Consider the following 54,578-nt stretch of genomic DNA (forward strand, 5'->3'; position numbering starts at 1 on the left):
CGGGGGACTCGCGGTCGGGAGTGGGGGACTCGCGGTCCGGAGCGGGGGACTCGCGGGCCCGAGCGGGGGACTCGCGGGCCCGAGCGGGGGACTCGCGCCTGGGACCGTACGACCCGCGGCGCATGAAGATCGCCTCATGTGGGTTTCACCCTTGGTTCAGCGCTGCGACGGATTCTGGTTTCCATGGCTGGACTTTCCGTGCACGGCTGGGTCACCCTCGGAGTGTTCGGCGTCGCCGTTCTCCTGTGGATGGTCACCCGGCTCGACGACACGTTCGTCGGGCTCTCGGCTGTGCTCGTGCTCGTCGGCGCGGGCGTTCTCACTGAAGGGGACCTCTTCACCGCGCTCGGCGGCGAGGCGATCTGGCTCCTCATCGCGGCGTTCGTGCTCGCCGCCGGGCTCACCGCCACCGGGTTGCCCACGCGCGTCGCGCTCGCGGTGTGCGGGCGCGCCCGCACCGTTCGCGGCCTCGCCCACCGCGTCACCGCCGCACTGGTACTGACCGCGCTCGCCATCCCGGCCACGTCGGGACGTGCGGCGCTCGCACTGCCCGTGTTCCTCGCCCTGGCGACGACGCTCGCCGGCCGCGAAAGGGTCGTCCGCGCGCTCGCGCTGCTGTTCCCCACCGTCGTCCTGCTCTCGGCCGTCGCCACGCTGACCGGCGCCGGCGCCCACGTGATCACCAGCCAGCTGCTCGCCGACGCGACCGGCTCCGGCATCGGCTACGCGCACTGGCTGCTGCTCGGGTTCCCTTTCGCCGTGCTGAGCTCCCACCTCGCCGCCGAGGTCGTGCTCCTGCTGATGACCCGCCGCGCCGACCGGCGACAGCTGCTCCTCCTCGACCCGGCGCACGTCGCCCGCCTCGCCGGGACCACCGTGACCGGTCCGCTCACGCCGCGGCAGCGCCGCGCGCTCGGGGTGCTGGTACTCGTGGTGACGGCGTGGTGCACGGAAGCCCTGCACGGCGCCTCGCCCGCGTTGGTCGCCCTCGTCGGCGCCGCGCTGATCACCACACCGAAGCTCGGCACCGCCGAGTTCGGGGCCGCGCTCGCCTCCGTGCCGTGGGCGCTGCTGCTGTTCATGGTCACCACGGCGGTGCTCGGGGTCGCCCTCACGTCGTCGGGCGCGGCCGCATGGCTCGGCGGCGCGCTGCCCGGAGGCACCGGCGACGAGCTGACCTTTCTCGCCGTCGTGGTCGGCCTCAGCGCCGCGGCACACCTCGTGCTGCAGTCGCGCTCGGCCCGCTCGTCGGTGCTGGTGCCGCTGCTGATCCCGCTCGCGACGGCGGCGGGACTCGACCCGGCGGCCGTCGCGTTCGCCTCCACCGCGGCGGCCGGCTTCTGCCACACGCTGCCCTCGTCGGCCAAACCCGTCGCGCTGTTCGCCTCGGTGGAGGGCGCACCGACGTACCGGCGCACCGACCTGCTCCGGCTCTCCGCCGTGCTCGGCCCGCTCACGATCCTGCTCGTCCTCGCTTTCGCACTGGCCGTCTGGCCCGTGCTCGGCCTGCCGTTGCGCTGACAAACCCAAGGGAGAAAAGAAGATGACCGCCATCACGCCGTTGCGTTTCGTCGTCGCGCCGAGTGGGTTCAAGGAGTCGCTCACCGCCGAGGTCGTGGCTGGGGCGATCGCCGCCGGGCTGCGCCGCGTGGTGCCCGGCGCCGTCATCGACACCGTGCCGCTGGTCGACGGCGGTGAGGGTTCCGCGCGCACCCTCGCCGCCGCGACCGAGGGCAGGCTCGTGCCGGTCACCGTCACGGGTCCTGTCGGCGACCCGGTCGCAGCGCATTTCGCCGTGCTCGGTGGCGACGGGCCCAGGACGGCGTTCGTCGAGATGGCCGCCGCCGCGGGGCTGCGGCTCGTGCCGCGCGGCGCGCGCGACCCCGGCCTGACGACAACGCGCGGCGTCGGCGAGCTGATCCGCGCGGCCCTCGACGAGGGCTGCCGCCGGATCGTGGTCGGCTGCGGCGATTCGGGCACGTGCGACGGCGGAGCCGGGGCGCTCACGGCGCTCGGCGCCCGCGTGCTCGGTCCCTCGGGTGAGGAGGTGGCGCCCGGCGGGTACGCGCTCGCCGGAGCCGTGGAACTGGATCTGTCCACTCTGGACCAGAGGCTCGCGGGAACGGACGTGCTCGTGGCCTGCAACCCGCACAACCTCCTCACCGGCCCCTCCGGCGTCGCCAGCGTCTTCGGGCCACAGAAGGGAGCGAGCGCCGAGCAGGTCGCGGTGCTCGAGGCGGCCATGACGCGGTGGGCGAAGCTCATCGAACACCGCTGCGGGACCGATCTGCGGCTCGTGCCCGGTGGCGGCGCGTCCGGCGGCCTCGGCGCCGGGCTGGCCGGGGCGCTCGGCGCGCAGCTGCACTCCCGGTTCGACGTGCTGCTCGACCACACCGGCCTTGACGACCGGCTCGCCGAGGCCGACCTCGTGATCACCGCCGAGGGGGCGATCGACTTCCAGACCCCGCGCGGCAAGGTGCCCGCCGAGGTCGCCAGGCGCGCCAAGCTGTTCGGCAAGCCCGTGATCGCGCTGGCAGGCACGATCGGCCGCGGAGCCCGCACCACGCACGACGCCGGGATCGACGCCTACGCGGGCATCCTCGCCGCGCCGGTTCCCCTCGCGGAGGCCATCGAGCACGCGGAGGACCTGGTCGCCGACGCCACCGAGCGCGCGCTGCGGCTCGTGCTCGTCGGCTCGGCGCTAGCCACCGCGGCTAGAGTTCCAGGTGAACACTGAGAACTGAACAGACTGGGGGAGCCGCGTGGAGGCTCGGCAGAGACGCTGGGTGCTGGGCGGTGCGGCGGCGGCTGTGGTCGCGATCGTCACGGCGGGAGTGCTCGTGCTGTACGGCGAGCCAAGCCAGGGCACCGCGCAGGGACCGCGGGACGACGCCGATGCCGGCGAGGTCGCGCTGGACTTCCTCGACGCCTTCGCCGCCGGAGACGTCGCGGCGGCCGCGGCGCTGACCGACGACCCCGCCGCTGCCGAGGCGACGCTGTCCCGCGCCACCGCGCGGCTCGGCGTCACCGGTGTCGAGACGAGGGCCGTGCCGCCGAAGGGCGACGAGAGTTTCCGTGACTTCCGCGTCACGTGGACCCTCGGCGCGGGCCGCACGTGGGCCTATGACAACCGCGTGCACGTCGTGCGGACGGGTGAAGGCCGTCGCGTGGACTGGACGCCCGCCCTCGTCCACCCCCGGCTGAGGGACGGGCAAGCGCTGGAGCTGCGGACCGGGGACGGGGCCCCGGGCGTGGTCGACCGTGACGGGCGGCCGCTGCTCGACCGGCGCGCGGGCGGCCTCGAACCGGCGGAGAAGGCGGGTGCGCGAATCCTGCTGCCCTCGATGTCGCGGCTCGCGGCCGAGCGCCTTGCCGCAGCGTGGTCCGTGGTGATCGTCGATGCCCGGGGCGCCGAGGTGAGCACCGTGCACGCGCCGGCGGGCGCCGAGGCGGGCCCGCTCGTCTCGACGCTCAGCGGCGCGACGCAGCGGGCCGCGCAGACGGCGGTCGACGAGGTGGACGCGCCCGCGTCGCTCGTGGCGATCCGGCCGTCCACCGGCGCGATCCTCGCGGTCGCGCAGAACGCGTCCGCGGGGGACGCGCCGACCGCACTGACCGGTCTCTCCGCGCCCGGCTCGACGTTCAAGATCGCCACCGCCACGGCCGTGCTCGGCAGCGGCGCGGCGGGCGCGGAGACGGTGCTGCCCTGTCCCGGCCGCGACCGCATCGGCACCAGGACCATCCCCAACGACGGGGAGTTCGACCTCGGTGCGGTGCCGCTGCGCACGGCGTTCGCCCACTCCTGCAACACCACCTTCGCCCGGCTCGCCGCCGACCTGCCGCCGGAGGCGCTCGCGGACGCGGCCACCAGCCTCGGCCTCAACGCCGATTTCGAGATCCCCGGCCTCACCACCGAGGCCGGTCGGGTCGGCCCGGCGGCCGACCCGGTGCAGCGGCTCGAGGACGGCATCGGGCAGGGCCGGGTGCAGGCGAGCCCGTTCGGTCTCGCGCTCATGGCGGCGACCGTCGCGAGCGGGCAGGCCGTCACGCCGCGGCTGTGGCGCGACCTCGACACCACGGTCGTCTCGGGGTACGAACCACCACCCGCGGGGGTGCTGGCCGACGTGCGCGGGATGATGCGCGAGGCGGTCACCGGCGGCACCGCGACCGCGCTCGCCGGGCTCGGCGACGTCCGCGGCAAGACCGGCACCGCCCAGCTCGCCGGCCCGGCCAGGGCCCACGGCTGGTTCGCCGGGTACCGGGGCGACGTCGCGTTCGCGGTGCTGGTCGAGCATGCGGGGACCGCCGAGCCTTCGGTGCGTGCGGCGGGGACGTTCCTGAGCGGGCTGCCGGACTGAACCCGATACGGTGGGGCCCATGCCTGCCGTGACGTTCGCCGTCCGCGTGAAACCGGGAGCCAAGCGCGACGCCGTCGGGGGCCGGTGGGACGGCACGCTCGGCGAGGCACTCGTCGTGTCGGTGCGCGCACCCGCCGTGGACGGCAAGGCCAACGAGGCGGTGTGCCGCGTGGTCGCGAATGCGCTGTCCGTGCGCGCCCGCGATCTCGTTGTCTCGCGGGGACAACGCTCCCGCGACAAGCTGATGAAGCTCGAAGACGCCCCGCCGGACACCGCGCGGCGGCTGGCCGCCCTGCGTGGATCTATTGTGGAGGACCCACAAACTCCACGACCGGGCTGAACGGGAGGTGACATGGGCGATCTTCCGGTCATCCTCGGATCGGGCGCGATCGTCCTGCTCGCCTCGGTGCTCGCCGTCCGCTTCTCGATCCGGCTCGGCCTGCCCTCGCTGCTGATCTACCTCGGGATCGGCGTCCTGATCGGCGAGGCCGGATTCGGGGTCGAGTTCGACAACCCGCAGCTGACCCAGAGCCTCGGCCTCGCCGCGCTCGTGATGATCCTCACCGAGGGCGGGCTCACCACCCGCTGGTCCACCGTGCGGCCCTCGCTCGGCCCCGGCATCGCACTGTCCACAGTGTCCGTTCTGGTGACCATCCTCGTCACCGGCTCGGCGCTGCACCTCCTGCTCGGCCTCGACTGGCGGACGGCTCTGCTGTGGGGCGCCGTGCTGTCCTCGACCGACGCGGCGGCGGTGTTCTCGGTGCTGCGCTCGTCCGGGATCGGCAGGAGGATCACCGGAACCCTCGAGCTGGAGTCCGGACTCAACGACGCGCCCGCCTACATCGCGGTGGTGCTGTTCGCGACGGGGGCGACCCTGACCTGGAGCCTGCCGCTGCTGGTGCTGTACCAGCTTCTGGCGGGCGCTCTCATCGGGTTCCTGCTGGGCTGGGTGGGGGCGGTGGCCCTGCGCAAGGCCGCCCTGCCCGCCACCGGCCTCTACCCGCTCGCCACGGTCGCCGTGTGCGTGGTGGCCTACTCGTCGGCCCAGTTCGGGCAAGCTTCGGGGTTGCTGGCCACCTACGTGGCCGGCGTGGTGCTCGGCAACTCCCGGCTCCCGCACCGCGCCGACACGCTTTCCTTCGCCGAGGGGCTCGGCTGGATCGCGCAGATCGGACTGTTCGTGCTGCTCGGGTTGTTCGCCTCCCCGGAGCGGCTGGTGGACAGCGTGGTGCCGGGTCTCGTCGCCGGGGCAGTCGTGCTGCTGCTCGCCCGGCCGGTCTCGGTGGTGCTGTCGGCGGCGCCGTTCCGCGTGCCATGGCGAGAACAGGCGTTCCTGTCGTGGGCTGGTCTGCGCGGAGCCGTGCCCATCGTGCTCGCCACCATCCCGCTCGCCGAGGGGCTGCCCGGCGCCGAACGGCTGCTCGACGCGGTGTTCGTGCTCGTGATCGTCTTCACGCTGTTGCAGGCCGCGCTGCTCGGCCCGCTGGCGAGGTGGCTGGGGCTCACCAGGGACTCCGAACCGGAGGAGGTCCAGGTCGACGCGGCCCCGCTCGACGAGCTCGGCGCGGTGCTGCTGCAGGTCCGCATCCAGCGTGGCTCGCGGTTGCACGGCGTGTACCTCGCGGAGCTGCGGTTGCCGAGCGGCTCCGGCGTGAGCCTGGTGGTGCGGCAGGGCAAGGGGTTCACCCCCGCCGACACCACGCGCCTGCAGGAACTGGACCAGTTGCTGGTGGTCACCACGCAGGCCGCCAGGTCCGCGGCGGAACGCCGGATCAGGGCCGTGGACCGCGCGGGCCCGCTCGCGAAGTGGAAGGGCGAGCTGGGAGACTGACCGCCGTGCGTGCGGAGAGGTACGACTACTGGTTTCCGCTGGCGCTACTGGGGTTCGGGTTGCTGGGTGCGATCACCGTGCGGCCGGCCGCCGGCTTCGGCTGGTTCGCCTACCAGCCCGGGAACGAACGGCGGTACCTGGCGAGCGTCAGCTACGCGGAGCCCGCCGACGTCGAGGCCGGGTTCCACGTCGCCCGATGGAGCACCGATGGCTGGCAGGTGCACGTGGCGATCGCCGGGCTGTTCCTGGCGACGGTCGCTTGGTACGCGGCACGTGCCCGGAAGGCGGGCACGCCGTGGCCCACGACGCGGATCGTGGCCGTCGCGGCCGGGGGCGCGCTCGCCGTCGAGGGCGCCTACCTCGGACTGACGCACGTTCCGAAGGTCCTCACCGACGGCGCGTCAGCCGCGGCGCTGAGCCTGCCGCTGGCGCTGCTCGGCCTGGTCTCCCTGGCCGGGGCCTACTTCCTGAGGGGCACGTGGCGCCGGGTCACGGGCGTGCTGGCCGTCGTGCTGCTGGGAGTCGCGGTCGGCGCGGTCGTGCTGCCTTCGGCCGACGAGGCCGCCGCCGTGATCGTCCTGAGCGCTGCGCTGTTCCTGCTGGCGTGGCTGCACCGCAGCGTGCTGCTCGGCGGGGTGGCGGCGCTGTTCCTGCTGACCGGGGGCGCGGGGTCGGCCGCCGACCCGGCCGCGCTGGTGGTTCCGGCGGCGGTGTCGCTGCTCGGCGCGATGGTGGCGCTGGTGCTGCGTGCGAGGCCCTCGGCGTAGCCGTGGACAATGGAGCGGTGAGCACCGAGCAGGAACCCGAGCAGACCACCGGCGAAGCGGAGCCGCCCGCCGCCGCGCCTCCGAAGCGCCGGATCTGGCTGCTGGCCGTGGTCGCGGGGCTCGCGTACGCCGTCGACCTGGTCACCAAGATCATCGTCACGGCGACGCTCGAGGGCGAGGAGCCCATCCGCATCCTCGGCGGGGCGGTGTACTTGCAGCTCGTCCGCAACCCGTACGCGGCGTTCGGCATGGACTTCGGCGGCACCTGGATCCTCGCGATCGTCGCCATGCTCGTGGTCGGCGCGATCATCTGGTTCTCGCGGCGCCTGCGCTCCGCGGGCTGGGCGGTGGGGCTCGGCCTCATCCTCGCCGGCGCGCTCGGCAATCTGACCGACCGCATCTTCCGCGCCCCCGGCCCGCTGCACGGCCACGTCGTCGACTTCATCTCCGCGTTCCAGCCCAACGGCGACTTCTTCCCCGTCTTCAACGCCGCCGACTCCGCCATCAGCATCGGCGCCGTGGTGATCGTCTTGCTCTCGCTGCTCGGCAAGGACTACGACGGCACCAGCACCAAGACCAAGAGGACAGAGAGGGCCGAAGAGGCCGGGAAAGCCGGGGAGGACAAGGCGTGAGCGCGCGGATGCTGCCGGTGCCCGAAGGGCTCGACGGCATGCGGGTCGACGCCGGTCTCGCGAAGCTGCTGGGCCTGTCGCGCACCGTGGTCGCCGAGCTGGCCGCGTCCGGCGAGGTGCTGCTCGACGGCAAGCCCGCGGGCAAGTCCGACCGCCTCACCGCGGGCGGCCTGCTCGAGGTGACCCTGCCCGAGCCGGATGCGCCGCTGGAGGTGATCGCCGAGCCGGTCGAGGGGCTGAAGGTGCTCCACGACGACGACGACATCGTGGTGGTCGACAAGCCCGTCGGCGTGGCCGTGCACCCCAGTCCCGGCTGGACCGGGCCCACAGTGGTCGCTGGGCTCGCCGCGATGGGCCTGCGGATTTCCACCTCCGGCGCCGCCGAGCGGCAGGGCGTGGTGCACCGGCTCGACGCGGGCACCACCGGCGTGATGGTGGTCGCGAAGAGTGAGCACGCCTACACGGTGCTCAAGCGTGCGTTCAAGGAGCGCACCGTGGACAAGGGCTACCACGCGCTCGTGCAGGGCCATCCCGACCCGACGCGCGGCACGATCGACGCCCCGATCGACCGGCATCCCCGCCACGACTACAAGTTCGCCGTCGTCGCGGGCGGGCGGCCCTCGGTGACGCATTACGAGGTGATCGAGGCCTTCCGCGCCGCGTCGCTCGTGGACGTGAAGCTGGAGACCGGCCGGACCCACCAGATCCGCGTGCACTTCTCGGCGCTGCGGCACCCCTGCGTCGGCGACCTGACCTACGGGGCCGACCCGGTGCTCGCGCGCAAGCTGAGCCTCTCCCGGCAGTGGCTGCACGCCCGCACGCTTGGGTTCGCCCACCCCGCCGACGGCCGCCACGTGGAGTTCACCAGCGAGTACCCCTCGGACCTCGCGTCGGCGCTCGACGTGCTGCGCGCCGAGTCGTAGCTCCGCTCAGTCGTCGATCGACCAGAGCAGCGAGCGCTCGTCGGGCTCCGGCCTCGGGCTCCAGCGCACCGACGCGATCCGCGTGGCTTCCGGCAGCACGTACACCGTGTGCCCGCCCGTGGTCTCCCCGGGCTGCACGCCGATCTTGTGCGGCGGCCGGGAGGTCAGCGACACGGGGGCCTTGGCGATGGCGGCGCCGTCGCTGGTGATCAGCTCCAGGTAGTTGTCGGGCAGCGACGCGAACGGGACGCGGCCCCGGTTGGTGATCTCGGTGTGCACCACCACGGCGCGCTCGCCCTCGTCGAGCCGGTAGCCCGCGGCGCCGAAGAGATAGTCGGCCGGGTCCTGCACCTCCAGTAGCTGTACCGCGAGCTGCTCGCCCTCAAGGCCCTGCGTCTCCAGCACGTCGCCGGCGCGCCCCGTCTTCGGCGTAGCGGGAGGCTGCGCGGCCGAAGGGGGCTGGTCGCCGCGTGCCCACAGGGCGCTCTGCGGCGGTCCCCACGTGCTCATCACCGGGTCCGGTGGTGGCGGTGGCTGGGGCGGCCGCTGCTGCGGGGGCGGGGGCGGGGGCTGGTACCGGCCGGACGGGGTGCCCTGCACGGGATACGCGCCGCTCGGCGCGCCCCGCACGGGGTAGGCGCCGCTGGGAGCGCCGTGGACGGGGTACGCGCCGCTCGGGACGCCCTGCACCGGATAGGCCCCGCTCGGCACGCCCTGGGCGCCCTGCGGGCCGCCGGGCCCGCCCTGCGGCTGTGGCGGCTGTGGCGGCAGGGGCGGCGGGGGCGGCTGCTGAGGCCCGCCCCACGCGCCCGCGAGCGCGGCCCGCAGCCCGTTCGGATCGCTCTCGACACCGACGAGCAGGGGGAGGCCGCTCGCGGAGAGGTTCACGAGCCGGTAGGCGACGTCGCGCGGATCCATGCCGACCTTGGCCGCGACCTCGTGCACCGCCGCCTTGCCCAGCTCGGCGAGCGCGGCGAGCAGGCGGGCGTCGAGAGGGTCGGTCACAGCCACGCCGAGAAGCGTAGTCGGCGGTCCCGGCGTCAGTATGCTGCGGCCATGACCGCTGTCGCCTCGCTCGCGGACGAGTACGTGGACCTGCTCTTCGACGCGGACCCCCTGTGGCCCGCGATGCTCGGCTTCGAGCCGCCGAGGGCGGGGCTGGAAGAGCTCAGCGAAGAGGCGGAGCAGCGGCACCGGCGGGCACTGCTGGAGGTCATCGGGCGCGCCGAGGCGATCGACACCGCGGACCTGGTGCCGCAGGACCGGATCACGCGCGACGTGCTGCTCGCCTCGGCGAGGGCGCGGGTCGAGCAGATCGACGCCCGGCTCGTGGAGTTCACCATCAGCCCGATGTTCGTGGCGCCGGCGTCGATGCTGCTGACGATCCTGCCGATGGTGCCGGTCGCCGACAGCGCGCAGGGCGCGGCACACCTCGACCGCCTCGCCGCGATCCCGGCCTACCTGGAACAGGTGGCGCAGCGGCACCGTGCCGGAGTCGCGAGCGGGCGTGTGCCCGTGGCGCGGCTCGTGCGGGCCTCCATCGAGCACGTCGACCGCTACCTCGCCGAGCCCGGCGCCGACCCGCTGCTGCGACAGGAGCCGCCGGACGAGAACTTCGCCGAGCGCAGGGCCGCGTTGCTGCGGGAAACGGTGCGCCCGGCGTTCGCCGCGTACCGCGACGTGCTCGAACGCGAGATCCTTCGCCACGGGCGGCCCGACGAGCGCCCCGGCGTGTGCCATCTGCCGGACGGCGACGCGCTGTACGCCGCACTGGCCCGCGTCCACACCACGACCGACCGCGGCCCCGACGACCTGCACGCCACCGGGCTCGGCCTCATCGAGCGGCTCGCGCGGGAGTACGCCGAAATCGGCGGCCGGGTGTTCGGCACGAGCGACGTGCCGGAGATCTTCCGGCGGCTGCGCACCGATCCCGCGCTGCGCTGGAAGGACGCCGACGAGCTGCTCGACACCGCCCGCGCCGCCATCACCCGTGCCGAGGCGGTCGCGCCGCAGTGGTTCGGCCGGATCCCGGAGCAGTCGTGCGCCGTCGAGCCCGTGCCGCCCGCGGAGGCGCCCGGCACGGTCGCCGCCTACTACCTGATGCCTTCGGCGGACGGGTCCCGGCAGGGCACCTACTTCGCCAACACCTACCAGGTCACCGAGCGACTGAGGCACACCGCCGAGGTGACCGCCTTCCACGAGGCCGTGCCCGGCCACCACTTCCAGCTCAGCATCGCGCTCGGGCTCACCGACCTGCCGCTGCTGCGCAGGCTCGGCGACTTCAACGCCTACGCCGAGGGCTGGGGGCTGTACTCGGAGCGGCTCGCCCAGGAGATGGGGCTGTACTCCGACGACGTGTCGCTGCTCGGGATGCTCAGCCTGGACTCCACGCGCGCGGGCAGGCTCGTGGTCGACACCGGTCTGCACGCGAAGGGCTGGACGAGGCAGCAGGCGATCGACTTCCTGCTGGAGCACACCCCCATGACCGAGACGGAGATCGTCGCCGAGGTCGACCGCTACATCGCGTACCCGGGGCAGGCGCTGTCGTACATGGTGGGCAGGCTGGAGATCCAGCGGCTGCGCGGCGAGGCGGAGCGGGTGCTCGGCGACCGCTTCGACGTCAAGGCGTTCCACGACCTCGTACTGGGCAGCGGCGCGCTGCCGATGTCGGTGCTCGCGGACGTCGTAGCCGACTGGACTAGCGCCCGGCTCCGGTGAGCCTGGCGAACACCACGACGGCATTGGGCTCGGCTCCGGCCGAGTCGAACTCACCCGAGACGCTGAGCAGCCGCAGGTCGGGGTGCTCGCTGTGGGCGGTGGCCTGGGCGAGCGCCGCGCCCCTCGGCAGTGTTTGCACGCGGTAGACGGTGAAGACGGCGGTGCTGCCGTCGGCCCTGCCGACGGTCACCTCGGCTCCGGGCCGAACGTCGTCCAGCGGGAAGAACGCGCCGCGCTCGTAGGCGAAGTCGACGTAGCCGGTGAGCACGGCGGCGCCGCGTTCACCAGGGCTGCCGGTCTCGGCCAGCCAGCCCACGGTCGCGGCGTTGCCGGGCACCTCGACCACGCCGGTCGGGGTGCGGCCGAGCTCCGCGAGCGACTCGGTGCGGAGGCCGATCGTGGGCACGTGCAGAGACTCGGGCGCCGAGGCGGGCAGCGGGTCGTGTGCGTCGGGCACCGGACCGGTCAGCACCCTGCCCGTGTCGGTCAGTGCGCCGGGACCGAGTGGGGTGGTGTGGTCGAGCGCGTCGCCGGGCTGAGCGCGCACCAGCGTCACCGTGGTCAGCACGGCGGCCAGTGTCACGACCACGGCGGCGGCAACCGCGCCGAGTCTGCCGGCGCCGTCCCCCCGAGTGTTGACGGTCACATCCACCGGAATCCGCCGCCCCCTCGGCCCACGGCCCGCGTTCGGCCCATGGCCGCCCCCTCTACCAGGAGTTTCCCACCCTGCACGCACGGTGTTCCCCCGTCAGTGCGTCGATGCCTGCTGATCGCGGTTACCGGTATGTGTCGTTACGGACAAGACCGTCACACGGTTAAATGTCACTCATTCGGGTTATACAGTCGTTATCCGCCTCAGTTAGTGGGAATGTCCGATTCGGTGGCGGACATGGAGGTCGAGGGTGAGAACGGCGACAGCGGTGGGTGTGCTCGACGTCGGGTGCTTCAGTGCGAGGCTCCTGGTGGTCGAGCGGGGTGGGTCGCTGCTCGACCCCGTGTTCAGCCACAAGACGCGGTTGCGCCTCGACCGCGCGCTCGACCGCGAGGGACGCATCGGCCCCGAGGGCGTCGCCTCGATCGTCGCCGCTGTCGGCAAGGCCCGTGAGCTAGCGGCCCGCCGTGGTGTCGACTCCGTGTTCCCGCTGGCCACGTCGTCGATCCGGGACGCGGCCAACGCGGCCGAGGTGGTGGAGCGGGTTCGCCGGGAGACCGGCACCGAGCTGCGGTTCCTCTCCGGCCAGCGCGAGGCCGAGCTCTCCTACCTCGCGGCGCGCCGCTGGTTCGGCGCGGCGGCGGGACCGCTGGCCGTGCTCGACATCGGCGGTGGCACGGTGGAGCTCGCCGCGGGGGAGGGCGAGCACGCGTCGTTCGCCCGGTCACTTCGGCTCGGCGCCCGTGAGACCACGCGGAACTGGCTGAAGACCGACGTGCCGCCGAAGGAACGCATCGCCGCACTGCGCGGCTTCGCGCTGCGACGTGCTGGCCGAAGCCGAGCCGACGCTACGTGGCTATCGCACGGTCGGCTGCTCGAAGGTGCTGCGGCAGCTGGCCCGCCTCGCGGGCGCGCGGCCCGGCCGGGACTCCTCCTCGCCGGAACTGCACGTCGACGACCTGCGCACGTGGATTCCCCGGCTCGCCGTGATGCCGGCGTCCCGCAGGGCCGACCTCCCCGGCATCTCGCGCTCGCGCGCCCACCAGGCGCTGGGCGGGGCCGTGGTCGCGGAGGCGCTGCTGACCGTGCTGGGCGGGTCGCTCGTCGTCTGCCCCTGGTCGACGACGCAGGGGCTGCTGCTGACCCTGCTCGACCGGCCGGAGCGGCGGGGGCCGTGCCGATCGGTGGCGTGAGGCGATGCCGGAACTGCCCGACGTGGAAGGCTTCAGGCGCGTGTTCGCCGGGCATGCCGCGGGCAGGCCCGTCCGCGACGTCGCGGTGCTCGACACCGGTGCGCTGAAAGGCGTCGGGGCGGCGACGTTCCGCGACGCCGTGCGGGGACACCGGCTCGGCGACCCGGTGCGCCACGGCAAGTGGCTCGTCACCGAGGTGAGCGGAACCGGGCAGGCCGTGCTGCTGCACTTCGGCATGACGGGCTCGCTCGAATGGGCGGGCGACGGCGAGCCGAGGCACCGGCACGACCGGGTGGTCTTCACGTTCTCCTCGGGCGAGCTGCGCTACCGCGACATGCGCAAGCTCACCGGCCTGCGGCTCGCCCGCGACGAGTCCGACCGCGAGGCGATGCTGGCCGGGCTCGGCCCCGACGCGCTGAGCGTCTCCAAGGCCGAGCTGGGCGAGCTGCTCGGCGGCCTGCGCCGCCGCCTCAAGCCCGCGCTCACCGACCAGTCCGTGCTCGCCGGCCTTGGCAACCTGCTCGCCGACGAGATCCTGTGGCGCGCCCGGCTGCACCCGCGACGCTCGACGACGGACCTGTCGAGTGCCGACGTCGCGCGCCTGCACGCGCGCATGGGCACCGTGCTGCGGCAGTCGGTCAAGGCGGGCCGCGTGCCGCCGAGGCCGTCGTGGCTCACGGGGCGCAGGGACGAGCCGTCCGGCAGCTGCCCGCGCTGCGGCACGACGCTGCGCCACGGCCGCGTCGACGGCAGGGGCACGGTGTGGTGCCCCAGGTGCCAGCCGGAATGACAAGCGGCGCGGAGGAGAGTAGAGATCGAGGTATGCGGAACGACCAGGTGAACCCCAGGGAACCGGAGCGGCCGCTGTCGCCGGACGTCCCGGCTCCGCCCCATCACGACTTCGACCACGGCACCGAGGACGTGCCGGAACCGCCCAACAAGGACGAGGTCCGCCCCGACGACGACGTCACCCCTGACGCGGGCACCACAGAACCCCCGGACTGAGCCCGGCACGCGCGCTCCTGCAGTGAAGGCCACCATCACTGCGCTGAACGCAGTGATGGTGGCCTTCACTGCAGTTGGAACCACGGGACTGGGCGAGGGATTCAGCGGAGAGCGCGCGCGTACCAGGGCTGGATGGTGTCGCCCGCGCGGGGAAGGCCGTCGCCCCGGCGCGCGGGGGCCCTGCCCTCCGGCTGGCTCGGCCGCTCGGCGGGCTCCAGCGCGGGCACCGGCAGCGGCGTCGTCTGCTCGGTGACCGTGACGGGTGTGTCGTAGTGCATGATCGTCAGCGGCTCGCCGTGCACCAGGCGGTAGCGCGTCTTGTCCTGCTCGATCTCCACGGCGAACTGCGAGCCGCGGAAGTTCATCCGGAACGCGATCCGGTCCACAGCGGACGGTAGGCGCGGCCGGAAGCTCAGCTGCCCGCCGTGGTCGCGCATCCCGCCGAACCCGGCGACGGTCGCGAGCCAGGCCCCGGCGAGCGACGCCATGTGCAACCCGTTGCGGACGTTGTTGTGCAGGTCGTGCAGATCGGTGAGCGCCGCCTCCGCGAGGTAGTCGTAGGCGAGGTCGAGGTGCCCGCACTCCGCGGCCAGCACGGCCTGCGTGCCCGCCGACAGCGACGAGTCGCGCACCGTCAGTCCCTCGTAGTAGGCGAAGTTGCGCCGCTTCTGCTCGGCGGAGAACGCGTCGCCGCGCAGGTGCATGGCGAGCACGAGGTCGGCCTGTTTCACCACCTGCTTGCGGTACAGGTCGAAGTACGGATAGTTGAGCAGCAGCGGGTAGTTGTCGGCGGGCGTGGCCGCGAAGTCCCAGCGCGCGTGCTCGGTGAACCGCTCCGACTGCGGGTGCACCGACAGCAGCTCGTCGTATGGCACGAGCATCTTCTTCACCGCGTCGCGCCAGCGCGCGATCTCGGCCTCGTCGACGCCGAAGTACTCGGCGATGTCCGGATGACGCTCGCACGAGTCGGCCGCCTCGCGCATGTTCCGCTGCGCCATCAGGTTCGTGTAGACGTTGTTGTCGGCCACGGCGGAGTACTCGTCTGGCCCGGTGACGCCGTCGATGCGGAAACCGCCGTGCGGATCGTGGTGCCCGAGCGACATCCACAGCCGCGCGGTCTCCAGCAGCAGCTCGGTGCCGTGCTGCCGTTCGAACTCGGTGTCGCCGGTCGCCGCGAGGTAGCGGGCGACGGCGTCGGCGATGTCGGCGTTGACGTGGAAGGCCGCCGTGCCCGCGGGCCAGTACGCGGAGCATTCGGCGCCGTTGATGGAGCGCCAGGGGAACGCGGCGCCCCGCAGCCCGAGCTGCGCTGCCCTGTCCTTCGCTTTGTCCAGTGTGGAGTGTCGCCAGCGCAGCGCGTCGCGGGCCGCGTCGGGCAGCGTGTAGGTGAGCACGGGCAGCACGAAGCTCTCCGTGTCCCAGAAGGCGTGCCCGTCGTAGCCGGGACCGGTGAGGCCTTTGCCGGGAATCGCGCGGCTCTCACCGCGGGCCCCGGCCTGCAGCACGTGGAAGAGTGCGAAGCGGATCGCCTGCTGCAGCTCGGCGTCGCCGTCGAGCTCGACGTCGGCGGTGGTCCAGAACTGGTCCAGGAACTCGCGCTGCTCGGCGAGCAGTCCCTCCCAGCCGGTCTGCAGCGCTCCCGCCAGCGCGGCGTCGACCTGCGCGCGCAGCGCGGGGATCGAGCGTTGTGCCGACCAGCCGTAGGCGAGGAACTTCGTCAGGCACAGCTTCTGTCCCAATGGGACGTCGACCGCGATCGTCAGCCGGGCGAGGTCGTCCTCGACGTTGATGTCGGTGCGCAGCCCGTCGTTGGTCTCCAGCTGGTGGTCCATGGCCGCGGCCATGCGCAGGCCCGAGCGTTTCGTCCGGTGCACGAGCACGGCGCGGTAGTCCTCGGCCTTCATGTACTCCACCTGCAGCGGCGCCTCCAGCGCGGCCGCGACCCTCGGATCGCCGGTGTCCGGCTCGATCGGCTCGTTGGCGATCAGGTCGGACTGGGCCACGAGCTGCACCTCGTCGTCGAGCGGCTCGACCTCGTACCGGATGGCGGCCACCGCGCGCTGGGTGAACGACACGAGCCGTTCGGTGCGCACCCGCACCCGCCGCCCGGTGGGCGACGTCCAGTCCGTCTCCCTGCGCAGGGTTCCCGACCGGAAGTCGAGCACGCGGTGGTGGGCGGTCGCGTGGCCGTAGCGCATGTCGAGCGGCTCGTCCTCCACCAGCAGGCGGATGATCTTGCCGTCGGTGACGTTCACGACGGTCTGGCCCGCCTCGGGATAGCCGTAGCCGCCCTCGGCGTACGGCAGGCCGTGCTCCTCGTAGAACCCGTTGAGATAGGTGCCGGGCAGGGCGCGCGGCTCCGCCTCCTCGAGCGTGCCGCGCATGCCGATGTGCCCATTGGACAGGGCGAAAGTGGACTCCGTGCGCTGCAGCTGGTCCACGGCGAGCCCCCGCCACCGCAGCTCCCACGGCGAGCACTCGTACCCACGTTCGGCGTCGGTCACGCGGAAACCCCCAGCAGTTCGGACAGATCGTCCACCACGACGTCGGCGCCGCGCTCCCGCAGCGCGTCGGCCTGATCGGCCCTGTTCACCCCCACGACGTAGCCGAAGCCGCCCGCCCTGCCTGCCTCCACCCCGGCGAGCGCGTCCTCGAACACGGCGGCCCGCTCCGGCTCGGTGCCGAGCTCCCTGGCTCCGGCGAGGAACGAGTCGGGCGCCGGCTTGCCGCGCAGCCGGTCCCTGGTGATCACGACACCGTCGATGCGGCTGCGCACGAAGCGGTCGAGCCCGGCGGCGGCGAGCACGCTCACGGCGTTGGCCGACGACGTGACCACCCCGATCGCGAGCCCCGCCCGCTCGGCGGCCTCGAGGTAGCGGACCGAGCCGGGGTAGGGCCGCACACCCTGCTCTTCGATGATGCGCAGGACCAGCTCGTTCTTCCGGTTCCCCACGGCGTGCACGGTCTCGGCGTCCGGCGGATCCCCGGGGCCGCCTTCCGGCAGCACGATCCCCCGGGACGCGAGGAAGGTCCGGACGCCGTCGAGCCGGGGCCTGCCGTCCACGTAGGACGCGTAGTCACGTTCGGTGAACGGTGTGAAGTCGGTCGCGTTCCGCCGTTTCAGGAAGTCGTCGAAGGTCTGCTTCCATGCCTGCCGATGCAGGACCGCGGTGCTGGTCAGCACGCCGTCCAGGTCGAAGAGGCACGCCGTGATCGTGCTGGGTAACCCGATCATGCGGTTCACGCTAGTGGTGGTTTTCGACAGCCGCCACGTCTAACATCTGAGCGGCTGAAAAGATGATGAGGCGAGCACCCCCGGAGGCGTCGATGAGCACGCTCGCGATGCACGCCAGCGACGGACTGCTCGACGCGCCGACGTCGCTGTTGTTCGGGGCTGTCGCCGTTTCCGGCCTCGCCGTCGCGACGGTGAGGGCGCGGCGGGAGCTCGACGACCGCACAGCGCCGCTCGCCGGGCTCGTGGCGGCGTTCGTTTTCGCCGTCCAGATGCTCAACTTCCCCGTGCTGCCCGGGGTCAGCGGTCACCTGCTCGGCGGGGCACTCGCCGCGATCCTGGTCGGGCCGTGGACCGGCGCGCTGTGCGTGAGCGTGGTGCTCGTGGTGCAGGCGCTGCTGTTCGCCGACGGCGGGCTCACCGCGCTCGGGGCGAACATCACGAACATGGCGCTGCTCGGCACCGCCGCCGGGTATCTCGTCGCGGTGGCGCTGCGCCGGTTCGCGACGCGGTCGAGGGCGGGGCTGCTCGCGGTCGCGTTCACGGCGGCGCTCGTGAACACCGTGGTCGCGGCGGGCGGATTCGTCGTGGAGTACGCCATCGGCGGGCAGGGCGCGGTGTCGCTCGGCGGGTTCGCGGCCGCGCTGCTCGGCGTGCACGTGCTGATCGGCGTCGGGGAGGGCGTCATCACGGCCCTCACGGTGGGTGCTGTCGCCTCGGCGCGGCCGGACCTGGTGCATCTGCTGCGCGGGGCGCCGGTGGCGAGGGAGGTGGCCCGGTGAGCGCGGCGAAGCGCGGAGCGTGGTTCTTCGCGGCGTTCGCCGTGGTGGCGCTGGTGCTGGCCGGGGTGGTGTCGTACTTCGCCGACGGCGACCCCGACGGTCTCGACCATGTGACCACGCGGGGCTGCACGGAGATCGAGGGGCGGCTTCAGGGCGCGTGTCCTGCCGCGCACGCGGAGGACCACGCGCTCGCGGACTCGCCGCTTGCCGACTACACGGTCGGCGGCGACGACGGGCTCACCGGCCTCGCCGGCGTACTGGGGGTGCTGGCGACGTTGGTGGTGTCCGGCGGGCTGTTCTGGTCGCTGCGCACGCGATCCCGCTCCGGCCGGGACACGTCGCGAGGGCCGTGAGCGCCACGGTGCTGCACCGGCCCGGCGACTCGCCGGTGCACCGGCTGCCACCCGAGGTGAAGGTGGTGGGCGCGTTCGCGGCCGTGCTGTGCGTCGTCGCGACGCCGCGCGAGGCGTTCTGGGCCTTCGGCCTCCACCTGGTGGTGCTGCTCGCCGTGTGGGCCGTGGTGCGCGTGCCCCTCGGCTGGTACGCGCGCAGGGCGCTCATCGAGGTGCCGTTCGTGCTGCTGGCGTTCGTGCTGCCGTTCACGGGCGGCGCGCCGCGCACCGACGTGCTCGGGGTGTCCGTGTCGGTCGACGGCGCGCTCGCCGGGTGGAACATCCTCGCCAAGGGCACCCTCGGCGTGCTCGTGTCGCTGACCCTGGCGGCAACGACCCATCCGCGCGACCTCGTCGTCGGCCTGCAACGGCTGCGCGCGCCCCGGCTGCTCACCACCATCGCGAGCCTGATGCTGCGTTACGCCGAGGTGATCGCCGCCGAGGCGCGGCGCATGCGCACCGCCCGCGTCTGCCGGGGACACGACCCCCGTTTCCTGTGGCAGGCCGCCGCCACGGCCCGCGGCATCGGCGTGCTGTTCCTGCGCAGCTACGAACGCGGCGAGCGCGTGCACCTCGCGATGCTCGCCCGCGGCTGGACGGGTGCCATGCCGGTGCCGCCCTCGCCGGGAGCGGGCCCGTGGCGCTGGCTCGCCGGCGTCACCCCGGCCCTGGTGACCGCGCTCGTGTGCGGGACGGCACTGTGGACGACGTGACCGCCGCGCTTCTGGTCAAGGACCTCGAGTTCAGCTACCCCGACGGGCATCGCGCGCTCGCGGGCGTCGACCTGCGCGTCGAGCCGGGGGAGCGCGTCGCCGTGCTCGGCCCCAACGGCGCGGGCAAGACGACGCTCGTGCTGCACCTCAACGGCGTGCTGACCGGCACGCGCGGGCAGGTGGAGGTGGCGGGCGTGCCCGTGCGCAAGCGCACGCTCAAGGAGATCCGGCGCCGCGTCGGCGTGGTCTTCCAGGACCCCGACGACCAGCTGTTCATGCCCACCGTCGCCGAGGACGTCGCGTTCGGGCCGCGCAACTTCGGGGTGCCCGAGGCGGACGTCCCCGCGCGCGTGCGCGAGGCGCTCTCCGCTGTGGGCATGGAAGCGCACGCCGACCGCTCGCCGATGCACCTCTCCGGCGGCCAACGGCGTCGCGTCGCGCTCGCCACCGTGCTCGCGTGCGACCCCGACATCCTCGTGCTCGACGAGCCGTCGTCGAACCTCGAGCCCGTGGCGCGCAGGGAACTCGCCGAGCTGTTGCTCGGGCTGGGCCGCACGATGCTGATGGTCAGCCACGACCTGCCGTACGCGTTGCAGCTGTGCCCGCGCAGTGTGCTGATCGACCGCGGCGTGGTGGTGGCCGACCGGCCCACGCGCGATCTGCTCGCCGACCGGGACCTACTCGCCGCCCATCGCCTCGAGCTGCCGTGGGGTTTCCGGCTCGACTGAGGTCACCGGGCGGCGCGGGTCCGTGCCCCACACGAGGTCGGTGACCACCCGCACGGCCTCGGCCACCGCGGCCGTCACGGGGGAGCTGAGCCCGATGCCTGTCCGCTTGATCGGCTCGCAGCCCACCACGAGCACCCGGCCCGCGTCTCCGCCGAGCACCTGCAGCAGCCGCAGCGCGCCCTCCGGCCGGATGCCGTGCGGGTCGAGCAGCGCCGGGATGCACGACGGGTGCTCGTCGAGCTCCGCCTCCATCACGTACACCTCGCCGGGGCGGCCCCCGCGCGGTGTCGCGTCGATGAGGATCGTGGTGTCGTACCCGCCGAGCAGGCGGTCGAGCCGCCCGCAGCCGATGCCATAGTCCGCGATCTGCACCCAGCTCGGCAGCACCGTGCCCTCGAGCCGTTGGACCACTTCGACGCCGAAACCGTCGTCGCCGAGCAGCACGTTCCCGACGCCGGCGAGGAGAACTCGTGGCCTCATGCCTCAACGGTAGAACTGTGGCCGAGGCCACACAATGCGTGAGGCTATTCCGTCGTCGTGTGCGGCCGCACGTGGTGGATCAGCTCGTGCAGCGTCTCGTCGGCAAGGCGGTAGTAGACGACCCTCCCGCTGCGGTGCGCGGTCACCAGACCGTGCGCGCGCAGCAGCCGCAGCGCCTGGGAGACCGCCGTGTCGCTCATGCCGGCGGCCACGGCGAGATCGGACACGCAGATCTCCCGCGCGTAGTGGATGCACACGAGCAGCGTCAGCCGTGAGGGATCGGCCAGCACGGAGAACCGGCCTGCCCACTCCTGCACGGTCTCGCGGTCGCCGAGCCCGGCCAAGGCGGCCTCCACCCTCGGCGGGTCGATCAGGCGGCGTTCGGAGGTGCTCGGCACGTGGCCATGATCCCACGGCCGGCGCTCGTGGCTCCGGCATACTGAGCCGGTGAGCCCCGAAGCCGCCCGTTCGCTGTGGATCCTGCTGGAGCCGGTGCACGACGTCACGTACTTCGCTCCTCAGGCGCGGGCCGCGCACGAGGCCGTGGGCCTGCGCGGGTTCTGGCGTGGCTACGTCGCGATGCGGGCCGCCCCGCTGGGTGTGCCGGGCCTCGGCACGGTGACGGCTGCCTTCCACAACTTCGCGCCGTCCTTCCTCGCCCGCTCCATCCCCGCCGTGTGGGAGATGGCCACCCCGGCGCAGGCGCTTGCCGCGCGTAGCGAGGGCGCCGTCGCCGCGCTCGACGCGTACGTCCCGTCGCTGCGCCAGGACTCCCGGCTCGCCGTGGCCGTGGAGGTGCTGCACCGGATCGTCGGCGCCGTTTCGTGGTCCGGCCGGCCGCTGGCCGCCGCCAACGCCGCGCTCGACTGGCCCGACGAGCCCCTCGCCGCGCTCTGGCAGGCCGCGACGACCCTGCGGGAACACCGGGGCGACGGCCACGTCGCCGTGCTCGTCTCGGAGGGCATCGACGGCGTGGAGGCCCACGTGCTGCGTGACGCCGCCGACGGCAGCAGGGCTGTCACCGAGCCCGCCCGCGGCTGGACGGAGCAGGAATGGGCCGAGGCCGCCGAGCGGCTGCGCGAGCGCGGACTGCTCACCGGGGCGGGGTCGCTGAGCGAGAGCGGCGGCGCGCTGCGTGAGCACATCGAGCGGCGCACCGACGCGCTCGCCGCGCCGCCGTACGGGGTGGTGCCGGGGACGGAACTGACGGCGCTTGCGGCGTTCCTGCGGCCCGCGGCGCGCACGCTCGCCACCGAGGTCGTGCCCTTCCCGAACCCGGTCGGCGCCCCGGCGCCGTGAGTCGGTTGTTGAACCGTCCGCCGGTCATGGCGCGGTCGAGCACGAACAGCGGGATCGCGCGCTCGGCGGACATGGCGGCGGCGTGCAGCATGGGATCGTCGGTGGTCACAGCCCCGCGAGGAGGTCGGTCTCGGTGATGCCGGGGCCCTGTCCTTCGCGGATGAACCACTCGGTGCCAAAGGCGTAGGCGAACGCCTCGTCGGGCATGGCGAGGAAGAACGACTGCTCGCTGATCTGGCTCGCGTGCGCGCGCATGGCGTGCCGCTTGTGCTCGAGGTAGGGGGTGACGTCCACGGCGGCGGTGATGACCGACTCCGGTTTGCCGAAGTTCTCGTCCGGCTCTTGCATGTCGGTCCCGGCGAGCTCGGGAACGTTCGCCAGCGCCTGCCTGCCGCGCAGCATGTGGTCGCGATTGATGGTGCCCTGGTAGACGCGCGGGGTGCCGGCCAGCTCGGCGGCGCGCATGCCGACGCGGTGGACCATGATGTGGTCGGGATGGCCGTAGCCGCCGTTGTCGTCGTAGCAGGTGAGCACGTCGGCGGACTCCTCGCGCAGAATGGCGGCGAGCTTCTGGGCGGCGTCCTCGACGGGGGTCGTCCAGAACGAGCCGGGCGCGTCGTTGGTGGGCGTGCCCATCATCCCGGAGTCGACGTAGCCGAGGAACTCGACGCGCTGGGCTCCGAGGATGCCGGCGGAGGCGTGGGTCTCGGCGACACGGCGTTCCCACAGCGGCTCGCCGTCGGTGAGGAACCCGTCGGGCACCTCGCCGTGCTCACCCCGGGTGGCCACGACGAGCACGACCCGGTGCCCCTCCTCGTGGGCCTTGCGCATGATGCCGCCGCAACCGATGCACTCGTCGTCGGGGTGGGCGTGAAAGGTAACGAGAGTCGCCATGCCGCGAGGCTAATCGCCGTCCCCGCCCGGAGGCGACCCTTGGTGCGGCTAGACCGGCTTGAGCGGGTCGTGGCCCAGTGACATCAGCCTGTGCCTCCAGTGGGCCTGGCCCGCCGTCGGTTCCAGGTCGTCGCGGCGCTGGGCGTGGACCTTGTCGACCACCTTCTGCATCACCTTGCGGTCGTCGGTGTCCAGGTCCGTCTTGCGCTTGCCCAGTATCTCCAGCACCCGCTGGCCCAGGTGCGGGCCCGCATGGTCCGGCAGTTCCTCGTCCACCGGCGACGCCGCCTCCGTGCGCAGCCATTCCGCCAGCTCCCGCGACGTCATGTTGACGACCCGGTGGAACTCGGTCCACAGCTCGTCCGTCCGCTGATCCGCCATGGGTTCCTCCTTCCGTCAGCCCGGCGTGGTCTCGCCACCGAGCGCGGCGATGACCTCGCCGGTGTAGTACGACGACAGCCGCTCGGCCGCCAGGAAGACGAACGACGGCGCCAGCTCGTCCGGGTCGGCCGGGCGCCCGAGCGGGACGTTCCCTCCGAACTTCTCGACGTGCTCCTCCGACATCGTCGACGGGATGAGCGGTGTCCACACCGGACCCGGTGCGACGCAGTTGATCCGGATCCCGCGTGGCGCGAGCGCCTGCGCCATCGCCATCGTCCACGCGTGGATGGCGCCCTTCGTCGCCGAGTAGTCGATGAGCTTCTTGTTGCCGCGCAAGCCGTTCACCGAGCCCGTGTTGACGATCGCGCTGCCCTCCGGCAGGTGCTTCAGCGCCGCCGCGGTGACCCGGAAGTAGCTGTGCATGTTGACGTCGAACGTGTGCGTCCACTGTTCGTCGGTCAGCTCGTCGACCGACTCCAGCTCCCGCTGCGTCGCGACGTTGTTGACGAGCAGGTCGAGCCCGCCCAGCTCCCGCACGGTCTCCTCGACCACGCGGGTGCACTGCCGGGCCTCGGCGAGATCTCCGCGCAGCAGCACACACCGCCTGCCCTGCTCCTCGACGAGCTTCTTCGTGTGCTCGGCGTCGGCGTCCTCGCTCAGGTAGGCGATCGCCACGTCCGCGCCCTCCTTCGCGAAGGCCACGGCCACGGCGCGCCCGATCCCGGAGTCACCGCCGGTGATCAGTGCCCGCCTTCCCTTGAGCAGATCGCGGCCGACGTAGTCGGTCATCTCGTCGCGCGGACGGGGCTCCATCGGCCCCGTCTCGCCCGGCGGCTGCTGGCTCTGTGCTGGCTGGCTCACGAACGAACCCCTCCTCGACTCACTGTGCTCACAGGAACTTGTCGGCAGTGATCGGCAGGTCCCGCACCCGCACACCCGTCGCGTGGTAGGCGGCGTTGGCGATGGCGGCCGCCGTGCCGACGATGCCGATCTCCCCGATCCCCTTGGTGCCCATGGGATTGACGTGCGGATCGTGCTCGTCGAGCCAGTGCGCCTCGACCGACCGCACGTCCGCGCACGTAGCGATGTGGTACTCGGCGAGGTCGTGGTTCACGACGAAGCCGAACCGCTCGTCGGTCACGCTCGCCTCGTGCAGCGCCATCGACAGCCCCATCGTCATCCCGCCGACGAGCTGCGAGCGCGCGGTGCGGGGGTTGACGATCCGCCCGGCCGCGAACACGCCGAGCAGCCGCGGGACCCTGACCTCACCGGTGTCGGTGTTGACCCGGACCTCGGCGAACTGCGCGCCGTAGGCGCTCATGGCGAACCGCTCGGTGTGCGGGTTCTCCGGCTGCGTCGCCGTCCGTTCGTCGCCAGGACTCGGGCCGGCGCCGAACTTCTCGCGGAACGCTCTCGCGGCCTCGACGATCGCCCAGCCCCAGTTCGTGATCCCCGACGACCCGCCCGCCACGGCCGCGGCCGGCAGGCCGGTGTCGCCGATGCGCAGGTCGACGTCCTCGAACGGCACGTCGAGCGCGTCGGCCGCGATCTGGGTCAGGGCCGTCCACGCGCCGGTGCCGATGTCGACCGCACCGATGCGCACCTCGTAGCGCCGGTCCGCGGTGAACCGGACGGTGGCCGTCGAAGACCCTGGCGACTGGTGCACCGGGTAGGCCGAGCTCGCCACGCCCGTGCCGACCCACCAGCCGCCCTCCAGCGTCGAGCGCGCCAGGGCGGGCCGCCCGGCCCAGCCGAAGCGGCGCGCGCCCTCGCGCAGGCAGGCGACGAGGTTGCGGCTGGAGAACGGCAGCCCCGAGGCGGGGTCGGTCTCGGGTTCGTTGCGCACGCGCAGCTCGATCGGGTCCAGGTCGCAGGCCTGTGCCAGCTCGTCCATCGCGACCTCGGGCGCGAACATGCCGGGGCACTCCCCGGGCGCGCGCATCCACGACGGCACCGGCACGTCGAGCGGCGCGAGGCGGTGGCTGGTCCCGCGGTTCGGCGCGGCGTACATTTTCCTGGCCGGCTCGCAGCTCTGCTCGGCGTACTCCTTGATCCGCGAGGTCTGCTCGACGACGTGGTTGCTGAGCGAGACGAGCCTGCCGTGTTCGTCGGCGCCGAGCAGGACCCGCTGGATGGTCGGCGTCCGGTAGCCGACGAACGAGAACATCTGCTGCCGCGTGAGCGCGTACTTCACCGGTCTGCCGGCCATGCGCTTGGCCGCGAGCACGGTGAGCACGATGTTGGCGTGCGGCGTGCCCTTCGAGCCGAACCCGCCGCCCACGTACGGCGCGACCACCCGGATGTCGCTCTCCTCGATGCCGAACGTCGAGGCGACCACCTGCCGCATCGTGTGCACGCCCTGCGTCGAGTCGTAGATCGTGAGCCCCGTCGAGTCCCACGACGCGACCGTCGTGTGCGGCTCCATGGGGTTGTTGTGGTACATCGGCGTGGTGTAGGTCGCGTCGACGGCCCTGGCCGCACCGGCGAACGCGCCGTCCGGATCGCCCTGCCGGGTGTCCGTCTCGCCGCCCGCGTTGACCTCGTCGGGACGATAGAGATCGGAACGGTCGGCCGACAGCGACACGTCGTGGTCCCGCCGCGCGTAGCTCACCCGCACCAGGCCGGCCGCCTGCCTGGCGATCTCGGGTGTCTCGGCCACCACGGCACCGATCAGCTGGCCCCGGAAGTGCACCTCGGGGGACTGGAGGATCTCCAGCTCGGCGTCCTGCCCGGTCTCCAGCCTCGGCGCGTCGAAGGGGGTGAGCACGGCCAGCACGCCATCGAGCCCGACGGCCTCGTCGGTGCGCATGTCCGTGATGTCGCCGCGCGCGATGGTCGCCTGGACGGGATGGAGGTACGCGGGGTTCGGCACGGGATGCTCGTAGGCGTACGGGGCGGTGCCGGTGACCTTCGCGGGCCCGTCCACCCGCTGCCGGTTCGCGCCGATCGACCGTGGTCGCAGCAGTCCCGTCACGGCGCGTCCTCCCCGGCCAGCCCGCGAAGTGCCGACACGATCATGTTGCGGGCGAGCTTGAGCTTGAACCCGTTGTCCGGCAACGGTTCCGCCTCCGCGAGCTCGGCATCGGCCGCGGCCTGGAAGGCGTCCACAGTGGCCGGTCCGCCTCGCATCGCGTGCTCGGCGAGCGTGGCGTGCCACGGCTTGTGGGCCACACCGCCGAGCGCGAGCCGCACGTCGCGGACCCTGCCGTCGGCGACGTCGAGTGCCGCGGCCACCGACACGAGCGCGAAGGCGTACGACGCGCGGTCCCTGGCCTTGCGGTACCGCGAGTTCGCCGCGAACCGCAGCGGGGGCAGGTCGACGGCGGTGATCAGCTCCCCGTGCTCGAGCACGGTGTCCCGTTCGGCGTGGGCGCCGGGAAGGCGGTGCAGCGCGGACGCGCGCACGGTGCGCTCGCCGTCGGCCCTGCGCACCCGCACCACCGCGTCGAGGGCGGTCAGCGCCACGGCCAGGTCGGAGGGGTGCACGGCCACGCAGTGCGGTGAGGCGCCGAGCACGGCGTGGTAACGCGTGTAGCCGTGCAGTGCGGCGCAGCCCTCACCGGGGGTGCGCTTGTTGCACGGCGTGGTGACGTCCTGGAAGTACACGCATCGCGTGCGCTGCAACAGGTTCCCGCCGGTGGTCGCGAGGTTGCGCAGCTGCCCGGACGCGCCCGCGAGCACGGCCTGCGCCAGCACCGGGTACCGCTCGCGCACGAGCGGGTGGGCGGCGAGGTCGCTGTTGCGCACGTTCGTCCCGATCCGCAGGCCGCCGTCCGGCAGCTCCTCGACGCGGTCCAGCGGCAGCCCGGTGACGTCGACCAGCAGCTCCGGCTCGGCGATTCCGAGCTTCATGTGGTCGACGAGGTTGGTGCCGCCGCCGAGGAACGCGGCCCGGGGGTTGCCCGTCACCGTGGCGACGGCGCTGGCCACGTCGTCGGCCCGGCGATAGTCGAAGGGGATCACGGCGCGGGCTCCCCCTTCGCGGCCACCTCGGAGATCGCGGCGACGATGTTGACGTAGGCGCCGCACCGGCACAGGTTGCCGCTCATCCGCTCGCGGATCTCCTCCTCGTTGAGCGCGGGTGCGGTGCGCACGTCGGCGGTGACCGCGCTCGGCCAGCCGGCCCCGGCCTCGTCGAGCAGGCCCGCGGCCGAGCAGATCTGGCCGGGAGTGCAGTAGCCGCACTGGAAGCCGTCGTGGTCGAGGAACGCCTGGTGCAGCGGATGCAGCCGCCCGTCGGTGGCGAGGCCCGCGCTCGTGGTGACCTCCGCGCCGTCGCAGGCGACCGCGAACGTGAGGCACGTGGTCACCCGCCGCCCATCGAGCAGCACCGTGCACGCGCCGCACTGACCGTGGTCGCAGCCCTTCTTGGGCGAGGTGACGCCGAGCCGATCGCGCAGCGCGTCGAGCAGCGTCACGCGGTTGTCGACCGTCAGCGAGCGGCGCACGCCGTCGACGAGCAGGGCGATCTCGGACTCGGTGTCGGCCATGTCAGTCCAGGGGCACGTTCGGGGGCACGTTCTCGTCGTGGCCCGCGCCGATGCCGGGCACGACGGTGCACAGGCCGCGGGCCTTCGTCCCGGCGGGCCTGGCCCCCTCGGGGCTCAGCGCGCTCATGCTGATCGACACGAGCACTTCCTCGCCGTCGTGCAGCGCCCTGATGAGATCCACCGACTCGCTGACCACCGACTGCCGGTCGCGTGGGGGTCGGCGCGCTCCGGCGGTGTCGGGGTCCGGGGTGAACCCACCGTGGCACTGCACGGCGGCCGTCGCCGTGGCCTGCGCGATCACGGCGGGGTGGGCGCGGATCGGCGAACAGGCCGCGGCTGTGGTGACGGGCAGGGAGGTCGGCTGAGAGTGGGCTCCGATCACCGACCGGACGAACGGCCGGTGGCTCTCGGAGATCCACCGGCGCTCGAGCCCCGCCTGTTCGGCCTGCCTCGCCCGGTCCACGAGCTCGTGCGGCCGGAACTCGTCGCAGGCCGAGGCGTAGCCGATGCTCACCATGCTCTCGCTAGTACCCTCCGTGCCGGACGGCCAAACGGGCTATTCCGTGAGCCTGGCCCGCAGAAACGCGAGCGTGCGCGCCAGGAGCCGGGAGACGTGCATCTGCGAGATGCCGACGCGCTCGGCGATCTGGGTCTGGGTCATGTTGCCGTAGAAGCGCAGGATCAGAACGCGCCGCTCGCGCTCGGGCAGCTGCGCCAGCAGCGGTTGCAGGGACTCGTGGTACTCCACGTGCTCCAGCTCGGCGTCGTCCTCGCCGACCGTCTCCGCCAGTGGCAGGGTGCCGTCCTCGTTGTGTGCCGCGTCCATCGACACCGACTGGTAGGCGTTGCCCGCGAGCAGTCCCTCCCAGACGTCCTCGGGGTCGAGATCCAGCTCGGCGGCGAGCTCGCTCGGCGTCGGCGCCCTGCCGAGCCGCTGGGCGAGCCTGCCGCTGGTCTGGCTGAGCGCGAGGTGCAGTTCCTTCAGCCTGCGTGGCACGCGCACGGCCCAGCTCGCGTCGCGGAAGTGCCTGCGCACCTCGCCCATGATCGTCGGCACGGCGAACGCGACGAACTCCGTGCCCCGGCTCGTGTCGAACCGGTCGATCGCGTTGAGCAGCCCGAGCCTGGCCACCTGTAGGAGGTCGTCGCGGGACTCGCCGCGGCCGGAGAACCGGCGAGCGATGTGCTCGGCCAGCGGAAGGCACCGGGTGATGACCTCCTCGCGCAAGGCAGTGTGCCGAGGATCCTCCCTCGGGAGCGCGGCGAGCTCCGTCAGAAGGGGCGCCACGTCCTCGTAACCGCGTCCTTGCTCCGGCACCTCCGGCTGAGGCTGCTGCTCGGACGTCACGGGAACGGCTACCCCGCTCCGCTGCGGGTCACACACCGCCACGGCTTGTGGCGTCCAATGCGGTCAGCGTGCTGTGAACTTCCTGCACGACGTCGGGATGTCCCAGCGGCAGCGGCGGTCCGATCCGGTCGCGGTCGCCCTCGAAGGTGCGCGCGACGACGGTGACCGTGATCCCGGCGCCCTCGAGTTCACTCCTCCGTGTGGACATTCGGTCTTCGCCGTCGTGGAGGCTGTGGGATTCCGGGTCGACGAGGAGTACGGATCGCACCGTGCCGGTGTGCCGCGCGGCCATGTCGAGGCCATCGAAGGCGTTCGGCCCGCTCACCACGATGTCGACCGGCGAGCCGAGCGCGTCGGGATCCGCCATCAGCTCCTCGGCTTCGGTGAGCCCTCCCGCAACGGGCAGCCGGCACCAGCAGACGTGCCGGTCACCCGCGATCTCGTTCCACGTGGGCGGGATCTCCTCGTGTTTGGCCTCTCCCAACGGGTCCAGGACGAGCACGACGGGTGCGCCGCTCTCGCCCGCCCACACCAGGGCGGGCCCCTCCGCACGCGGTTCGGACATCGTCAGCTCCTTCACTCGCTTCGTGGCGACCGCCGGTTACCCGGACCGCGGCGAGCGCAAAACAGTCCATAATGGACGATTCACGAACGGTGACCGGTCTTGCGTGCCGACGCGCGGTGCGCGTACGGTCGCAGGAGGTGGTTGAGCTGTAGCAACCCGTGTCCCAGCCGGCTCTCCGCGAGACCGCGAGCAACCGGAAGGCGGCGACCCAGTGGATGACGTCAGGACCATCGACATCAGAGTCGAGCCCGGCCGGGCCGGGCTCGTGGTGACGCACGTCGCGGGCGAGGTCGACATCATCGCCGTGCCCGCGTTGCGCGACTGTGTCGACGAGCAGTTGGGGGTGGCGCGCTCCCTGGTGCTCGACCTGACCGAGACCAGTTTCTTCGGCGCGGCGGGGTTGTCGCTGCTGGTGCGGCTGTCGACCGCGGCGGGGCGGCGCGCGCTCCCGTGGGCGTTGACGGGACGCCAGCCGGTGCTGCGTCCGCTGTCCGTGACGGGGCTCGACCGCTCGCTGCCGGTCTACCCCGATCTGGGCGAGGCGATCGCCGCCGTCAGCGAGGCGGGCATCGCGGCGGGCGCCCGCGTCCACTGAATCGATCTAGTCACCGAGTTCGGCGGCGGGCCGACGCGACCAGCGCGGTGGTCGCGGGCTGCCAGGGCTGGTGCTGCGGTCCGGTCAGCACCAGGCGGCGGCCGACCGTCTCCCGCAGCGGCACGAGCACGAGCTCACGGCCGAGCAACGCGGAGACCAGCCCCGGCGCCACCGACACGCCAACGCCGTGCGTCACCATCGCCAGCAGCGTCCCCAGCTCGCGCACGTGGTGGGTCGCCCTGAGCGGAGTGCCCGCCGCGCGGAAGAGCCGCCGGACGTGCGGCTCGCAGCCGCCCGCCGAGAGCAGCAGCGGGTCGTCGGCGAGGTCGGCCACCGAGATCGCGGCCTCGCCGGCGAGCGGGTGATCCCGGCGCACCACAGCGTGGAAGACGTCCTCGCCGACCACGGTTCCGGTGTCGCGCTCCGGGTCCACCAGCACGGCGGCGTCGGCCGTGCCGTTGCCCAGCCATTCGGCCACCTCGTCGTCCTCGCCCTCGAACAGCTGCACCGAGATGTGCGGGAGCTCGGCGGCCCAGTGCTCCAGCAACGCGCGCAGCAGCCCCTGGCACACACTCGGCGGCGCGGCGAGGCGAACAGTGCCCTTCGCCGACCCCGTGTGCTCGGCGGCGAGCGTGGTGATCGCGGTCGCCGCCGAGAGCGCCGCCCTCGCGTGCACGAGGATGTCCTCTCCGAACGCCGTCGGCCTCGGCCTGCGGTCACGGGACAGCACCGGGAGGCCGACGGCCTTCTCGAGCGCCGCCACCGCGTGCGAGACCGCGGACTGGCTGACCCCCAGCGCGCCCGCCGCCGCACCGAAGCCACCCTCATCGGCCACCGCGACGAACGCGCGTAGCTGCGCCAGGTTCAGGCTCATGAGCAACTCTCATAGTCATGGCGGAACAACTTGTTGGACTCATTATCGCCCCGCGGGCAAGGTCGTGACCGGAAATCGCCGGACCCGTGGCCGGTGAGAGGGGAAGGTGGGGACATGATCCGTTGGCTGCCGGGCTTCGTGCTGGTCTCGGCCATGTGGGGCGCGAGCTTCTCGCTGATCAAGATCGCGGTGGACGCGGGCGTCGCGCCGCTTTGGGTGGCGTTCTGGCGGTGCCTGTTCGGCGCCCTCACCCTGCTCGTGCTGTGCGCCGTGCTGCGCACACCGCTGCCGAGGGACCCCCGGACCTGGGGCCACGCCGCCGTGGTCGCAGCGCTGCTCAACGCGGTGCCGTTCACGCTCGTCGCGTACGGTCAGACGCACGTCAGCTCGGTGCTCGCCGGGGTGATCAACGCGACGACTCCGCTGACGACGCTGCTGTTCGCGCTCGCCCTGGTGTCATCGGAGCGGCCCACGCCCGCGCGGGTCGCCGGCCTGCTCACCGGGTTCGCCGGGGTGCTCGTGCTGCTGGGCGTGTGGCAGGGCGCGAGCGGCGGGGTGCTCGCGGGCAGCCTCGCGTGCGTGGCGGCCACAACGTGCTACGGCGCCGGTTTCGCCTACACCAGAAGGTTCTTCTCGCAGCGGCACGAGTCGGCGACGGTGCTGTCGGCGACCCAGATCGGTGCCGCCACGGCGCAGCTGCTGCTCGTCACGCCCCTCGCCGAGGGCGCGCCGGTGTGGCCGGGTGCGGGTCCCGCGCTCGCGCTCGTGGTGCTCGGCGCGGGGGCGACGGGCGTCGCCTACGTGCTCAATCTCAGGGTGATCCGCACGGCGGGGCCCACGGTCGCCTCGACCGTCACCTACGTGACCCCGCTGTGGTCGACGGCGATCGGCGTGGCCCTGCTCGGCGAGGGTATCGGCTGGAACACCCTCGGCGGTGCCGTGCTGGTGCTGATCGGCGTATTCCTGGCGAGGTCGTCCCCGGCGAAGCCACGGGAACCCAGCCACGTGTGACCCGCTGCCGGCCCGCAGTGAAGGCCACCATGCCTGCGTTCAACGCAGCGAAGGCCACCATGCCTGCGTTCAACGCAGTGAAGGCCACCATGCCTGCGCCCACCCGTCGCCCACCACCGCCCAATCGGAGACGCTGACGCGCCGCTGTGTTTGACCAACGCAGTGAAGGTGGCCTTCACTGCGGCTGGGTGGCTCAGGGGCGCGCGTGCCGTGAGCGGTAGGTCCGCATCTTGTGCCGGGCACCGCAGAGGTCCATGCTGCACCACACGCTGTTGCGGCCGGGGGAGCGGTCGTAGAACACGTAGCGGCAGTCCGGGTTGCGGCACACCTTCAGCCGCTCCAGCTCGCCCAGCAGCCCCGCCGTGAACAGAATTCCCAGCAGCGATGCGACATAGCCCTCGACGCCGCCCGGTTTCTTCGGCGGCACCTCGGGTTCACCGGAGTCCGACCACCGGACACCGGCCACAGTGGACTCGGCGAAGCGGTTCAGCGCCGCGGCGCTCGCGGCCGGATCGGCGCGGGCGAGGTGGTCGCGCACGGTCTCCCTGAACGCGAGGAGCAGCTCGTGCTCCTCGCGGTTCGGCTCCCCGAGTTCCAGCCCGTGCTCACGCAGCCAGACCGCGGTGCTGGCGGGGGTGATCAGTGCGTCCTCCGTGCGGAGCAGGCGCGCCGAGTTGCAGAGGTTCTCGAGCGCGCCCAGCTCCCCCGGCGCACCGGAGCGTGCGTGGACCATGCCGGTGATGTTACCGTCATAGCGGCTGAGGCGGTAACCGACCCAAGGGGGAGCCATGGCCGGATGGGAACTGCCGGAGCGGCACGAGACACCGGGCGGCACGGTGCGCTGGGCGCGGTTCGGCGAGGGGCCGCCGGTGGTGCTGCTGCACGGCACGCCGTTCTCGTCCTACGTCTGGCGCGACGTCGGCCGCGCGCTCGCCGCGCACCACGAGGTCTACGTGTGGGACATGCTGGGCTACGGGCGCTCCGACATGCGCGCGGGTCAGGACGTCTCGCTGCGCGCGCAGGCGGAGATCTTCGCCGCCCTGCTGGAACACTGGGACCTCGGCGAGCCGTCCGTGGTCGCGCACGACTTCGGCGGTGCCGTGTCACTGCGGGCGCGGCTGCTGCACGGCGCCGCCTACGCCCGGCTCGCGCTCGTCGACGTGGTGGCGCTGGCCCCGTGGGGCTCGCCGTTCTTCCGGCTCGTCGCCGGGAACGCGCCGGTCTTCGAGCGGTTGCCGCCCAACCTGCACCGGGCGCTCGTGCGCGAGTACGTGGGCACGGCCAGCGGCCCCGGCCTGCACCCCGCGACGCTGGACGCGCTGGTCGAGCCGTGGCTCGGCGAGGAAGGGCAAGCGGCGTTCTACCGGCAGATCGCGCAGGCCGACCAGCGCTACACCGACGAGATCGAACCGCGTCTTGGCGAGCTGGACCTGCCCGTGCTCGTGTGCTGGGGCACGGCCGACTCGTGGCTGCCCCTCGAACGCGGCAAGGATCTGGCCTCCCGGATCCCCGGCGCACGGCTCACCCTGCTCGACGGCGCGGGGCACCTCGCGCAGGAGGACGCGCCCGCGCGGCTCACCGGTGCCCTGACGGAGTTCCTGTCAGCCGGGCGGTAGCCGGTCGCCCAGCACGCGGCGCAGCTTCGACGGCCACCGCGACGGGCGCACGCCCACCTTCGTCAGCGCCTCGGTGACCAGCCCGAGCAGGCTCTCCTCGGCGGAGTCGGCCAGCTCGACCTCCAGCTCCCGCCAGCTGTCCAGGCCCGTGCCCGTGCCCGCGGCCTCCGCCGTCACGTGGTCGTCCACGAGGGTCGCGAGTGGACGGTCGTCGGCGTCGAGGAGCGAGTAGGAGTACCGCGTGGTGGTGATGCGCGCGACCGGCACGAGCGTCTCGTCGCCGAGCCGGTCGCGCACGCGCTCGGCCAGCGACGGCGGCACCGCGCCCGCCGGGCCGCCGAGCGGCTCGGCCACCTCCTCGCGGTGCCCGTCCGGGCGCGGAAGCTTGAGGTGCCAGCCCGCGTCGCTTCCGCCGGTGCGCCTGCGCAGGGTGACGCCGGAGCCGAGCAGGCGGTAGTCCCGCGCGTCGTAGTAGGTCGCCTCGAGCACCGACTTCACGGGATCGCCCTGCCTGGCCACCGGGCCCACACCGTCGAGGCGCGGCACCGGCAGGTCCAGGTCCAGTTCGAACTTGGCCTCTCGTTCGATCATGCTCGCCTCTCCTCGCTGTGCTCGGCCATGCCCCCGACGTTACTGTCTGCTGGCATGGATCGCCTGGAGCACGTACCGCCGGAAGCCATCAGCCGCACGCTGCCGCTCCTGAAGGAGGCGCCGGCCGTGCCCGACACCACTCGCGGGTACCTCGACCTGCTCGGTCCGGTGGACCGCGAGCCGCCGGGCCCGATCCAGGCGGCGTGGGAGTCAACCGCGGGCGCCGCGGTCTACGACACCGCGCAACGGCTCACCCGCAAGGTCTTCCTCTCGCTGCGCCCACCCATGTCGGTGCTGCGGGTGCCCGACGGCGGGCTCACCCTCGACGTCGGCTCCGGCCCTGGTGACATCACGGCGGAACTGGGCCGTGCCGTGGGGCCGCGTGGATTGGCCCTCGGTGTGGACATCTCGGAGTCCATGCTGGAGCGCGCGGTGCGTGACCACGGTGCGCCGAACGTCGGGTTCCTGCGCGCCGACGCGACGCGGCTGCCGTTCCACGACGGCACGTTCGCCGCGGTCACGTGCCTGGCCGTGCTGCAGCTGATCCCTCGCCCGCTCGACGTCGTGGCCGAGCTGGTCAGGGTGCTCACGCCGGGCGGCAGGCTCGCGATCATGGTGCCGAGCCCGCGCGGCAGGCTGACCACGCGTATCGGCAAGCTCATCACCGACTCGCCCGCAGGCCTCGTGCTGCTGGGCGCCGAGGAACTGGCCGAGAGTCTCCATGCCGCGGGAGCAGGCACCGTGCACACGCGACAGGCCGCCCTGGTGCTTCACGCGCTGGCGGCCAAACGAGAGGGAGCCGACAACTGAGCGTGTCTTGACAAGACTTATTGTCGGTGACACGGTGGGCGCATGTACGAAGTCGCGGTGATCGACGATCCGGGTGCGGCCGAGGTCTCCCTCGACCCGGTGCGGGCCCGGCTGCTCGCCGAGCTGGCCGAGCCCGGCTCCGCAAGCTCACTGGCGCAGCGGATCGGCCTGCCCCGGCAGAAGGTGAACTACCACCTGCGCACGCTGGAGCGGCACGGGCTCGTGGAGCTGGTCGAGGAACGCCGCAAGGGCAACGTCAACGAGCGGGTGCTGCGGGCGACGGCGTCGTCGTACGTGATCTCGCCGAACGTCCTCGGTGACGTGCAGCCGGACCCCGACGACTCGCCGGACCGCCTTTCGGCCCGCTGGCTGCTGGCGCTCGCGTCGCGCATGGTGCGCGAGATGGGCGAGCTGATCACCGGCGCCAGGCAGGCGCGCAAGCGCTTGGCCACCTTCGCCGTCGACGGCAAGGTGCGCTTCGCCTCCGCCGCCGAGCGGGCCGCGTTCGCCGACGAGCTCGCCACCGCCGTCGCGGGCCTCGTGTCGAAGTACCACGACGAGGCCGCGCCCGGCGGGCGCGACCACCGCATCGTGGTCGCCGTGCATCCGTACCCGAACCCGGACAAGGCCCCTGGGAAGGAACCGTCGTGAAGATCAGCCTCACCAGCGTGCTCGTCGACGACCAGGACAAGGCCCTGGCCTTCTACACCGGCGTGCTGGGCTTCGTGAAGAAGAACGAGTTCCCCGCCGGCGGGGCGAAGTGGCTCACCGTGATCTCGCCCGACGGCCCCGACGACGTCGAACTGCTCCTCGAACCGGACGCCAACCCCGCCGTGGTGATCGATGGCAGGCCCGCCGCGCAGGTGTACAAGCAGGCCCTCTACGACGCGGGCATCCCGTGGACCACGTTCACGGTCGACGACGTGCACGAGGAGTACGAGCGCCTGTCCGCACTCGGGGTGCGGTTCCAGGGCGAGCCGACGCTGACGGGCGAGGTGAACAGCGCCGTCTTCGACGACACGTGCGGCAACCTCATCATGATCGTGTCCGCCTGACTTCGCCCTGGAGAGGGGCCTGCGTGGCGTGGCGGTGCGGGCGCGCGGCCATTCCCGTGAGCACGACGAGGCCGCGGGCGCGGCAGATACGGCGACCCCGGGCGCCGGCTCCGTCACAACAGCCCGCTGGGGTCGGCCGGTACGTCGACGGCGTGCTCCTGCAGCGCGTCGAGGGGGATCACCTCGATCGCCCGCTCATGTGTGGAGGCCAGCACGACGGGTGGCGCGTGCCCCTCGTGGTAGGACTCGAGCCACCGCGCGGCGCACACACACCAGCGGTCGCCTGGGGTGAGCCCCCGGAAGCCGTATTCGGGGCGGGGAGTGACGAGGTCGTTGCCCGTCGCCTTCTGGTGCGCGAGGAACTCCGCCGAGACGACCGCGCAGACGGTGTGGTTGCCCAGGTCGTCGGGCCCGGTGTTGCAACACCCGTCGCGGTAGAAACCGGTGAGCGGGTCGGTGCCGCAGGGCTCCAGGTTCCCGCCGAGCACGTTCCGATCGGTCATGGCCCCAGCCTCGCAGATGCGCCGCCAGGGCGGCAGTGCTTTGGCCTGGCCCGGTGACGTCCTCCCGGCGTCAGCGCCAGGCGAACACCGGCTGTTCGAAGCCGCCGACGCGGGTGGGCCGCCCGTGTAGCACGACTTCCCGGAACTGGTGGAGCACGGCGCCGGTCGGGGCGTGCAGGAGCGTGTCGAGCACGGGCAGCTGGATCACGGGGCGCTCGGACTCGGGGATGCGGACGAACCGGGGTTCCACGTCGAGGTCGGCCAGCGGCAGGAAGACGAGCCTGGCGACCTCGGCCGGGTTGGGCCGTACCGGCGGCTCGGAGCCCGCCCACACGACGACGGGCGCGATCACGTAGCCGGAGCGCGTCACGTAGTCGTCGAGCCTGCCGAGCACCCGGTCCCGGCCCAGTTCGACGCCCAGCTCCTCGTGCAGCTCGCGCAGCGCGGCGGCCTCCGCGTCCTCGCCGTCGTCGAGCCTGCCGCCCGGCAGTGCCCACTGCCCGGCGTGTGCGCGCAGGGTGGGCACACGCCTGGTGATCCAGATGCCCTGCGTGCCGTCCCGCTCAACGAGGGTGATGGCGACGGCGGCCGCCCGCTTGCCGTTCCGGGGCTCGGTGACGGCTGGAAACGCCGCGAGGGCTCCTTCGACGTCGGTGCGGGCAACCTGCGGCATCCGGCCATCGTACGGGCATACGCGGCCCGGCGACCGTCCCGGCCGCGAGTCCCCCGCTCCGGACGCCGAGTCCCCCGCTCCCGACGCCGAGTTGCGCGTTCCCGGCGGCCGTGCGAGCGGGGGACTCGCGGTCGGGTGGCCGAGCCGGGTAGCGCAGGCGGGATGCGTCCTGCCTCGGTGATTCGCACCGGGACGCGCTGACCCAGCAGGCCCGGCGGCTCGCAGCATGGCCATCGCGCGGGCGGAGAGCGATCCTGAGTCCGTCGGTCTCACTCACCAAGATTCGTCGCTTGGCTCGAGAGGCCAACAAGGGTTGCGCGAAAAGCAAAGTCGTAGTTTCATACAACAAAACGCGGTCCGGTGTGGCTCTCCTCTGGAAGACCGCCCGCGCCGTGACGCCGGACGAGGAGGTCGATGCCGATGCTGGGACGGGACTTCGCGCCGGGTGTGGTCTACACCGAGGACGGCCTGCGCTGGCACAAGGTCCTGACCAGAGGGCCGCTCATCACGCAGGGGGTGGACGCGCCGATCGTCCGGCTCACGGTCGAGGGCGAGGACGGCGCGGTGTCCCGCTGCCGCGTCAAGGCATGGGCCGACTACGCGACGGCGGCGACGCCTTCGGCACAGCGGTCCGGGGCCGAGTTCGCCGGCGACATCGCGGCCCTCGCGAGAACCCCGGCCCGGCTGGTGCGCTGACGCCTCAGCCATGACGGTCCGCTTCGGAGAGGTCGGCGGCCGAGACGTGCCTGCGCCGCAGCAGGACCAGCACCACGAGCGCCGCCGACGCCGCCAGCAGGGCAACGCCCCACAGCGCCACGGTGTAGCCGCCCGGTGTGAGGCCGGAGCGCAGCGCCGCCAGGGAGGACAGCACCGCGAGCCACAGGCCGCTGCCCACCTGAAGGGTCGTGTTGATCAGCCCGGAGGCCAGCCCGGCGTCGGACTCGGGTAGCCGCGTCGTCGCGAGCATGAACAGCGTGAGGATCGCGCAGCTGCAGCCGAGGAACATCGTGCACAGCGCGGGCAGCACCTCGCTGAGGTAGTCGCTGCCCGGCCCCACCCTCGCCAGCAGTGTCACGCCGAGGGCCACCAAGGCGAGCGCGACCACGAGCACGACCCTCGGGTCGTGGCGCGGCAGCAGACGCGGGGCGAGCAGGGAACCGAGCGCGACCGTCGCGGCGGCGGGCAGCAGTGCGAACGCGGTCGTCAGCGGGCTGTAGTCCAGCGCCTCCTGCAGGTGGATGGTGAGCAGGTAGAACACGGTCGCCGGCGCACCCGCGACGAGGAACATGGTCGCGTTGGCGGCGGTCAGCGTCCGCGACCGGAAGACGTCCAGGCGCACGAGCGGTGCGCGCCGGATCCGCTGGATCAGCACGAAGGCCGCCAGCGACAGGATCGCGGCGGCACAGGCGCCGAGGGTGACCGGGTCGTCCCACCCGTGCTGCCGCCCACGCAGCACGGTGTAGACCAGTGCGAGCATGCCCGCGGTGACCGTGACGGCGCCACCGAGATCGAAGCCGCCGACCCCCGGGACCCGCGACTCCGGGACGATCCGCGAGGAGACGAGCAGGATGGTCGCCCCGACGATCCCGTTGAGCAGGAAGATGAACGGCCAGGACACCGTCGCGGTGAGGACGCCGCCGAGCAGCAGGCCGACGCCGCTCGAGCCCGCGTTCACCGCGCTCCACACCGCGAGCGCCTTGCGCCGCTCGGGCCCGTCGGAGAACGTCGTGGTGAGTATCGACAGCGCGGCCGGGGCCAGCAGCGCGGCGCCGAGCCCCTGCAGCGCGCGGAAGGCGAGCAACCCGGTCTGCGTCGTGGAGAGACCGCACAGCGCCGAGGCCGCCGAGAACAACGCCAGCCCCGTCACGAAAACCCGCTTGCGCCCGAACAGGTCGGCGCTGCGGCCGCCGAGCAGCAGGAAACCGCCCAGTGGCAGTGTGTAGGCGTTGACGACCCAGGTGAGGCTGTCGTCCTCGAACCGCAGGTCGTGCTGGATCGCCGGCAGCGTGACGATCATGAACATCGCGTTGACGAGCACGACGAACTGCACCAGGCACATGACCAGCAGTACCGCCGATCGGCGCTGGGTGCGGTCGGGTCTCGGAACCGGCGCGTTCGGCGCCGTCGTCATGGGGCTCTCCGTCGTGGTCGCACGGCGGAGAGCCCCGGTCGATGGCGTGGTGCGGGCAACGCAGCGTCCCTCTTCACGAGTTCGATCGGCTAACGCTGGATGAAGGTCCCGAGAGTGCTCGTGACATTGTGCGCGACCGACAGCAGTGATCGCACGGTGGTGAGATAGGTCTTGACCTCGTCGCCGGTGACCCTGCTGTCGCGACTCGTGGGGTTCTTCAGCTCCACCGACCGCTGCCGCAGCAGTTCCACCTGCGAGAACTGGTGGCCGAACTGGGCGGCCACCGCGTCGCCCGTCAGGTGGTCGTTCGCGCCGACCGCGGGGCGCAGTCCCTGGTGCGCCAGCAGACCCGACGCGACGAGCTGGGCCGCGTGCGACAGCAGCAGGAACGCGGACGGCGGTGAGGTGTCGAGCAACTGCTCGGCGGCGTCGAGGTGTCGGCCCGCGAGGTCCATGAACGGACGGCTGTTCGCGGCGGGGCCGCTCACGAGGTCGAGCTGCCCTGAGTCGATCATCTTGGCGAGTGCCGCGCGGCCGTCCGGCCACGGCATCCCGGTCGCCGGACGCTGCCGCGGCCGGACGGGAGCAACCTCGACCACGGGCTGGCCGCGCCGCTGCCGGGGGATCTGGAGGTAGTCCAGCCTTGCCTCGAGTGGCCGGGTCGCGACGTGCACGTGGCACTTGAGCCGGGTCTGCGTGCGCCGTGCGGCCACGTCGATCGCGTCGTGGTCCTCGGGCTGGCCGGGGGCGATCGCGAGCAGGATCTCGAGGCTTTCCGCCGGGGCGCCGGGTATTCCCGCGAACCGCTCCGCCCACGTGCCGCCGAGCACGATCCTGGCTACGCCGGGGATCCGGCCGAACTCCTCGCCGACGATCTGGGGCACCCCGTAGGTCGCCTTGATGAGCTCGGTCAGCGGGGCGATCATCGGGTTGTCGTCCGCGGCGCGCATGAGCCGGATCGTGCCGTCGACGCGGTTGGTGAGGATGCCCGCGACCTCCAGCATCCGGCTCTCCTTGTCCACCGAGGCGAGCGAGCCGCCCGCGTGCTCCGCGAGCTCGGAGAGGCTGAACGAGCGGTGGGGGTTGAGCAGCGTCGCGGCCAGAATGCCTGCCTGCACACGTGAACGGAACACCGGCAGCAGCGCGGGAGTGCCCTGGGCGCGGCGCGTCGGCCCAGGCTTGACGGGAGCGTTGCTCGTCACGACGGCGTGTCCGAGCCTGGCCCGCCTCCGGGACGCGGCGGCCGCGGCGTCGAGCCGGTCCTGGGGGATGTGCAGGACCACCGAAAGCCACTGTCGCGAGCCGTGCCGGGGAATCTGGTGCCCGCGCTCCCAGCGAGCGACCAGGTCGCGCGTCACCGTCGGCTTGCCTGCCACCGTCGCCAGTTCGCGGGCGAGCGTGTACTGGCTGAGCTGACGGTGCCTGCGGGCAGACCGGATGAGCTGTGAGATGGGTTCGTCGGACACGTGTTCCATGGTCGTGATCCGCTCCTTCGGGGTTCGGGACAACTCGACGCTAGCCGTTTCCCGAGCCGCCGTCTGTCCGTTTCGCGACCGGTTGAAGACGGTTTCGCGAACCTGTGGATTGTGGCCCCCTGGATTCTTCGCGAATGTCAAGCCGCCGTTGGCCTGAAGTCGTCCCCTGGCCGCTCCAGTCGATCGATCGCGACGCTGGGTGACGTGGCGGTCTGCCGATGTTTCCAGGGTGGAGGAGAGAGACATGCCATTTGCCGACCTGCTGATCCGCAGGGAAGCGTCGATCAGATCAGCGCTTTCCACAATTGACAAGCAGCGTGCCCGGCAGGCATTCGTCGTGGATGGCAGGGGCCAGCTCGTAGGCTCCATCGACGAGGCGGACATCCGCCGCGCCCTGCTCGAGGGCGCCGGGCTCGGGGCACCCGCCTACCCGCTCATTCACAAGTCGGTCGTGACCACGAAACCCAGCACTGGCAGGGCGGAAGTGCTCGACCTGATGCGCGCGCTGCGGCTGTCGGAGATCCCGGTCATCGACGAGCAGGGGCGCGTTGTCGGCGTGCACCGCGAGCGCGAGCTGGTCGGAACCACGCGGCTGAAGAACTGGGCCGTCATCATGGCGGGGGGCCGCGGAACGCGCCTGGCGCCGCTCACCGACAACATTCCGAAGCCGATGCTTCCGGTGGCCGGAAGGCCCATTCTGGAAAGGCTGGTTTTGCATCTCGTTGGCTCCGGAATAAACCGAGTTTTCATCTCCGTGAACTACCTAGGGAAGATGATCGAGGAGCATTTCGGTGACGGAACGCAGTTCGGCTGTGAGATCGAGTACCTGCGCGAGGATCCGGAACTGCCACTCGGAACCGGCGGTTCTCTGCGGCTGCTCGACGACCTCGGTTACGAACCGACCGATCCGTTTCTGGTGATGAACGGTGACCTCGTCACCGAGTTCTCGGTCACCGACCTGCTCGACGCGCATGTGGACAGTGACGCCGTCGCCACCATCGCGGCCACCGAGTACCAGCACCAGGTTCCGTTCGGAGTGCTGGAGTCCTCGGCGGGCAGGCTGCTGCGGATGGTGGAGAAGCCGCTTTCGTCGTGGGCGGTCAACGCCGGGATCTACGTGCTGGAGCCGAAACTGATCACCCGCATCCCACGCGGCAAGCTCTTCCCGATCACCGCGCTGTTCGACGACTGCCTCGCCTCCGGCTGGTCCGTCGGCCTGTGGCCCATGCACGAGCCCTGGCAGGACGTCGGACGGCCGAACGAGCTCGCCCACGCCCGTGGCCAGCTGTGAAACACCCAAGCGCACACCGACGAAGGGAACACGATCACCGATGAACACCGCCATCCTGGGCACCGGTTCATACCTACCGGATGGGGTACTCACCAGCGCGGAGCTCGGGGAACGGCTCGGAGTGGGTGAGGAGTGGGTGCTCCGCAAGACCGGGATCCGCCAGCGGCGCGTTGCCGCGGCGCACGAGGCGACCTCCGATCTGGGCAGCCACGCCGCCGAACGGGCGCTGGAGGCAGCGGGCATTCCCGCCGCCGACGTCGACCTGATCGTGCTCGCGACGTCCACGAAGGACCAGCCGATGCCGGCCACCGCGTGTCAGGTGCAGGCCAATATCGGCGCGCACCACGCGGCCGCGTTCGACATCGACGCGGTGTGCACCGGGTTCGTCTACGGGCTCGTGACGGCCAACGCGATGCTGACCGCCGATCCCGAGCGGCGGGTGGCCGTGGTGATCGGCGCCGACCTCTACTCGCGGTTCCTCGACTACGACGACCGGCGCACGTCGTGCCTGCTCGGTGACGGCGCCGGTGCGGTGGTGCTGGCCAAGAGCGGCGAGCACCAGGGGATCATCACGAGCACGATCGGCTCCGACGGCAGGCTCGCCCACCTGGTGCAGATTCCCGGCGGCGGCAGCAGGAGACCGCCGAGCTTCGAGACCGTGGCGGGCGGGGAGCACTACTTCACGATGATCGGCCGCGAGGTGCGCAACCTCGCCGCCGAGGTGCTGCCCGAGGCGGTCGCCGAGCTGCTCAAGTCCGCGGACCTCACGCTCGAGGACGTCGAGCTGCTCGTTCCGCACCAGGCCAACGGCGTGATGCTCGCCGAGTGGGCGGAGTCGCTGCGGCTCGCGCCCGGGCAGCTGCACCTGACCGTCGACAGGTACGGCAACACCGGCGCGGCCTCGGTGCCGATCACGCTGGACGACGCCGTGCGCGCGGGGCGGCTCTCGCCCGGCGACATCGCGCTGCTGCTGGCGTTCGGCGGCGGCATGACCTGGGGTGGCACGGCGATCCGCTGGCTGCCCGGGTCCCGGGCACGAGCGTGACGAAGGAAATGGGGAGAAGGACCGTGGCTGAAGGCCTGGCGGCAGACGAGTACGCGGCACTGTGGAAGGACGTCACCACGGCGATCTGGGATCGCCTCGATCCGCTCGAGCAGCAGATCGAGAACGAGGAGCGGATCCCCTACGAGACGGTGCTGCCCGTGCTGCGGGAGATCGGTGCCTTCGGCCTGCTGGTGCCGAGATCCTACGGCGGCAGCGGTCTCTCGATCGCGCAGTACCTGCCGATCATCGGCGAGTTCGCCAAGATCCAGGGCGGCATCAGGGTGATCGTCCACGTGCACAACTCCTTCGCCCACGCCCTGTCCGAGATCGGCGACGAGGAACAGCGCCGGGCGATCCTGCCCGGCGCTGCGACGGGACAGCGTTCCGTGGCGTTCGCGCTGACCGAACCGGACCACGGCACCGGTGCCGACCTCGGCACCACGGCAAAGGCCGACGGCTCGGGATACGTGCTCAACGGGCGGAAGTGGCTCATCACCAACTCCGACCTGGCGAGCCATTTCCTCGTGTTCGCCAAGACGGACCCCGCTGCCGTCTCGGCGCTGCTCGTGGAACGAGACGCGCCGGGGCTGACCATCGAGCCCCTGCCGGAGACCATGGGCTGCAAGGGCGGCCAGCACGGCCTGCTGACGTTCGACAACGTGCCGGTGCCGCGCTCGGCGCTGGTCGGCGCCGAGGGCGAGGGCCAGGAGCACCTCGAACGGGCGCTGGAGATCAGCAGGGTCTTCATCGCGGCGAGCTCGCTCGGGACGGCGGAGCGGGCGCTGGACCTCTCGGTGGCGCACGCGGAGTCGCGCGTCACCTTCGGCAAGCCGATCGCCCACCGGCAGGCGGTGCAGCGGTACCTGGCCGAGATGGCGATCGACGTGTACGCGCTGCGCGGCATGCTCGCCGACGCGGCGGCGAAGTGGGACGCGGGTGAGCGCATCCCCGCGGAGTCGTCGATGGTCAAACAGTTCGGGCTGGAGGCCGTCGGCAGGGTCACCGACCGCGCGCTGCTGGTGCACGGCGGTATCGGGTACACGCGCAAGCTGCCGGTGGAGCGACTGTACCGCGACGCGCGGCTCAACTGGCTCGAGGAGGGCCCGCCGACCATCCAGTACATGGTGACCGCGCGGGAACTGCTCCACGGACACCGGCCGTAGCTCCTCGGGTTCGCGGCGGCTACCCCCTACGGAAGGGAGTAGCCGCCGTCGACCACGAGTGCGTGCCCGGTCGTCCACCTCGCCTCGTCACCCGCGAGGTAGACGACGGCGCCCACGAGGTCCTCAGCCGTGCCGAACCCGCCGGGATGCCGCGTGGCGAGTACGTCCAGTGCGCCTTCTCGAAGGCCGTTGGTCAGCGTCGAGGGAAACGCGGCCGGGCACACGCAGTTGACCCGGATGTCCTCCTTGACGTACTCGAGTGCGGCGACCCTGGTGAAGTGGATGACGGCGGCCTTCGCCGCGCTGTAGGGCGCGCAGTAAGGCCACGCCGTGAGCCCGGCGACCGACGCGGTGTTGACGATGGAAAGCCTGCCGTGCCCGCGCATGGCCCGCACGCCCGCGCGCACGCCGTGGAACGTCCCGGTCAGGTTCACCGCGACGCAGTCGTCGAAGTCCTTTGTCGACAGATTGTGCACGCGCGCGTTGGGCGAGACGTTGCCCGCGTTGTTGACGAGGACGTCCAGGGTGCCGAACCGCTCGACGGCATCGGCGACGACGTCGTCGAACGCGTCCCCGTCCGTGACGTCCAGCGCGGCCACCACCGTCTCGATGCCGAGCTCCTTGGCGACGGCGGCCAGCCCGTCCTCGCGCAGGTCGGCGAGCACGAGCGCGCGCACCCCCTCGTCGGCGAACGCCCGTGCGATGGCGGACCCGAGCGTGCCCGCGGCACCGGTCACGAACGCCGTCTTGCCGAGCAACCGTTGGCTCATCGGTGTCTCCTCAGTCTCGTCACCGGGTGGGCAGCGGGCGGGCGGGGACCCCGGCCACGCACGTGTCCGGTGGGACGTCGCGGGTCACGACGGCGCCGGCGCCCACCACGGAGCGGTCACCGACCTTCGCGTCGTTCATGACGATCGAGCCCATGCCGAGCATCACCTCGTCGCCGATCGTCGCGCGGGCGCCCACGGTGGCGCTCGTCGCCAGCGTGACGTAGTCGCCGACGTGGGAGTCGTGCCCGATGATGGAGCTGACGTTCACGAGCGCGTGCCTGCCCACGGTGGCGCCGTAGAGCACATGGGTGCCCTCCAGCAGCAGCGCGCCCGGCCCCACGGTCGCGCCGCGGCCGACGCGGGCCAGCGGATGGACGAGGCTCGCCGCCGTGGCGCCGAGGCCGTCGGCCTTCTCCCCGACCTTGCGGCGCAGGTCCGGCGCACCGACGCCGAGGACGTAGTCCGCGTCGAGCCTGCCCAGCAGGTCGTCGTCGCCGAGCACGGGCAGGTCGGCCGAGGCCTTGTCGGTGTCCCGGTCGAGCACGCCGACCAGCGTGTAGGTGTCGGTGTCTTGGTTGATGTCCTCGACGAGCCCGGCGATCTGCCGCGCGAGCTCACCGGCTCCCAGTATCACGAGTTGACGCACGACCACGAGCCTTCCGGCGAGCGCGCGGGGCCGGAAGACGGCGAATTCACACGCCGGGTCCAGGAGTGGAAGCCGACTCCTGGGGCCGGGCGGCGACCTGTCGTGAGACTGGAGTGTCCCCGCAGACGCAGGCTTTCTCATGGGTGGAGTGTCGTGAGCAGATTCGCTGGCAAGAAGGTTCTGGTGACGGGAGCCGACGGGTTCATCGGCAGTCACCTCGTCGAACGGCTGATCGCGGAGGGGGCCGACGTACGCGCGTTCTGCGTCTACAACTCGAACGGCTCCTACGGCTGGCTCGACGAGCTCGGCACCGACCGGATCGCCGACATCGAGGTGCAGCTCGGCGACATCCGCGACGGCCGGTCGGTGCGCAAGGCCGTCACCGACGTGGACGTGGTGTTCCACCTCGCCGCCCTGATCGCCATCCCGTACAGCTACCAGGCCCCGGAATCCTTTGTGGACACCAACATCACGGGGACGCTCAACATGCTGGAGGCCGTGCGCGACGCGGGCGGCGTGCGCATGGTCAACACCTCCACCAGCGAGGTCTACGGAACACCGGAGTCGGTGCCCATCAGGGAGACCCACCCGCTGCGCGGGCAGTCCCCTTACGCCGCGTCGAAGATCGCGGCGGATCAGCTGTGCGAGGCGTACGCGCGCTCGTTCGAAGCGCCCGTGACGACGCTGCGCCCGTTCAACACCTACGGGCCGAGGCAGTCGATGCGCGCCGTGATCCCGACGATCCTCGGGCAGCTGCTGTCCGGCGCCACCTCGGTCCGGCTGGGCAGCCTCACGCCGAGACGGGACCTGACGTTCGTCACCGACACGGTCGACGGCTTCGTGCGCATGGGCTGCAGCGACCTCCCACCCGGCTCCCTCGTGCAGCTCGGCACAGGACAGACCGCGTCGATCGGCGAGTTGTTCCAGCTGTGCTGCGAGGTCACCGGTGCGGACGCCGAGGTCGTCACCGACCGCGAGCGCGTGCGGCCCGACGCCAGCGAGGTTCAGGTGCTGCTGTCTGAGCCGAGCCTGGCCAAGGAGAAGCTCGACTGGCAGGCGACGAAGTCGCTGGCCGACGGGCTCGCCGAGACGGCGCGCTGGCTGGCGCCGCGCGTCGACGCCGCACGCGCGGGCAGGTACCACAGGTGATCCCGCTCGCGGTACCAGAGCTGGCCGGCAACGAGGCCCGCTACCTCCAGGAATGCGTCACGAGCGGGTACGTGTCGTCCGCCGGCCCGTTCGTCGGCCGGTTCGAGTGCGAGTTCGCGGCCCGGCTCGGCGCGGAGCACGCGGTGGCCTGTGCGAGCGGCACCGCGGCGCTGCACGTCGCGCTGCGGCTGCTGGGCGCGGGCCCCGGCAAGCTCGTCGCGGTGTCCGACTTCACGTTCATCGCCTCCGCCAACGCCATCAGCTACACGGGAGCCGACCTGCTGCTCGTCGACAGCGAACCGCGCACGTGGAACATGGACACCGAGCTCTTGCACGACGAGGTGGTCCGCAGGGCGAGGGACGGCGGGCGCCTGCCGGACGTCATCGAGATCGTCCACGTGCTCGGCCACCCTGCCGACGTGGAACCGTTGCTGGAACTGCGAAACCGGTTCGGCATCCCGATCGTGGAGGACGCCGCGGAGTCCCTTGGCGCGTCGTGGAAGCCGGGCCCACAGGTCGGCACGGTGGGCGACATCGGCTGCTTCTCCTTCAACGGCAACAAGCTCGTCACGACCGGTGGCGGCGGCATGATCGTCACCGGCGACCGTTCGCGGGCCGACCGGGCTCGGCACCTGATCAACCAGGCGAAGCTCACCGACGACCAGTACCTGCACGACACGATCGGCTACAACTACCGGCTCGCGAACGTCGGAGCGGCGCTCGGGGTGGCGCAGATCGAACGGATCGACGACATCATGCGGGCCAAGCGCCTCATCGCACAACGGTACGAGCGCTGGCTCACCGGTCTCGCCGTCACTCCTGCGCCCTGCGCCCAATGGGCCAGGCCGTCGTACTGGCTGTACTCGGTCCTCCTTGGCGAGGCCGTGGACCCGGACTCCATCGTGGACGCGGCATCGTCGGCGGGGGTGCAGGCCCGCAGGGTGTGGCCGCCGCTGCACCGGCAGAGGCCCTACGTCCACACGGAACGGCTGGGCGGGCACGTGGCCGACAACCTCTACCGGCGCGGGCTCTCCCTGCCGAGCTCCGCCGGACTAGCCGAGAGTGACCAGCGCGTGGTGTGCGACCGGCTCCGCCGGATCCTGCCCGCCGCGCCGTGAGACCGGATGGGTGAATCGACATGACCGTATTGGTGACCGGTGTGGCCGGAAGGGTCGGCTCGTTGTTCGCGGGTGAGCTGATCCGCGCGGGCTACGACGTGCGGGGAATGGTGCGTCCCGGCGGGCGGACACCGGACGACGATCTGGCGGGCAAGGTCGAGCTTGTCGAGGCGTCGCTCGGGGACGCGGTCGCGATCGAGCGGGCCGTGCGCGGCGTGGACACGGTGGTGCACCTCGCGGCGCAGATCGTGATCGGCGACAGCCCCGTGGACCAGTACTACGACACGAACGTCCTCGGCACCCTGCGGCTGCTCGAGGCCGCGGCGGGCCAGGCGTCGCCGGTGCGCAGGTTCGTCTATGCGAGCACCGACAACACCTACGGGCCGGCCAGGCCGCGGACGAGGCAAATCACCGAGGAGGATCCGCAGGTCCCCGGTGACTATTACGGGACGTCCAAGCTGCTGGGCGAGACGCTCGTGCGCAACTACCACCGCCTGTACGGGCTGCCGTACACGATCCTGCGGTACGGCTCGGTCGTGGCGCCGCACGAGACCGTCGGTCTGTTCCGGCTGGAGTGGGTGCGGGCCTTCCTCGCCGGGCACGTCGCGGCGGGCAAACGGAGCAACCTGTGCGGGTTCCTCTCGCCGGGCGACGACCCCGTGGGCGTGCTCGACGCGGCGACCGGGGCGCGCGACGACAACCCGGCCGTCGTGCTCACGGGACCGGACCGGGAGCCGTGGGCGGTCCACCTGACCGACGTGCGTGACGTGGTCGCCGGCACGCTGCTCGCGATGGAGCATCCCGACGCCGCGGGCGAGGCCTTCAACATCGGCGGTCCGGGCACGACGACGTTCGCCGCCGCCGCCGAGGTGCTGAACAGGCACTTCCGCACCGACACCGTCGTCGCCCGGCTGCCGGTGAAGCTGGCCTTCGAGTTGTCGACGGACAAGGCGCGGCGCGTGCTCGGCTACGCGCCCAAGTGGGACCTGGACGGGATGCTGACGACCGCGCTCAGCGCGTCGCCCGCCGGGTCGGTTCCGTCGAGCGGGTAACTGAAGAAGCGCTTGCGGGGCAGTGTCGCGAGCTCGACGGTCCTGAGCACCGCGACGATGCGCTCGGCGGTGTGCCCGTCACCGTAGGGCGAGCGGGCCCCGGCCGCCACGCGCTGGTGCCCTGGCGTCAGGGCGTGGCGGATCGCCCGCTCGATCTGGTTCGCGTCCTCGCCACAGTCGACCACCGACTCGGCGCGGGGCCGCCCGTCCTGCCTGGTGCCGATGTTGACGGTCGGGGTGTGCATCGCGGGCACCTCGATGACGCCGCTGGAGGAGTTGCCGACCACGACGTCCGCGTGATGGACGAGGCTCAGGTACCGGACCTGGCCGAGTGAGGGCAGCACGGCGGTCGGCCCCGGCCTGCGGGCGGCGTAGGCGTGGATCGCGTTGCTGACGCCGCTGCTCGTCTGGTCGACATTGGTGCCCGTGAACACCACGGTGGCCTCGGGGAACGCGTCGAGTGCGGCCAGAAGCCCGGTGATGCCGCTCGTGCTGCCGCCGGGATCCGCGGTCGCCGGGTGGTAGGTGACGCCGATCGTCGGGGTGCGCAGCTCCACGCCCAGCTCCCTCGCCAGTGCGGAGCGATCGAGCAGGGTCGCGGTGCGGACGGTGTCGAGCCCAGGGGTGCCCGTGAGGTGCACGTGGGCGGGGTTCTCGCCCATCTGGATGACGTTGTCGCGAAAGCGTTCGGTCGAGGTGAAATGCAGATGGGCCAGCTTGGTGATGGCATGCCGCACGGATTCGTCGGTGGCTCCGCTCGTCGCCTCGCCGCCGCCGACGTGGGCGATGGGCAGCAGGCGCAACGCGGCCGCGACGGCGGCGGCGAGGGCCTCGTACCGGTCGCCGGGCAGCACGAGAATGTCGGGCGCGATGCGGTCGAGCGCGTCGGCGTAGCCGATGACCCCCAGTCCGAACGACTTCGCGACGGCGGTGGGCGAGTCACTGGCGAGCACCATGTCCACGTGCTCGTCGACGGTGAACCCGTCGGCCTCGATCTGGCGGACGGTGTAGCCCTGCTCGTCGACGAGGTGACCCCCGGTGGCCAGTATCCGGAGTTCGATGTCGCCTTCGAGGCGAATTGCCTCGATGACGGACCGCATCGGCCCGTAGTCGGACCGGGAACCGGTGAAGACACACACCCTGCGCATACGGCTCCTTTCTGGGCAAAGGGAGACCCTCACGATCCTCGCCGAGCGGAAAGGGTTCCCAGGGGCCAGCTTCCGCCGCGAGATCACCAGGCCGACCCGGCGGAACTCGTCACCTGCCCGGTCGTGAGCACGAGGCGAAGGATGAGGCAGATCAAGGCCGCCGCGTTGAGTACCGGCGCAGGTGGACGCTGACCGCGCACAGGCCTGGATCGGAACGCGAGAGGAGCCACCGCATGTTGAAGGCGCTGCCGACGGCGCGAGAGCACCCGCTGGATCCACCATCCGAACTGCGGCGACTCGGCGTTGAGGAGCCGCTGTGCCGGCTCACCTACCCCGACGGTCACGTCGGCTGGGTTGTGACGAGTTACGAGCTGGCACGGCTCGTGCTGGGCGATCAGCGTTTCAGCTCGCGTTCCGAGTTGCTCCGATCGGCGGTGCATCCGACGCGAATCGCCGAGGTAGAGCGGGGGGAGCCCGCGCCCGCGGGGTTCTTTGCCATCATGGACCCACCCGAACACACCAAGTACCGACGGCTGCTCACGGGCCATTTTACCGTCCGCCGCATGAACGTGCTGCAGCCGACTATCGAACAGATTGTCGAAAACCGCTTGAGCGTTCTGGCGGAAACCGGGCCGCCTGCCGATTTCGTCACGACGTTCGCACTGGCGGTACCATCGCACGTGATCTGTGCTCTGCTAGGGGTGCCTGGCGAGCATCGGGGGCTCTTCGAGCGGCACGGGTCGCTGCTGAACAGCCTCGAGGCGGACGCCGCCGAGATAAAGAGCGGCATGGCGGCGATGTCGGGTTGCTTGAAGGAACTGATCGAACAAAAACGCCGGAACCCGTCGAACGACCTGTTGACTGTCCTCGCGAGAGAAGACGGCCTCAGCGACGACGAGGTCGCCGGAATAGCCATGCTCATCCTCGTCGCCGGCCACGACACGACGGCCAGCATGCTTGCGCTGGGCACGCTGGTCTTCCTGCTCCACCCGGAATACGCGGAAGCACTGCGAGGAGGCGAAGCTTCCGCAGGCCGCGCTGTCGAGGAGATGCTCCGGTATCTGACAATCGTTCAGTACGGACTCCCCAGAACAGCGGTCGAGGATATCGAGCTCGCCGGCGAGCTGATCCGGGCAGGCGATACGGTAACCGTCTCACTGCCTGCGGCGAACTGGGACTCTGCTCGCTTCCCTGAGCCCAACCGGGTCGATCTATCAAGGAACACCGCCGGACATCTCGGTTTCGGTTATGGCTTGCATCAATGTCTCGGCCAGCACCTGGCGCGCCTGGAGATGCGAATCGCGTTCTCGCGCCTCCTTCGCCGCTTCCCCACCCTCGAACTCGCCGTGCCAATTTCCGAGATCCCGTTGAGGCGGCAACACATGATCTACGGAGCAGAGCGTCTACCTGTTTGCTGGTAACGCTCCGAGTATTCAGGTCAGCCTGATGTCCGGATCTCTGAGAATGAAGACAGCCGCGGCAGGGAGGAGTAGTCAGTGCCCTTGGCTGTATACGTTCTGGGCTTGAGTGTGTTTTCTCTGGGCACATCGGAGTTCATGGTCGCTGGTCTGCTGAAGATGATTTCCGAGGACCTTGGAGTGAGTATAGCGGAAGCCGGATTGCTCGTGTCCGCGTTCGCGGGAGGTATGCTCGTAGGTGCGCCCTTAGTCGCTGTGACCACACTTCGGATATCTCGCAAGCTCATCATGATTGCCATGTTGGTCATCTTCGCGGCCAGCCATTTCGTTGGGGCAGTCGCGCCGACATACGAAGTACTCTTCGCGACTCGTGTATTAAGCGCTCTGGGCTGTGCCGGGTTCTGGGCGGTTGCAGCAGCCTCGGCGATCATGCTAGTCCCGCCTCATCGTCGCGGCAGGGCAATGGCCGTTATCGTAGGTGGACTCACGACTGCGAACGTACTGGGTGTCCCTGCTGGCACATTCGTGGGCGGCCACGGTGGATGGCGTCTGGCCTTTTTATGCGTCGGCCTGCTCTCAGTACTTGCACTTGTCGGTGTGATTGTACTCGTTCCCCCGGAGTCGGGGACGTCGAACATGACGGTTCGACTGCGAACTGAATTGGATGCCTATCGAAACCCGAGGCTCTGGCTCGCTGTCGCGATAATCGTGCTGACGGCCGCGACCACAATCGCAACCTTCAGCTACCTGTCGCCGATACTTACCGAGGTATCCGGGCTTCCAGATGGTTGGCTACCAGGTGTTCTTTCGCTTTTCGGTCTTGGTTCTTTGGCGGGAGTGCTCATAGGGGGGAAGCTTGCAGACACGAGACCGATCTTCACGCTCGCCAGTGCTCTTTCGGCGATGATCCTGGTTTGCGTGCTATTGGCAACGAAAGCCACTGACCTGGCCATCTCGGTTTTGTTGGTTTTCCTGATGGGTTTCCTTGGATTTGTTACCAACCCGGCACTCAATACTCGTGTATTTGCCCTGGCTGACCGCGCTCCCACGCTAGCTGGTGCAACCTGTATAACCGCATTCAATTGTGGCATAGCGCTCGCCCCCTGGGTCAGCGGTAAAGTCATCGACGCATGGGGACCCTATACTAGTGCCGCGTGGGTAAGTGTTGCCTTCGGTTCCGTCGCGTTGCTCGCCGTTGTCGCCGCAGCGATCGACGAGCACCAGGATGGACACCCACGGGCGCACTCAACCGCGCGGTCATAAGACTTCCATTTGATGACTATAGGAATTTTTTAGCGTCAGTTCCGTGCTTATAGTTCAGTCGGGGAGCGGCGTCAAGTAGCTGCCTTGTGTACGCGTCCTTGGGGCACGTGAAGATCGAATCAGTGGTTGAGGACTCTACTATACTTCCTTGGTTCATCACGGCGGTACGGTCGCATAAGAACCTAATAGCGCGAATGTCATGTGACACGACCAGAAGCGCAATTCCTCGCGATCTTTTCAGGTTGTTGAGAAGGTTCAGGATTTGCGCTTGGATTGACACGTCTAGGGCGGATGTAGGCTCATCTGCAATAACTAGACTTGGTTCGACGGCTAGTGCGCGAGCGATCGCGACTCGCTGCAGCTGGCCGCCCGAGAGTTCCCGTACAGGCCTATCTATCAGCTCCGTGGGCAGTCCAACATCATGCAGAAGCGCGTTGACGCGCACTTCTCGATCATGTCGAGAGCCAATGTGTCGTACCTGCAGGGGATCTCGTATCACTGCGCCAACTGAAAGCCTCGGATTTAACGAGCTGCGTGGATCCTGGAATATAAGGGCGGTATCGCCCCCCAGGAGACGATGCCGCTGTGCTACCTTCAGGGAGTAGATATCACGACCTCGGTACCGTACGTTTCCCCGAGTCGGCTTTACAAGTCCCAGTAGGGCGCGCGACAAAGTGGTCTTTCCGGAACCCGACTCTCCAATGAGTCCGACCGCCTCACCCGGTGCGATTCGGAGAGTCACGTCGTCGAGCGCCCGAACGCGTCGCCCTCGAGAGGTGTAGTCGACCGTGACGTGCTCCGCGACCAAGAGGTCGTTATTAGGCTGGACAGCCGAAGAAGCTGGCTCGCACTCGACGGGATTCAGTGTAGGGCTAGTTTGCGTCGCCATGATGTGTCCGGTCACACCGCCCGACCTCCATTCAGCGAAAGTGAGGCTGCCCAAGCCCGGACGCTTAGCCGTCCGCTGTCGATACTCGAGCTCACTGGCTCGTCGCATTTTCTGACTCGCACACCTGGCAGTCCTGGTTCGAAATGAGCGTTTCAAAAACAGTAAGTGTCTGGACGGTCGCCGTCAACAGGGAGCCGACGCTTTCTGAGAGACGGTGTGTGTGCAGCACCCAGTGTCGCTGTGATGGAGCCCGTGTCTCTGGCGCTCGTCACACGCCTGGCTCGCCGACGAACTGCAGTACGACGGGGACATGCGCGCGGCACACTTCATGCAATTGGCAAATCGCAAGCCGCATAACGCGGCGCGAACAAGGTGTTGCGTCGACTGTGTTGAACCAACCCGGACGTTCTCGGGTTTGATGGCCATCCCTAGTTTGCTCGAGCGGCACTGTCCGACAACGATGGATCCGGCTTGGCGTCTGCGAGTTTGACAGCCGAGGCGATGCGATCCTCGAAGTGATCGCTTCAACCACATCGCTCATCGTGGCTTGCCGCGTCCGAGTGCCCAGGTAGAGATACTTCAGCGCGACTTGTTCGGCCAGGAAGTGACCGCGTGACGTAGTCGTGGCCGACGCGGGTCCATAGCGTACCCGCCAGCCGCCACCGTCGCGGAGGCCGGCCGGGTCTTCTTGACATCTACGTGGCAGAGTTCGCCGGGGTCGTCCCGTTCGTACCGGCGTAGACGCTCTTGAGCAGGATGTGGGCGGCGGTCCTGGCTTCGGTGGCGGCATCGAGGTCAGGCCTGGGCAAAAGGGTGCGCATCCAGCATCTCCTCGACTTCGCTAAGCGAGCTGTGTGCGATGTTGGACCACGGCCTTCAAGATGTCGGCCAGTCCCGGCAGGACCGTGC

General features: G+C 71.2%; 58 protein-coding genes and 1 pseudogene. 32 read left to right on the forward strand and 27 right to left on the reverse strand.

Annotated elements, in window-relative coordinates; translation table 11 throughout:
- The first annotated feature begins 183 nt into the window (after positions 1-183).
- The 8 genes from DI005_RS23740 to DI005_RS23775 are packed head-to-tail and all read left to right on the forward strand — an operon-like array spanning position 184 to position 8,511.
- Positions 184-1,521: an SLC13 family permease gene (locus tag DI005_RS23740; RefSeq protein ID WP_113643592.1), complete on the forward strand. Its 1,338-nt coding sequence runs from the start codon at positions 184-186 to the stop codon at positions 1,519-1,521.
- 22 nt (positions 1,522-1,543) lie between these two features.
- Positions 1,544-2,737: a glycerate kinase gene (locus DI005_RS23745; protein WP_113643593.1), complete on the forward strand. Its 1,194-nt coding sequence runs from the start codon at positions 1,544-1,546 to the stop codon at positions 2,735-2,737.
- 25 nt (positions 2,738-2,762) lie between these two features.
- Complete coding sequence (locus DI005_RS23750; RefSeq protein WP_233520293.1) at positions 2,763-4,358, forward strand: penicillin-binding transpeptidase domain-containing protein; 1,596 nt, start codon at positions 2,763-2,765, stop codon at positions 4,356-4,358.
- A 28-nt stretch (positions 4,359-4,386) separates the two neighbouring features.
- Positions 4,387-4,698: a DUF167 domain-containing protein gene (locus DI005_RS23755; protein ID WP_113643623.1), complete on the forward strand. Its 312-nt coding sequence runs from the start codon at positions 4,387-4,389 to the stop codon at positions 4,696-4,698.
- Between the two features lie 12 nt (positions 4,699-4,710).
- Entirely contained in the window at positions 4,711-6,189 is a 1,479-nt protein-coding gene (locus DI005_RS23760; RefSeq protein WP_112272481.1) for a potassium/proton antiporter, read from the forward strand.
- A 5-nt stretch (positions 6,190-6,194) separates the two neighbouring features.
- Entirely contained in the window at positions 6,195-6,956 is a 762-nt protein-coding gene (locus DI005_RS23765; RefSeq protein ID WP_113643595.1) for a hypothetical protein, read from the forward strand.
- Positions 6,957-6,973: 17 nt separating this feature from the next.
- Entirely contained in the window at positions 6,974-7,588 is a 615-nt protein-coding gene (gene lspA, locus DI005_RS23770; protein ID WP_113643596.1) for a signal peptidase II, read from the forward strand.
- On the forward strand, positions 7,585-8,511 hold the full coding sequence (locus DI005_RS23775) for an RluA family pseudouridine synthase (protein WP_112272475.1): 927 nt from the start codon (positions 7,585-7,587) through the stop codon (positions 8,509-8,511). Before lspA ends, DI005_RS23775 begins: the two co-directional genes overlap by 4 nt.
- Before the next feature lie 6 nt (positions 8,512-8,517).
- On the opposite strand, the gene DI005_RS23780 is transcribed toward DI005_RS23775, so the two are convergent.
- The gene (locus DI005_RS23780) at positions 8,518-9,522 is read right to left on the reverse strand and encodes an AsnC family protein (protein WP_113643597.1); all 1,005 of its coding nucleotides are present in this window, start codon (positions 9,520-9,522) and stop codon (positions 8,518-8,520) included.
- A gap of 45 nt (positions 9,523-9,567) precedes the next feature.
- Between DI005_RS23780 and DI005_RS23785 the strand changes: the two genes are divergently transcribed.
- A complete protein-coding gene (locus DI005_RS23785) occupies positions 9,568-11,229 on the forward strand; it encodes a DUF885 family protein (protein ID WP_113643598.1) in 1,662 nt (553 codons plus the stop codon).
- Here the strand turns inward: DI005_RS23785 and DI005_RS23790 are convergent.
- Positions 11,210-11,875, reverse strand: a complete 666-nt coding sequence (locus tag DI005_RS23790; protein ID WP_158559895.1) for a sortase domain-bontaining protein — start codon at positions 11,873-11,875, stop codon at positions 11,210-11,212. The genes DI005_RS23785 and DI005_RS23790 overlap by 20 nt on opposite strands.
- Before the next feature lie 274 nt (positions 11,876-12,149).
- Between DI005_RS23790 and DI005_RS23795 the strand changes: the two are divergent.
- The 3 genes and pseudogenes from DI005_RS23795 (at position 12,150) to DI005_RS23805 (ending at position 14,079) form a co-directional block, all read left to right on the forward strand.
- A pseudogene (locus DI005_RS23795) lies at positions 12,150-13,074 on the forward strand (Ppx/GppA phosphatase family protein).
- 4 nt (positions 13,075-13,078) lie between these two features.
- Positions 13,079-13,864 (forward strand): Fpg/Nei family DNA glycosylase, encoded by a 786-nt coding sequence (locus DI005_RS23800; protein ID WP_112272466.1) that lies wholly within the window; start codon positions 13,079-13,081, stop codon positions 13,862-13,864.
- A gap of 32 nt (positions 13,865-13,896) precedes the next feature.
- Positions 13,897-14,079, forward strand: coding sequence for a hypothetical protein (locus DI005_RS23805; RefSeq protein WP_112272464.1), 183 nt, complete (start codon positions 13,897-13,899; stop codon positions 14,077-14,079).
- A gap of 101 nt (positions 14,080-14,180) precedes the next feature.
- On the opposite strand, the gene DI005_RS23810 is transcribed toward DI005_RS23805, so the two are convergent.
- Both DI005_RS23810 and DI005_RS23815 read right to left on the reverse strand, forming a co-directional pair.
- Positions 14,181-16,583, reverse strand: coding sequence for a glycoside hydrolase family 65 protein (locus DI005_RS23810; RefSeq protein ID WP_113643600.1), 2,403 nt, complete (start codon positions 16,581-16,583; stop codon positions 14,181-14,183).
- Positions 16,580-17,314, reverse strand: a complete 735-nt coding sequence (locus DI005_RS23815; protein WP_113643624.1) for a beta-phosphoglucomutase family hydrolase — start codon at positions 17,312-17,314, stop codon at positions 16,580-16,582. The genes DI005_RS23810 and DI005_RS23815 overlap by 4 nt, the downstream gene beginning before the upstream one ends.
- Positions 17,315-17,406: 92 nt before the next feature.
- Between DI005_RS23815 and DI005_RS23820 the strand changes: the two genes are divergently transcribed.
- Genes DI005_RS23820 through DI005_RS23835 form a run of 4 tightly spaced genes read left to right on the forward strand, consistent with a single transcriptional unit; the run spans position 17,407 to position 19,926 of the window.
- Positions 17,407-18,093, forward strand: a complete 687-nt coding sequence (locus DI005_RS23820; protein WP_112272458.1) for an energy-coupling factor ABC transporter permease — start codon at positions 17,407-17,409, stop codon at positions 18,091-18,093.
- Entirely contained in the window at positions 18,090-18,446 is a 357-nt protein-coding gene (locus DI005_RS23825) for a PDGLE domain-containing protein (protein ID WP_112272456.1), read from the forward strand. The genes DI005_RS23820 and DI005_RS23825 overlap by 4 nt, the downstream gene beginning before the upstream one ends.
- A complete protein-coding gene (gene cbiQ, locus DI005_RS23830) occupies positions 18,443-19,198 on the forward strand; it encodes a cobalt ECF transporter T component CbiQ (protein WP_112272454.1) in 756 nt (251 codons plus the stop codon). The genes DI005_RS23825 and cbiQ overlap by 4 nt, the downstream gene beginning before the upstream one ends.
- Positions 19,195-19,926 carry an energy-coupling factor ABC transporter ATP-binding protein gene (locus DI005_RS23835; protein WP_113643625.1) on the forward strand — a complete coding sequence of 244 codons (732 nt, stop codon included), beginning with the start codon at positions 19,195-19,197 and terminating at the stop codon, positions 19,924-19,926. The genes cbiQ and DI005_RS23835 overlap by 4 nt, the downstream gene beginning before the upstream one ends.
- Here DI005_RS23835 and DI005_RS23840 read toward each other — a convergent pair.
- Together DI005_RS23840 and DI005_RS23845 are read right to left on the reverse strand one after the other, a co-directional pair.
- The gene (locus DI005_RS23840; RefSeq protein ID WP_112272452.1) at positions 19,876-20,406 is read right to left on the reverse strand and encodes a hydrogenase maturation protease; all 531 of its coding nucleotides are present in this window, start codon (positions 20,404-20,406) and stop codon (positions 19,876-19,878) included. The two genes, DI005_RS23835 and DI005_RS23840, sit on opposite strands and share 51 nt — an antisense overlap.
- 44 nt (positions 20,407-20,450) lie before the next feature.
- Positions 20,451-20,804, reverse strand: coding sequence for a metalloregulator ArsR/SmtB family transcription factor (locus tag DI005_RS23845; RefSeq protein WP_112272450.1), 354 nt, complete (start codon positions 20,802-20,804; stop codon positions 20,451-20,453).
- Positions 20,805-20,853: 49 nt separating this feature from the next.
- Here DI005_RS23845 and DI005_RS23850 point away from each other — a divergent pair, with 49 nt between their 5' ends.
- Positions 20,854-21,705: a hypothetical protein gene (locus tag DI005_RS23850; protein ID WP_113643601.1), complete on the forward strand. Its 852-nt coding sequence runs from the start codon at positions 20,854-20,856 to the stop codon at positions 21,703-21,705.
- A gap of 105 nt (positions 21,706-21,810) precedes the next feature.
- On the opposite strand, the gene DI005_RS23855 is transcribed toward DI005_RS23850, so the two are convergent.
- The 9 genes from DI005_RS23855 to DI005_RS23895 are packed head-to-tail and all read right to left on the reverse strand — an operon-like array spanning position 21,811 to position 29,383.
- Positions 21,811-22,599 (reverse strand): PIG-L family deacetylase, encoded by a 789-nt coding sequence (locus tag DI005_RS23855; RefSeq protein WP_112272446.1) that lies wholly within the window; start codon positions 22,597-22,599, stop codon positions 21,811-21,813.
- Positions 22,600-22,647: 48 nt separating this feature from the next.
- Positions 22,648-22,980 (reverse strand): DUF3140 domain-containing protein, encoded by a 333-nt coding sequence (locus DI005_RS23860; protein WP_112272443.1) that lies wholly within the window; start codon positions 22,978-22,980, stop codon positions 22,648-22,650.
- Between the two features lie 15 nt (positions 22,981-22,995).
- Entirely contained in the window at positions 22,996-23,841 is an 846-nt protein-coding gene (locus tag DI005_RS23865) for an SDR family oxidoreductase (RefSeq protein ID WP_112272441.1), read from the reverse strand.
- 28 nt (positions 23,842-23,869) lie between these two features.
- Complete coding sequence (locus DI005_RS23870; protein ID WP_113643602.1) at positions 23,870-25,954, reverse strand: xanthine dehydrogenase family protein molybdopterin-binding subunit; 2,085 nt, start codon at positions 25,952-25,954, stop codon at positions 23,870-23,872.
- Positions 25,951-26,943 carry a xanthine dehydrogenase family protein subunit M gene (locus DI005_RS23875; RefSeq protein ID WP_113643603.1) on the reverse strand — a complete coding sequence of 331 codons (993 nt, stop codon included), beginning with the start codon at positions 26,941-26,943 and terminating at the stop codon, positions 25,951-25,953. Before DI005_RS23875 ends, DI005_RS23870 begins: the two co-directional genes overlap by 4 nt.
- Positions 26,940-27,470 carry a 2Fe-2S iron-sulfur cluster-binding protein gene (locus tag DI005_RS23880; RefSeq protein ID WP_113643604.1) on the reverse strand — a complete coding sequence of 177 codons (531 nt, stop codon included), beginning with the start codon at positions 27,468-27,470 and terminating at the stop codon, positions 26,940-26,942. The genes DI005_RS23875 and DI005_RS23880 overlap by 4 nt, the downstream gene beginning before the upstream one ends.
- A gap of 1 nt (position 27,471) precedes the next feature.
- Positions 27,472-27,987: an LLM class flavin-dependent oxidoreductase gene (locus tag DI005_RS23885; RefSeq protein WP_113643605.1), complete on the reverse strand. Its 516-nt coding sequence runs from the start codon at positions 27,985-27,987 to the stop codon at positions 27,472-27,474.
- A 39-nt stretch (positions 27,988-28,026) separates the two neighbouring features.
- Positions 28,027-28,818, reverse strand: a complete 792-nt coding sequence (locus DI005_RS23890) for a SigB/SigF/SigG family RNA polymerase sigma factor (protein WP_112272431.1) — start codon at positions 28,816-28,818, stop codon at positions 28,027-28,029.
- A gap of 28 nt (positions 28,819-28,846) precedes the next feature.
- Positions 28,847-29,383, reverse strand: a complete 537-nt coding sequence (locus DI005_RS23895; RefSeq protein WP_112273184.1) for a hypothetical protein — start codon at positions 29,381-29,383, stop codon at positions 28,847-28,849.
- A 211-nt stretch (positions 29,384-29,594) separates the two neighbouring features.
- On the opposite strand from DI005_RS23895, the gene DI005_RS23900 reads away from it, so the two are divergent.
- Positions 29,595-29,978 (forward strand): STAS domain-containing protein, encoded by a 384-nt coding sequence (locus DI005_RS23900; protein ID WP_112272429.1) that lies wholly within the window; start codon positions 29,595-29,597, stop codon positions 29,976-29,978.
- 10 nt (positions 29,979-29,988) lie between these two features.
- On the opposite strand, the gene DI005_RS23905 is transcribed toward DI005_RS23900, so the two are convergent.
- Positions 29,989-30,852: a LysR family transcriptional regulator gene (locus tag DI005_RS23905; protein ID WP_113643606.1), complete on the reverse strand. Its 864-nt coding sequence runs from the start codon at positions 30,850-30,852 to the stop codon at positions 29,989-29,991.
- Between the two features lie 114 nt (positions 30,853-30,966).
- On the opposite strand from DI005_RS23905, the gene DI005_RS23910 reads away from it, so the two are divergent.
- Entirely contained in the window at positions 30,967-31,863 is an 897-nt protein-coding gene (locus DI005_RS23910; protein ID WP_112272425.1) for a DMT family transporter, read from the forward strand.
- Between the two features lie 193 nt (positions 31,864-32,056).
- On the opposite strand, the gene DI005_RS23915 is transcribed toward DI005_RS23910, so the two are convergent.
- Entirely contained in the window at positions 32,057-32,596 is a 540-nt protein-coding gene (locus DI005_RS23915; protein ID WP_113643607.1) for a CGNR zinc finger domain-containing protein, read from the reverse strand.
- A gap of 55 nt (positions 32,597-32,651) precedes the next feature.
- On the opposite strand from DI005_RS23915, the gene DI005_RS23920 reads away from it, so the two are divergent.
- Positions 32,652-33,479 carry an alpha/beta fold hydrolase gene (locus DI005_RS23920; protein WP_113643608.1) on the forward strand — a complete coding sequence of 276 codons (828 nt, stop codon included), beginning with the start codon at positions 32,652-32,654 and terminating at the stop codon, positions 33,477-33,479.
- On the opposite strand, the gene DI005_RS23925 is transcribed toward DI005_RS23920, so the two are convergent.
- Positions 33,465-34,070 carry a CYTH domain-containing protein gene (locus DI005_RS23925; RefSeq protein ID WP_113643609.1) on the reverse strand — a complete coding sequence of 202 codons (606 nt, stop codon included), beginning with the start codon at positions 34,068-34,070 and terminating at the stop codon, positions 33,465-33,467. The two genes, DI005_RS23920 and DI005_RS23925, sit on opposite strands and share 15 nt — an antisense overlap.
- A gap of 54 nt (positions 34,071-34,124) precedes the next feature.
- On the opposite strand from DI005_RS23925, the gene DI005_RS23930 reads away from it, so the two are divergent.
- From DI005_RS23930 to DI005_RS23940, 3 genes are read left to right on the forward strand one after another with little or no spacing between them, the layout of a single operon-like run.
- Positions 34,125-34,880, forward strand: a complete 756-nt coding sequence (locus tag DI005_RS23930; RefSeq protein ID WP_112272417.1) for a class I SAM-dependent methyltransferase — start codon at positions 34,125-34,127, stop codon at positions 34,878-34,880.
- A gap of 42 nt (positions 34,881-34,922) precedes the next feature.
- Positions 34,923-35,531 (forward strand): helix-turn-helix domain-containing protein, encoded by a 609-nt coding sequence (locus tag DI005_RS23935; RefSeq protein WP_112272415.1) that lies wholly within the window; start codon positions 34,923-34,925, stop codon positions 35,529-35,531.
- Positions 35,528-35,935 carry a VOC family protein gene (locus DI005_RS23940; protein WP_112272413.1) on the forward strand — a complete coding sequence of 136 codons (408 nt, stop codon included), beginning with the start codon at positions 35,528-35,530 and terminating at the stop codon, positions 35,933-35,935. Before DI005_RS23935 ends, DI005_RS23940 begins: the two co-directional genes overlap by 4 nt.
- 113 nt (positions 35,936-36,048) lie before the next feature.
- Here DI005_RS23940 and DI005_RS23945 read toward each other — a convergent pair whose 3' ends face one another.
- Positions 36,049-36,438: a DUF2237 family protein gene (locus DI005_RS23945; RefSeq protein ID WP_113643610.1), complete on the reverse strand. Its 390-nt coding sequence runs from the start codon at positions 36,436-36,438 to the stop codon at positions 36,049-36,051.
- A 70-nt stretch (positions 36,439-36,508) separates the two neighbouring features.
- The gene (locus DI005_RS23950; protein WP_112272409.1) at positions 36,509-37,111 is read right to left on the reverse strand and encodes a CoA pyrophosphatase; all 603 of its coding nucleotides are present in this window, start codon (positions 37,109-37,111) and stop codon (positions 36,509-36,511) included.
- 414 nt (positions 37,112-37,525) lie between these two features.
- On the opposite strand from DI005_RS23950, the gene DI005_RS23955 reads away from it, so the two are divergent.
- Positions 37,526-37,807: a hypothetical protein gene (locus DI005_RS23955; protein WP_113643611.1), complete on the forward strand. Its 282-nt coding sequence runs from the start codon at positions 37,526-37,528 to the stop codon at positions 37,805-37,807.
- A 4-nt stretch (positions 37,808-37,811) separates the two neighbouring features.
- On the opposite strand, the gene DI005_RS23960 is transcribed toward DI005_RS23955, so the two are convergent.
- Positions 37,812-39,242: an MFS transporter gene (locus tag DI005_RS23960; RefSeq protein WP_113643612.1), complete on the reverse strand. Its 1,431-nt coding sequence runs from the start codon at positions 39,240-39,242 to the stop codon at positions 37,812-37,814.
- Positions 39,243-39,331: 89 nt separating this feature from the next.
- Positions 39,332-40,717: a hypothetical protein gene (locus DI005_RS23965; RefSeq protein ID WP_113643613.1), complete on the reverse strand. Its 1,386-nt coding sequence runs from the start codon at positions 40,715-40,717 to the stop codon at positions 39,332-39,334.
- A gap of 244 nt (positions 40,718-40,961) precedes the next feature.
- Between DI005_RS23965 and DI005_RS23970 the strand changes: the two genes are divergently transcribed.
- The 3 genes from DI005_RS23970 to DI005_RS23980 are packed head-to-tail and all read left to right on the forward strand — an operon-like array spanning position 40,962 to position 44,216.
- Positions 40,962-42,008 (forward strand): nucleotidyltransferase family protein, encoded by a 1,047-nt coding sequence (locus DI005_RS23970; protein ID WP_113643614.1) that lies wholly within the window; start codon positions 40,962-40,964, stop codon positions 42,006-42,008.
- Positions 42,009-42,048: 40 nt separating this feature from the next.
- Positions 42,049-43,053: a 3-oxoacyl-ACP synthase III family protein gene (locus tag DI005_RS23975; RefSeq protein WP_113643615.1), complete on the forward strand. Its 1,005-nt coding sequence runs from the start codon at positions 42,049-42,051 to the stop codon at positions 43,051-43,053.
- 23 nt (positions 43,054-43,076) lie between these two features.
- Entirely contained in the window at positions 43,077-44,216 is a 1,140-nt protein-coding gene (locus DI005_RS23980) for an acyl-CoA dehydrogenase family protein (RefSeq protein ID WP_233520294.1), read from the forward strand.
- A 26-nt stretch (positions 44,217-44,242) separates the two neighbouring features.
- On the opposite strand, the gene DI005_RS23985 is transcribed toward DI005_RS23980, so the two are convergent.
- Together DI005_RS23985 and DI005_RS23990 are read right to left on the reverse strand one after the other, a co-directional pair.
- Positions 44,243-44,986 carry an SDR family NAD(P)-dependent oxidoreductase gene (locus DI005_RS23985; RefSeq protein WP_112272395.1) on the reverse strand — a complete coding sequence of 248 codons (744 nt, stop codon included), beginning with the start codon at positions 44,984-44,986 and terminating at the stop codon, positions 44,243-44,245.
- A 19-nt stretch (positions 44,987-45,005) separates the two neighbouring features.
- Positions 45,006-45,632: a NeuD/PglB/VioB family sugar acetyltransferase gene (locus tag DI005_RS23990; protein WP_158303176.1), complete on the reverse strand. Its 627-nt coding sequence runs from the start codon at positions 45,630-45,632 to the stop codon at positions 45,006-45,008.
- A gap of 153 nt (positions 45,633-45,785) precedes the next feature.
- Here DI005_RS23990 and DI005_RS23995 point away from each other — a divergent pair, with 153 nt between their 5' ends.
- Genes DI005_RS23995 through DI005_RS24005 form a run of 3 tightly spaced genes read left to right on the forward strand, consistent with a single transcriptional unit; the run spans position 45,786 to position 48,951 of the window.
- Positions 45,786-46,781, forward strand: coding sequence for an SDR family NAD(P)-dependent oxidoreductase (locus DI005_RS23995; protein ID WP_233520295.1), 996 nt, complete (start codon positions 45,786-45,788; stop codon positions 46,779-46,781).
- Positions 46,778-47,899: a DegT/DnrJ/EryC1/StrS family aminotransferase gene (locus DI005_RS24000; RefSeq protein WP_113643618.1), complete on the forward strand. Its 1,122-nt coding sequence runs from the start codon at positions 46,778-46,780 to the stop codon at positions 47,897-47,899. The genes DI005_RS23995 and DI005_RS24000 overlap by 4 nt, the downstream gene beginning before the upstream one ends.
- Before the next feature lie 20 nt (positions 47,900-47,919).
- Complete coding sequence (locus DI005_RS24005) at positions 47,920-48,951, forward strand: NAD(P)-dependent oxidoreductase (RefSeq protein ID WP_113643619.1); 1,032 nt, start codon at positions 47,920-47,922, stop codon at positions 48,949-48,951.
- On the opposite strand, the gene neuC is transcribed toward DI005_RS24005, so the two are convergent.
- A complete protein-coding gene (gene neuC / locus DI005_RS24010; RefSeq protein ID WP_112272388.1) occupies positions 48,867-50,099 on the reverse strand; it encodes a UDP-N-acetylglucosamine 2-epimerase in 1,233 nt (410 codons plus the stop codon). The genes DI005_RS24005 and neuC overlap by 85 nt on opposite strands.
- A gap of 233 nt (positions 50,100-50,332) precedes the next feature.
- On the opposite strand from neuC, the gene DI005_RS24015 reads away from it, so the two are divergent.
- Together DI005_RS24015 and DI005_RS24020 are read left to right on the forward strand one after the other, a co-directional pair.
- Positions 50,333-51,520, forward strand: coding sequence for a cytochrome P450 (locus DI005_RS24015; protein WP_113643620.1), 1,188 nt, complete (start codon positions 50,333-50,335; stop codon positions 51,518-51,520).
- 75 nt (positions 51,521-51,595) lie between these two features.
- Positions 51,596-52,780 carry a Cmx/CmrA family chloramphenicol efflux MFS transporter gene (locus DI005_RS24020; RefSeq protein ID WP_113643621.1) on the forward strand — a complete coding sequence of 395 codons (1,185 nt, stop codon included), beginning with the start codon at positions 51,596-51,598 and terminating at the stop codon, positions 52,778-52,780.
- A 16-nt stretch (positions 52,781-52,796) separates the two neighbouring features.
- Here the strand turns inward: DI005_RS24020 and DI005_RS39765 are convergent, their stop codons facing one another.
- Together DI005_RS39765 and DI005_RS39520 are read right to left on the reverse strand one after the other, a co-directional pair.
- Positions 52,797-53,777, reverse strand: a complete 981-nt coding sequence (locus DI005_RS39765; protein ID WP_113643622.1) for an ABC transporter ATP-binding protein — start codon at positions 53,775-53,777, stop codon at positions 52,797-52,799.
- Between the two features lie 587 nt (positions 53,778-54,364).
- The gene (locus tag DI005_RS39520; RefSeq protein WP_255565749.1) at positions 54,365-54,490 is read right to left on the reverse strand and encodes a hypothetical protein; all 126 of its coding nucleotides are present in this window, start codon (positions 54,488-54,490) and stop codon (positions 54,365-54,367) included.
- Positions 54,491-54,578 lie beyond the last annotated feature (88 nt).

The organism is Prauserella sp. PE36 (assembly GCF_003311655.1).
Taxonomy (GTDB): Bacteria; Actinomycetota; Actinomycetes; order Mycobacteriales; family Pseudonocardiaceae; genus Prauserella_A; species Prauserella_A endophytica.

What these genes read in the sequence shown, in the direction of transcription:
- DI005_RS23740 (WP_113643592.1), top strand. Translation starts at nt 184, where the DNA reads ATGGCTGGACTTTCCGTGCACGGCTGGGTCACCCTCGGAGTGTTCGGC.
- DI005_RS23745 (WP_113643593.1), top strand. Translation starts at nt 1,544, where the DNA reads ATGACCGCCATCACGCCGTTGCGTTTCGTCGTCGCGCCGAGTGGGTTC.
- DI005_RS23760 (WP_112272481.1), top strand. Translation starts at nt 4,711, where the DNA reads ATGGGCGATCTTCCGGTCATCCTCGGATCGGGCGCGATCGTCCTGCTC.
- DI005_RS23785 (WP_113643598.1), top strand. Translation starts at nt 9,568, where the DNA reads ATGACCGCTGTCGCCTCGCTCGCGGACGAGTACGTGGACCTGCTCTTC.
- DI005_RS23800 (WP_112272466.1), top strand. Translation starts at nt 13,079, where the DNA reads ATGCCGGAACTGCCCGACGTGGAAGGCTTCAGGCGCGTGTTCGCCGGG.
- DI005_RS23805 (WP_112272464.1), top strand. Translation starts at nt 13,897, where the DNA reads ATGCGGAACGACCAGGTGAACCCCAGGGAACCGGAGCGGCCGCTGTCG.
- DI005_RS23815 (WP_113643624.1), bottom strand. Translation starts at nt 17,314, where the DNA reads ATGATCGGGTTACCCAGCACGATCACGGCGTGCCTCTTCGACCTGGAC.
- DI005_RS23820 (WP_112272458.1), top strand. Translation starts at nt 17,407, where the DNA reads ATGAGCACGCTCGCGATGCACGCCAGCGACGGACTGCTCGACGCGCCG.
- DI005_RS23840 (WP_112272452.1), bottom strand. Translation starts at nt 20,406, where the DNA reads ATGAGGCCACGAGTTCTCCTCGCCGGCGTCGGGAACGTGCTGCTCGGC.
- DI005_RS23855 (WP_112272446.1), bottom strand. Translation starts at nt 22,599, where the DNA reads ATGGCGACTCTCGTTACCTTTCACGCCCACCCCGACGACGAGTGCATC.
- DI005_RS23860 (WP_112272443.1), bottom strand. Translation starts at nt 22,980, where the DNA reads ATGGCGGATCAGCGGACGGACGAGCTGTGGACCGAGTTCCACCGGGTC.
- DI005_RS23880 (WP_113643604.1), bottom strand. Translation starts at nt 27,470, where the DNA reads ATGGCCGACACCGAGTCCGAGATCGCCCTGCTCGTCGACGGCGTGCGC.
- DI005_RS23885 (WP_113643605.1), bottom strand. Translation starts at nt 27,987, where the DNA reads ATGGTGAGCATCGGCTACGCCTCGGCCTGCGACGAGTTCCGGCCGCAC.
- DI005_RS23895 (WP_112273184.1), bottom strand. Translation starts at nt 29,383, where the DNA reads ATGTCCGAACCGCGTGCGGAGGGGCCCGCCCTGGTGTGGGCGGGCGAG.
- DI005_RS23905 (WP_113643606.1), bottom strand. Translation starts at nt 30,852, where the DNA reads ATGAGCCTGAACCTGGCGCAGCTACGCGCGTTCGTCGCGGTGGCCGAT.
- DI005_RS23910 (WP_112272425.1), top strand. Translation starts at nt 30,967, where the DNA reads ATGATCCGTTGGCTGCCGGGCTTCGTGCTGGTCTCGGCCATGTGGGGC.
- DI005_RS23915 (WP_113643607.1), bottom strand. Translation starts at nt 32,596, where the DNA reads ATGGTCCACGCACGCTCCGGTGCGCCGGGGGAGCTGGGCGCGCTCGAG.
- DI005_RS23920 (WP_113643608.1), top strand. Translation starts at nt 32,652, where the DNA reads ATGGCCGGATGGGAACTGCCGGAGCGGCACGAGACACCGGGCGGCACG.
- DI005_RS23925 (WP_113643609.1), bottom strand. Translation starts at nt 34,070, where the DNA reads ATGATCGAACGAGAGGCCAAGTTCGAACTGGACCTGGACCTGCCGGTG.
- DI005_RS23930 (WP_112272417.1), top strand. Translation starts at nt 34,125, where the DNA reads ATGGATCGCCTGGAGCACGTACCGCCGGAAGCCATCAGCCGCACGCTG.
- DI005_RS23935 (WP_112272415.1), top strand. Translation starts at nt 34,923, where the DNA reads ATGTACGAAGTCGCGGTGATCGACGATCCGGGTGCGGCCGAGGTCTCC.
- DI005_RS23945 (WP_113643610.1), bottom strand. Translation starts at nt 36,438, where the DNA reads ATGACCGATCGGAACGTGCTCGGCGGGAACCTGGAGCCCTGCGGCACC.
- DI005_RS23950 (WP_112272409.1), bottom strand. Translation starts at nt 37,111, where the DNA reads ATGCCGCAGGTTGCCCGCACCGACGTCGAAGGAGCCCTCGCGGCGTTT.
- DI005_RS23955 (WP_113643611.1), top strand. Translation starts at nt 37,526, where the DNA reads ATGCCGATGCTGGGACGGGACTTCGCGCCGGGTGTGGTCTACACCGAG.
- DI005_RS23960 (WP_113643612.1), bottom strand. Translation starts at nt 39,242, where the DNA reads ATGACGACGGCGCCGAACGCGCCGGTTCCGAGACCCGACCGCACCCAG.
- DI005_RS23965 (WP_113643613.1), bottom strand. Translation starts at nt 40,717, where the DNA reads ATGGAACACGTGTCCGACGAACCCATCTCACAGCTCATCCGGTCTGCC.
- DI005_RS23970 (WP_113643614.1), top strand. Translation starts at nt 40,962, where the DNA reads ATGCCATTTGCCGACCTGCTGATCCGCAGGGAAGCGTCGATCAGATCA.
- DI005_RS23975 (WP_113643615.1), top strand. Translation starts at nt 42,049, where the DNA reads ATGAACACCGCCATCCTGGGCACCGGTTCATACCTACCGGATGGGGTA.
- DI005_RS23985 (WP_112272395.1), bottom strand. Translation starts at nt 44,986, where the DNA reads ATGAGCCAACGGTTGCTCGGCAAGACGGCGTTCGTGACCGGTGCCGCG.
- DI005_RS24005 (WP_113643619.1), top strand. Translation starts at nt 47,920, where the DNA reads ATGACCGTATTGGTGACCGGTGTGGCCGGAAGGGTCGGCTCGTTGTTC.
- neuC (WP_112272388.1), bottom strand. Translation starts at nt 50,099, where the DNA reads ATGCGCAGGGTGTGTGTCTTCACCGGTTCCCGGTCCGACTACGGGCCG.
- DI005_RS24015 (WP_113643620.1), top strand. Translation starts at nt 50,333, where the DNA reads ATGTTGAAGGCGCTGCCGACGGCGCGAGAGCACCCGCTGGATCCACCA.
- DI005_RS39765 (WP_113643622.1), bottom strand. Translation starts at nt 53,777, where the DNA reads ATGCGACGAGCCAGTGAGCTCGAGTATCGACAGCGGACGGCTAAGCGT.
- DI005_RS39520 (WP_255565749.1), bottom strand. Translation starts at nt 54,490, where the DNA reads ATGCGCACCCTTTTGCCCAGGCCTGACCTCGATGCCGCCACCGAAGCC.